42 protein-coding genes (2 of these 42 only partly in view) are annotated in these 57,671 nt (G+C 42.7%); 23 read left to right on the forward strand and 19 right to left on the reverse strand.

The window, feature by feature from the left end:
- The 6 genes from FDP09_RS15270 to FDP09_RS15295 all read left to right on the forward strand — a co-directional run.
- Nucleotides 1–3,121: the 3' portion of a CusA/CzcA family heavy metal efflux RND transporter gene (locus FDP09_RS15270; RefSeq protein ID WP_137403499.1), read on the forward strand. The gene continues 1,232 nt to the left of window position 1, outside the view; 3,121 of the gene's 4,353 nt are visible here — the last part of the coding sequence; the start codon falls outside the window, past its left edge; the stop codon is at nt 3,119–3,121.
- Entirely contained in the window at nt 3,114–4,328 is a 1,215-nt protein-coding gene (locus FDP09_RS15275) for an efflux RND transporter periplasmic adaptor subunit (RefSeq protein WP_229683446.1), read from the forward strand. Before FDP09_RS15270 ends, FDP09_RS15275 begins: the two co-directional genes overlap by 8 nt.
- 96 nt (nt 4,329–4,424) lie before the next feature.
- Nucleotides 4,425–5,993: a DUF4127 family protein gene (locus tag FDP09_RS15280; protein ID WP_137403500.1), complete on the forward strand. Its 1,569-nt coding sequence runs from the start codon at nt 4,425–4,427 to the stop codon at nt 5,991–5,993.
- A 43-nt stretch (nt 5,994–6,036) separates the two neighbouring features.
- A complete protein-coding gene (locus tag FDP09_RS15285; RefSeq protein ID WP_137403501.1) occupies nt 6,037–6,816 on the forward strand; it encodes a 3-keto-disaccharide hydrolase in 780 nt (259 codons plus the stop codon).
- A 95-nt stretch (nt 6,817–6,911) separates the two neighbouring features.
- Complete coding sequence (locus FDP09_RS15290) at nt 6,912–8,144, forward strand: glycoside hydrolase family protein (protein WP_137403502.1); 1,233 nt, start codon at nt 6,912–6,914, stop codon at nt 8,142–8,144.
- 459 nt (nt 8,145–8,603) lie between these two features.
- Nucleotides 8,604–9,770: a THUMP domain-containing class I SAM-dependent RNA methyltransferase gene (locus FDP09_RS15295; RefSeq protein ID WP_137403503.1), complete on the forward strand. Its 1,167-nt coding sequence runs from the start codon at nt 8,604–8,606 to the stop codon at nt 9,768–9,770.
- Between the two features lie 453 nt (nt 9,771–10,223).
- Here the strand turns inward: FDP09_RS15295 and FDP09_RS15300 are convergent, their stop codons facing one another.
- From FDP09_RS15300 to FDP09_RS15315, 4 genes are all read right to left on the reverse strand, one after another.
- Complete coding sequence (locus FDP09_RS15300; RefSeq protein ID WP_187328872.1) at nt 10,224–11,399, reverse strand: C40 family peptidase; 1,176 nt, start codon at nt 11,397–11,399, stop codon at nt 10,224–10,226.
- A gap of 69 nt (nt 11,400–11,468) precedes the next feature.
- Nucleotides 11,469–12,770, reverse strand: a complete 1,302-nt coding sequence (locus FDP09_RS15305) for an amidohydrolase family protein (protein WP_137403505.1) — start codon at nt 12,768–12,770, stop codon at nt 11,469–11,471.
- A gap of 36 nt (nt 12,771–12,806) precedes the next feature.
- The gene (locus FDP09_RS15310) at nt 12,807–14,183 is read right to left on the reverse strand and encodes an amidohydrolase family protein (RefSeq protein WP_137403506.1); all 1,377 of its coding nucleotides are present in this window, start codon (nt 14,181–14,183) and stop codon (nt 12,807–12,809) included.
- Nucleotides 14,184–14,195: 12 nt separating this feature from the next.
- On the reverse strand, nt 14,196–15,872 hold the full coding sequence (locus FDP09_RS15315; protein WP_229683447.1) for an amidohydrolase family protein: 1,677 nt from the start codon (nt 15,870–15,872) through the stop codon (nt 14,196–14,198).
- 459 nt (nt 15,873–16,331) lie between these two features.
- Here FDP09_RS15315 and FDP09_RS15320 point away from each other — a divergent pair, with 459 nt between their 5' ends.
- From FDP09_RS15320 to FDP09_RS15340, 5 genes are read left to right on the forward strand one after another with little or no spacing between them, the layout of a single operon-like run.
- Entirely contained in the window at nt 16,332–16,691 is a 360-nt protein-coding gene (locus FDP09_RS15320; protein WP_137403507.1) for a response regulator transcription factor, read from the forward strand.
- Nucleotides 16,692–16,735: 44 nt separating this feature from the next.
- Complete coding sequence (locus tag FDP09_RS15325; protein WP_137403508.1) at nt 16,736–18,250, forward strand: HEAT repeat domain-containing protein; 1,515 nt, start codon at nt 16,736–16,738, stop codon at nt 18,248–18,250.
- The gene (locus FDP09_RS15330) at nt 18,243–19,670 is read left to right on the forward strand and encodes a glycosyltransferase family 2 protein (protein ID WP_137403509.1); all 1,428 of its coding nucleotides are present in this window, start codon (nt 18,243–18,245) and stop codon (nt 19,668–19,670) included. The genes FDP09_RS15325 and FDP09_RS15330 overlap by 8 nt, the downstream gene beginning before the upstream one ends.
- A gap of 17 nt (nt 19,671–19,687) precedes the next feature.
- Nucleotides 19,688–20,920, forward strand: a complete 1,233-nt coding sequence (locus tag FDP09_RS15335) for a YaiO family outer membrane beta-barrel protein (RefSeq protein ID WP_137403510.1) — start codon at nt 19,688–19,690, stop codon at nt 20,918–20,920.
- A complete protein-coding gene (locus FDP09_RS15340) occupies nt 20,920–22,104 on the forward strand; it encodes a hypothetical protein (protein ID WP_137403511.1) in 1,185 nt (394 codons plus the stop codon). Before FDP09_RS15335 ends, FDP09_RS15340 begins: the two co-directional genes overlap by 1 nt.
- 178 nt (nt 22,105–22,282) lie before the next feature.
- Here the strand turns inward: FDP09_RS15340 and FDP09_RS15345 are convergent, their stop codons facing one another.
- A complete protein-coding gene (locus FDP09_RS15345) occupies nt 22,283–24,181 on the reverse strand; it encodes an LTA synthase family protein (protein ID WP_187328684.1) in 1,899 nt (632 codons plus the stop codon).
- Nucleotides 24,182–24,374: 193 nt separating this feature from the next.
- Here FDP09_RS15345 and FDP09_RS15350 point away from each other — a divergent pair, with 193 nt between their 5' ends.
- The 4 genes from FDP09_RS15350 to msrA all read left to right on the forward strand — a co-directional run bounded on the left by FDP09_RS15350 (nt 24,375) and on the right by msrA (nt 27,034).
- A complete protein-coding gene (locus tag FDP09_RS15350; RefSeq protein ID WP_137403513.1) occupies nt 24,375–24,917 on the forward strand; it encodes a class I SAM-dependent methyltransferase in 543 nt (180 codons plus the stop codon).
- An 87-nt stretch (nt 24,918–25,004) separates the two neighbouring features.
- Nucleotides 25,005–26,060, forward strand: coding sequence for a PA0069 family radical SAM protein (locus tag FDP09_RS15355; protein WP_137403514.1), 1,056 nt, complete (start codon nt 25,005–25,007; stop codon nt 26,058–26,060).
- A gap of 12 nt (nt 26,061–26,072) precedes the next feature.
- Nucleotides 26,073–26,273, forward strand: a complete 201-nt coding sequence (locus tag FDP09_RS15360) for a hypothetical protein (RefSeq protein ID WP_137403515.1) — start codon at nt 26,073–26,075, stop codon at nt 26,271–26,273.
- Nucleotides 26,274–26,455: 182 nt separating this feature from the next.
- Nucleotides 26,456–27,034 carry a peptide-methionine (S)-S-oxide reductase MsrA gene (gene msrA / locus FDP09_RS15365; RefSeq protein ID WP_137403516.1) on the forward strand — a complete coding sequence of 193 codons (579 nt, stop codon included), beginning with the start codon at nt 26,456–26,458 and terminating at the stop codon, nt 27,032–27,034.
- A gap of 402 nt (nt 27,035–27,436) precedes the next feature.
- Here msrA and FDP09_RS15370 read toward each other — a convergent pair whose 3' ends face one another.
- The 9 genes from FDP09_RS15370 to FDP09_RS15410 all read right to left on the reverse strand — a co-directional run bounded on the left by FDP09_RS15370 (nt 27,437) and on the right by FDP09_RS15410 (nt 39,583).
- Complete coding sequence (locus tag FDP09_RS15370; RefSeq protein ID WP_137403517.1) at nt 27,437–27,745, reverse strand: hypothetical protein; 309 nt, start codon at nt 27,743–27,745, stop codon at nt 27,437–27,439.
- A gap of 196 nt (nt 27,746–27,941) precedes the next feature.
- On the reverse strand, nt 27,942–28,715 hold the full coding sequence (locus FDP09_RS15375) for an endonuclease/exonuclease/phosphatase family protein (protein ID WP_137403518.1): 774 nt from the start codon (nt 28,713–28,715) through the stop codon (nt 27,942–27,944).
- A gap of 78 nt (nt 28,716–28,793) precedes the next feature.
- A complete protein-coding gene (locus FDP09_RS15380) occupies nt 28,794–29,618 on the reverse strand; it encodes an endonuclease/exonuclease/phosphatase family protein (RefSeq protein ID WP_137403519.1) in 825 nt (274 codons plus the stop codon).
- 75 nt (nt 29,619–29,693) lie between these two features.
- Nucleotides 29,694–31,421 (reverse strand): RagB/SusD family nutrient uptake outer membrane protein, encoded by a 1,728-nt coding sequence (locus tag FDP09_RS15385; RefSeq protein WP_137403520.1) that lies wholly within the window; start codon nt 31,419–31,421, stop codon nt 29,694–29,696.
- A gap of 36 nt (nt 31,422–31,457) precedes the next feature.
- Nucleotides 31,458–34,832 carry a TonB-dependent receptor gene (locus FDP09_RS15390; RefSeq protein ID WP_244940512.1) on the reverse strand — a complete coding sequence of 1,125 codons (3,375 nt, stop codon included), beginning with the start codon at nt 34,830–34,832 and terminating at the stop codon, nt 31,458–31,460.
- A gap of 241 nt (nt 34,833–35,073) precedes the next feature.
- Complete coding sequence (locus FDP09_RS15395) at nt 35,074–36,228, reverse strand: FecR family protein (protein WP_137403521.1); 1,155 nt, start codon at nt 36,226–36,228, stop codon at nt 35,074–35,076.
- Nucleotides 36,229–36,515: 287 nt separating this feature from the next.
- A complete protein-coding gene (locus FDP09_RS15400; RefSeq protein WP_137403522.1) occupies nt 36,516–37,094 on the reverse strand; it encodes an RNA polymerase sigma-70 factor in 579 nt (192 codons plus the stop codon).
- A gap of 275 nt (nt 37,095–37,369) precedes the next feature.
- The gene (locus FDP09_RS15405) at nt 37,370–38,626 is read right to left on the reverse strand and encodes an erythromycin esterase family protein (RefSeq protein ID WP_137403523.1); all 1,257 of its coding nucleotides are present in this window, start codon (nt 38,624–38,626) and stop codon (nt 37,370–37,372) included.
- Nucleotides 38,627–38,887: 261 nt separating this feature from the next.
- Entirely contained in the window at nt 38,888–39,583 is a 696-nt protein-coding gene (locus FDP09_RS15410; protein WP_137403524.1) for a hypothetical protein, read from the reverse strand.
- A 342-nt stretch (nt 39,584–39,925) separates the two neighbouring features.
- Here FDP09_RS15410 and FDP09_RS15415 point away from each other — a divergent pair, with 342 nt between their 5' ends.
- Together FDP09_RS15415 and FDP09_RS15420 are read left to right on the forward strand one after the other, a co-directional pair.
- Entirely contained in the window at nt 39,926–41,749 is a 1,824-nt protein-coding gene (locus FDP09_RS15415) for a TlpA family protein disulfide reductase (RefSeq protein WP_137403525.1), read from the forward strand.
- A gap of 139 nt (nt 41,750–41,888) precedes the next feature.
- Complete coding sequence (locus FDP09_RS15420) at nt 41,889–42,269, forward strand: PH domain-containing protein (protein ID WP_137403526.1); 381 nt, start codon at nt 41,889–41,891, stop codon at nt 42,267–42,269.
- A 317-nt stretch (nt 42,270–42,586) separates the two neighbouring features.
- Here the strand turns inward: FDP09_RS15420 and hxlA are convergent, their stop codons facing one another.
- On the reverse strand, nt 42,587–43,234 hold the full coding sequence (gene hxlA / locus FDP09_RS15425) for a 3-hexulose-6-phosphate synthase (RefSeq protein WP_137403527.1): 648 nt from the start codon (nt 43,232–43,234) through the stop codon (nt 42,587–42,589).
- 42 nt (nt 43,235–43,276) lie between these two features.
- Entirely contained in the window at nt 43,277–43,864 is a 588-nt protein-coding gene (gene hxlB, locus FDP09_RS15430; protein WP_137403528.1) for a 6-phospho-3-hexuloisomerase, read from the reverse strand.
- A gap of 193 nt (nt 43,865–44,057) precedes the next feature.
- Between hxlB and FDP09_RS15435 the strand changes: the two genes are divergently transcribed.
- Nucleotides 44,058–44,900: a helix-turn-helix domain-containing protein gene (locus FDP09_RS15435; RefSeq protein ID WP_137403529.1), complete on the forward strand. Its 843-nt coding sequence runs from the start codon at nt 44,058–44,060 to the stop codon at nt 44,898–44,900.
- A gap of 124 nt (nt 44,901–45,024) precedes the next feature.
- On the opposite strand, the gene FDP09_RS15440 is transcribed toward FDP09_RS15435, so the two are convergent.
- Nucleotides 45,025–46,353 carry an ammonium transporter gene (locus FDP09_RS15440; RefSeq protein WP_137403530.1) on the reverse strand — a complete coding sequence of 443 codons (1,329 nt, stop codon included), beginning with the start codon at nt 46,351–46,353 and terminating at the stop codon, nt 45,025–45,027.
- A gap of 378 nt (nt 46,354–46,731) precedes the next feature.
- Here FDP09_RS15440 and FDP09_RS15445 point away from each other — a divergent pair, with 378 nt between their 5' ends.
- On the forward strand, nt 46,732–47,811 hold the full coding sequence (locus FDP09_RS15445; protein WP_137403531.1) for an AI-2E family transporter: 1,080 nt from the start codon (nt 46,732–46,734) through the stop codon (nt 47,809–47,811).
- Nucleotides 47,812–47,945: 134 nt separating this feature from the next.
- Here the strand turns inward: FDP09_RS15445 and FDP09_RS15450 are convergent, their stop codons facing one another.
- On the reverse strand, nt 47,946–48,506 hold the full coding sequence (locus FDP09_RS15450) for a type 1 glutamine amidotransferase domain-containing protein (RefSeq protein WP_137403532.1): 561 nt from the start codon (nt 48,504–48,506) through the stop codon (nt 47,946–47,948).
- A 252-nt stretch (nt 48,507–48,758) separates the two neighbouring features.
- Between FDP09_RS15450 and FDP09_RS15455 the strand changes: the two genes are divergently transcribed.
- Nucleotides 48,759–49,199 carry a rhodanese-like domain-containing protein gene (locus FDP09_RS15455; protein ID WP_137403533.1) on the forward strand — a complete coding sequence of 147 codons (441 nt, stop codon included), beginning with the start codon at nt 48,759–48,761 and terminating at the stop codon, nt 49,197–49,199.
- Nucleotides 49,200–49,317: 118 nt separating this feature from the next.
- Here FDP09_RS15455 and FDP09_RS15460 read toward each other — a convergent pair whose 3' ends face one another.
- Nucleotides 49,318–50,202 (reverse strand): AraC family transcriptional regulator, encoded by an 885-nt coding sequence (locus FDP09_RS15460; RefSeq protein ID WP_137403534.1) that lies wholly within the window; start codon nt 50,200–50,202, stop codon nt 49,318–49,320.
- 581 nt (nt 50,203–50,783) lie between these two features.
- Between FDP09_RS15460 and FDP09_RS15465 the strand changes: the two genes are divergently transcribed.
- From FDP09_RS15465 to FDP09_RS15475, 3 genes are all read left to right on the forward strand, one after another.
- Complete coding sequence (locus tag FDP09_RS15465) at nt 50,784–53,801, forward strand: SusC/RagA family TonB-linked outer membrane protein (protein WP_137403535.1); 3,018 nt, start codon at nt 50,784–50,786, stop codon at nt 53,799–53,801.
- 11 nt (nt 53,802–53,812) lie between these two features.
- Entirely contained in the window at nt 53,813–55,414 is a 1,602-nt protein-coding gene (locus FDP09_RS15470; RefSeq protein WP_137403536.1) for a RagB/SusD family nutrient uptake outer membrane protein, read from the forward strand.
- Nucleotides 55,415–55,583: 169 nt separating this feature from the next.
- A protein-coding gene (locus FDP09_RS15475; RefSeq protein ID WP_137403537.1) for a S9 family peptidase crosses the window boundary here: on the forward strand, nt 55,584–57,671 show its 5' portion. It continues 144 nt past the right edge of the window; 2,088 of the gene's 2,232 nt are visible here — the first part of the coding sequence; the start codon lies at nt 55,584–55,586; its stop codon lies off the right edge, out of view.

The following is a 57,671-nucleotide window of genomic DNA, read 5'->3' on the forward strand; positions in this document are numbered from 1 at the left end:
CGTGGAAAGTACGGTATTTTATTTACACCAAAAAGCTCAGAAGACCAAAGCCATCCAACAAAAAGACCGGGATCAACAAGCGGCGGATGCATCAAAGAAAATGATGAACTCTGCTTTTTTCGGTCAGTTGATCATTTTAATAGTCTTTTTGCCCATTTTAGCGCTTGAAGGAGTAGAAGGTAAGATGTTTCAGCCGATGGCATTGACGTTTATTTTTGCCATGCTTGGCGCCATGCTGCTCTGCCTCACTTATGTGCCCATGATGTCTGCTCTTTTCATTCGTGTGCGCAAAGACACCCGTAATAGTTGGGGTGACCGGGCGATCATTTGGTTGGAGAACAGGTATGTTCCGCTGCTTGAACGCGCACTGAAACGTGGCAAATGGATAGCAGGTATGGCCATAGCGTTTTTTGGCGCTGCGCTATTTATTTTCAAGGATATGGGAGGAGAATTTATCCCGCAATTGGATGAAGGGGATATTGCTTTTCACATCATTCTTTCTCCTGGAAGCTCACTATCCGAGTCAGTGGCCACTTCCACCCAGGTAGAGCAGATCATTCTCAACAATTTTCCAGAGGTAGAACAGGTGATGACTCGTTTTGGCGTATCTGATGTGCCCACCGATCCCATGCCCATGGATCTTGGCGATTGTATAGTGATCTTAAAACCCAAAGACCAATGGGTCTCGGCCACATCCAAAGAAGCACTCATTGAAAAAATAAAAGCCAAAATCAGTGTGCTTCCCGGTGTCAATTACGAGTTTACACAGCCTATCGAGATGCGGTTCAACGAGCTGCTGACAGGCGTAAGGGAAGACATTGCTGTAAAATTGTTTGGAGAAGACTTAGACGTATTGGCTGATAAGGCGAATGAAATGGGGCAGTTGATCAGTGGAATAGACGGGGTGGCTGATCTAAGGGTAGAAGCGACCACAGGACTGCCGCAAATGACCGTCCACTATAACCGTGAAAAACTCGCCCAATATGATTTGGACATTTCCACGTTAAACACCGTGGTCCAGACGGCGTTCGCCGGCAAGCGTGCAGGGGTTATTTTTGAAGGAGAAAGACGGTTCGATTTGGTCATAAGGTTGGACTCTGCGAATCGAAAAAGCATTAACGATATCCGAAATCTGTACGTCAATATCTCTGATGACCATCAGATTCCCCTTAAGGAAGTAGCCGAGATCAACTATAAATCCGGCCCCATGCAGATCAGTCGTGACAATACCAACCGAAGAACGTATGTCGGTATCAATGTTCGTGGCCGGGACATCGAATCATTGGTAGCAGAAATCAAGGATAAGTTAACCAATTCCCTTGATCTTCCACCGGGATATTACATTCGCTATGGGGGAGCTTTTGAGAATTTGGAAAGGGCCTCAAAGCGTCTTCAATTAGTGGTTCCTGTGGCTCTGGCAAGTATATTTATGTTGATTTTCTTTGCGCTGAAATCTGTAAAACAAACGCTCATGATCTACATGGCCATACCTCTGGCGACCATAGGAGGTGTTTTTTCGCTTTGGTTAAGGGGAATGCCTTTCAGCATTTCTGCAGGAGTAGGCTTTATTGTCCTTTTTGGCGTAGCGGTTCTGAATGGTCTAGTACTCATTAATGGCCTCAATGAGCTTAAAACTGAAAGCAACCTGTCGCTCACGGAACGGATTAAAACCGGTACCAAAAGGCGAATCAGACCGATTCTTCTGACCGCGCTTACAGATATTTTGGGCTTTTTACCCATGTCAATTTCTGCTTCCTCAGGCGCAGAAGTACAGCGGCCATTGGCTACTGTGGTCATTGGGGGGCTGATCACTTCTACATTGCTTACCCTATTCCTTTTACCCATACTTTATCAATGGATGGAAAATACCAAAACCAATATGAAGACAACTAAAACGGGTATGATGCTAGCACTGCTTACGTTGGGGCTATTGGGTGCCACCAATGTTATGGCGCAAAATGCACAAGTGAGTCAGCCCATCACCTTAGATGAGGCGATTGCCCGTGCCAATGAGCGGTATCCCATGATCCAAAATGCCCAATTGGAGATCGATAAGCAGACAGTGCTCAAAAAGAAAGCCTGGGACATCGGAAATACCCAGGTCTATACCGGTGGAGAAGAGCTGAAAGACAAGCTTGGCGTTTACACCACCATTGGCATCCAACAGCAGCAGATGGATGTTTTTGGGATTCCCTCCAAAACCAAATATCAGCAGGAGAGAATTGGACTTGCTAAAGCTTCCCTGGACCTGTCAGCAGCTGAACTGGCCAAAGAAGTAAGCCTGGCTTATGCACAAGCATATAGCGCCAAGCAACGGTATAAGCTTTTGGAAAAGATGGATTCCTTGTATGCCCATTTTGAACGTGCGGCCCGCATCCGGTATGAGACAGAGGCTACGAGTAAATTGGAGTGGCTTAGTGCCCAGAACAAATCAAAGCAGATGACCATTCAGAAGGAACAAGGCTTTCGAGATTACCAGATTAACCTTAACAAACTTAACCTATGGTTGGTCAGTGATACGCTATTTACCGTTCAGGTAAATGATCGGGAGAAGTTTTTGACTCTTGGTCAGGACACCAGTGCCATAGATGCCCATCCGCAGATATTAATGGCAAATCAACAGCAAGAACTGGCAAATCAAGGAATTAAAACGGCCAAAGCTGGCTATTTACCGAAGGTTTATGCACAATACGGCATCCAAGAAGTCCAAGGTGTATCAGGCTTTTCCACATTTCAGTTGGGCATTAGTATCCCTTTGGCCTTCCATCAAAACCAGGCAGATGTCCGTGAAGCAAGGTTGGCTGCAAGACAAGCAAGCAGTGTCCTGGACCAAACAAAAATGGAATTTGACGTGGCCCACCAAACGGCAAAGCAGCAATACCTAAAATGGAAAAATGCCTTAGAATATTATGAATCAGAGGCCCTTCCATTGGCTAAAGAGCAGGAGCGTGGTGCGTTATTGGCCTACCAAGAGGGTGCCATAGACTATGTGACATTCCTACAGAATATCAATGATGCATTAACCATTGAGCAAAATGCACAGGAAACACTTAAATCCTACCTCATTAGTAAAATAGAACTGGAATATTTTAATCGTTCAATCAGCAATCAATATGAATAATACCCATAGATTACAAACCATATGCACTCCCACAGTGCCCATATTCCACAAGATAATCGGCAGCGTTGCGATGATCGCTTTGCTCTCCATTGCCGGATGTAATGATCAGCAGAACGTAACTGTCCATAGCGATAAAGAGGAGAAACACGAGGAAGGAGTCCACCTGCCCAACCAACAAGTAAAAGCCCTTCAGCTTAACATAGATACGGTAAGCTCGCGGGCAATGGCACACTTGGTGGAAGTAAATGGCATACTGGAAGTACCCCCTCAAAACGAAGCTGCTGTCACGGCTTATATCGGTGCCAATGTCATGGATATTAAGGTCATTGAAGGGGATAAAGTACAAAAGGGGCAAGCCTTGGCCTACCTTTCCCATCCCGAAATGATCCAAATTCAGTCGGACTATAGCCAAAGCTGGCATAAACTTAACTATCTCCAGAAGGAGTTTAAGCGCCAAAATACTCTTTATGAGGAAGAAGTCGGCTCTGGACGGGACAAGGAAAAAATCGCCGCGGAATTAGCGACCCTACGTGCGTCGATTAGTGGACAGGAAAGCCAACTGAGATTGTTGGGCTTAGATCCAGCAGCCATCCGCGATGGGGTCATTACCGAACGAATCCCTATTAAAAGCCCCATATCAGGCTATATCAAGGAAGTTCATATTAAGACGGGACAGTATGTTGGGCCCGAATATGAGATGTTTGAAGTGGTCAATATCCATCATATTCATGCTGATTTAATGGTGTTTGAGAAAGATGTGAGCAAGGTAAAAGAAGGGCAAAAGGTGCGATTTACCGTAGAGACCCTGCCTGGTGAGGAGTTGATTGCTGAGGTATATTCAGTGGGAAAATCTTTTGAATCAAAACCAAAGGCCGTTCATATTCATGCGGAAATAGAGAATAAAAAAGGGCTCCTGATTCCTGGGATGTACGTCAAGGGACAAGTCATTACTGATAAAACCAAGCAGCCCGCAGTACCCGAAGCAGCGATTGTTAACGAAGACGATCGCAATTTCCTCTTTTCCGTAATGCAGCAGGGAGAAGAATGGATATTCGAAAAAACTGAAATTATCGTAGATGGCCAGGATGCGGGATGGGTTTCCATTAAATTCATGCGCTCGGAAGATGCTGGGAAAAAATATGTCATGAACAACGCGTATTACCTGGTGGCAGAATCCAAGAAAAGTGAAGGAGGACATCACCACTAAGTCCCTCGCTTGATTCAACCAAAAGGGAAAAGCCGCAATTTTTTTATTTGTGGCTTTTCCTTATAATTGGTAAAGCTATTTGATTAATCTGCCCATATGAAATCAATTTTAACAGTTCTTATATGGCTACTTTCCATAAGTACGAATGTTTTTGCCAGTCCAATAAAAGAAAAATTACTGCTCATTCCACTGGATGATCGACCACCCTGTTTACAGTTTCCTGTAAAACTCGGAGATATTGTCGGTGTGGAAATTATCACACCTCCCAAGGAACTATTGGGCAACTTGCATGAGGCAGGAAATACGGATGCATTGGCTCGTTGGATCAAGCGACAGCCCATTGAAGATCTGGATGGGCTTATACTTGCAGCAGATATGTTGGCATATGGAGGGTTGGTGGCCAGTAGGAAATATGGGGTAAAGGTGGATACAGCATTGCGTAGATTAGAGTTGATTAAATCTATAAAAGAGAAGCATCCCCACCTGCCGGTATTGGTCCAAAGTGTCATCATGCGCTTGGCGCCCACAGCAGACGGTACGAATGAAGCGTATCGGGTAAAGCTGGCTAAATGGGCATCCACGGTAGATCCAACAGAAAAATTAGCATTGGAGCGTCAATTGCCAAAAGCTGTAATATCCGATTATTTGGATGCAAGAAACCGAAATCACCAAGTGAATCGTCAATTGATCGAATGGGCAAACGAAGGCCTGATCGATTACCTTGTACTTTCGCAGGATGATGCCAAACCTACTGGGCTCCATGTTGCAGAAAAGGAACAGGTTCTTCGACTAGCCCAGCGATCCAAATTAAAGGATAAGGTGGCCATCCAGACCGGTACCGATGAAGTAGCCATGTTGCTCCTTAGCCGTTTAGTCAATCAACAAAACCACCTTAAGCCAAGGGTTAGCGTTTACTATTCTTCCGAAACCATGCGATATGAAATGATGCCTTTTGAAGATGATCCGCTTGATGAAACGGTTCATAAAATGGTGACTAGCGCAGGAGGAGTGGTGGTGGAACAAGGGGAAAACCCCGAACTTCACTGGTACATTTACACCTCACGGTACAGTGAAGAAGAAACAAAACGATTTATAGAGGCCATTGTCCAAGCTGTGGAAAAAGGCGAAAAGGTAATCCTTTCGGATATAGATCCGATAGGAGATGTACAAGGAGGTGCAGCTACATTTTCAGAAGCCATGATAAAAAGCGGCATATTACCCAAACTGTACGGTTATGCCTCCTGGAATACTGCTGGAAATACCTTGGGTACAGCATTGCCTCAGGGTTTTCTCTATCACGCTTACAGATCCACCACTGAGCAGGAAAAAGAGGCTATTGGTAATCCCTCGTCCCAACATTGGTTTACGATCCATCGAATGGTAAATGATTATGTTTATAATAACACCGTGAGAGAGGCATTGAAGGAGGCTTTTGGTATGGAATATACGAATGCCACTGTTTTGTCCAGCGATCGGCTTGAAGTGGCTGAAAATATGGCATTTGATACTATAAATTCATCTTTGGAGGATATTGTTCATTATAATTTTCAGGATCGGTTTGAAGTGAAACATTTGAAATTTGAATTGCCTTGGAACAGGGCTTTTGAGGCATTAATTGATTTTGAATTGATTAAATTACCTGTGAAGAAGGTGGATCATCAATAATTATTAATACCTTAATTATCATTAAACCTATAAACCATTTTCCATGAACTACCGTGTTTTTTTCTCTCTTATTATTTGCTTGTCGCTTCAAGGTTACTATTCGTTGACTTTTGGTCAAAATGTTGGCGTAGGAACCGAAAAGCCTAATACCGCCCAATGGCTCTTTGATGGAAGTAGGGAAATGCTTGAAGATAAATGGGAATATTGGGAGGGACCAAGGTTATCAGCAGTTCCGCCTATCAAATGGAAAATCGTCGATGATCCCGTAGATACCGGGACCACGCTAAACACCAACGACCCCGCAGCGGCCAATGGAAAATATGGAGCGGCGGATATTGTGACCAAGGAAAAGTTCGAGGATTTTAGATTGCATATAGAATTTTTGATTGAACATAAAGGAGGAAACAGCGGCGTTTACCTTCAAAACCGGTATGAAATCCAAGTACTTGATGGGGATTCCACCACCCATGGAATGGCTGCTATTATCAATGAGAAGGCCGCCCCTTATGAAGTTTATGCTGGATTGGGGAAATGGAATGCCTATGATATTGTTTTTCGAGCCGCTAGATTCGATCAGGAGGGAAACCTTCTGGAAAAAGCCCTGATGACGATGTATTTCAATGGAGTGAAAGTGCATACCAACGAATACATCCAACAAGTCTGGGGAGGGCCAAACTCCGGACTTGATGGTGGCAATGAGGGAGGAAAAGGTATTACCGATCGACCTGGTGGACTGAAATTACAAGCTGAGGGACACGATGTACTCTATCGCAATATTTGGATCCAGTCACTTGAGATACAGGCGTCCGATACTGATTTTTAAAACTATATCTATTATGAATTTAACCTAGGTATATTGATTAGGTCTTATGTGCTATTTTTTTATAGTTTTATCGAATAGATACAAAACCACTTCCTATGTTCAAGAAATATCTACTTAGTGTAGTCACATTTTCAGCTGCAATCTTCTTATCAAAAGCCCAGCTTATCATTGAGCCTCAGTCTGTTGATGCTGTATTGGTAGAAAATGGTTCGAGCCCCATTTTGGAGGGTTCGGCTATATTAGGTAATGAGGGCTATTTTGTTTGGGGAGGAAGTGTTATTAGAGGAGAAGATGGCCGATACCATATGTTTTATAGTCGTTGGCCCTCTGGACCGGATAAGGACAATTTTGGTGACGGCTGGTTGACGGGGTCAGAAATAGCCTATGCTGTCTCAGATCATGCTGATCACGGGTTTACATTTGTCAAAGTCGTGCTTCAAGGGCAAGGAAAGGAGGGGAGGTCATCAGCTTGGGACGGCCAATCCGTTCACAACCCCCACATTCAGCGGTTCAATGGCACCTATTACCTTTATCATACTGGCAGTACCTATCCTGGAAAACAGCCTGAGGGAAGCCCAGGTGCCAACCTGAGCAGGCGAAATCTCATCCAGCAAAGCCAGCAAATTGGTTTGGTCACTTTCAATAGCATGGAAGATCTACTTCAAGGAAATATCAATCGATCCAATGCTCCCTTGTTAAGTCCAAGGACACGTGTAAAGGATGGAGACGTCCTTCACCCATCGCCCGAAGGAACCAAAACCAAACCGGATAACTTAATCGTGGTAAATCCTTCGGTCGTAAGGAGAAAATCAGACGGCAAGTATTTACTCTACTTCAAAGGGAACCAATATGTTCCCTCTTGGCGGGGAATACACGGAGTGGCGATCAGTGATTCACCGTCAGGCCCATTCAAGCCTCGGGATGAATTTGTTTTTGATGTGAGAGATGAGGATGGCAAATTGGCATCAGCAGAGGATCCCTATGTTTGGTACCATGAAGAAAGCGATTTGTATTATACTGTTTTTAAAGATTTTACAGGTAAGATCACAGGCGATGAGCCAGGATTAGCACTGATGAAATCCTCAGACGGAATTCATTGGGAAAAGCCAGAAAATGCAATGTTTATGCCCTTATCTCTCGAGTTGAAAACCGGCCAGACGGTAAAAGTAAACAGGCTGGAAAGGCCGCAGTTTCTTATTGGTGAAGATGGCTTGCCCAAAGTACTTTATGCTGCTTGTTCGCTAAATCCACTTAATGAAAAAAAGGATGGAAGCTCTTTTAATGTGCAAATTCCGTTGAAAAGTTATTATAAAAAAGGTTCTATATGATTTACTATGGGTAACTATTACTTTGCATGTCAAATTCTAGCTTGCCTTTCATCTTGTTGCCTTGTTACTTTTTTCCTTCAGGTGAAAAACGTAACCAAAAAAACCCGCTGCGGTGAGCTATATGACTAAAATCAAAGCCAGCACTCACGCAGGCAAACTCCTCTATTTGTGCAGCATACCAATTTTTTGTACTGATTCACGTCAAACAAGCCTGCGCTTTTTCCAGCCCACTTCTTTGATTTCTTAACGTCAAATACCTCAAGGCAGAATAGAAAATTGCCCACTGAAAAGGAACATGAATCAACATTAATTTAACCGGAATAATATCTTTACCCTCTATAATCCATATAGAGCCATAAAAAATGACGGTAGCCCTAGCAAAAGGTAGATAAGGTGTACTATGCAGTGATATCCAAAAATATTGACTAAAAACTCCTGCAAAAAACTTACTTTTGTCCCATGAATAATTTTGACGAAAAAGGGCGGGTAGTCGTGACCTGCAAGGATCGGTTTGCCCCTTATCTGGAAGAAGAGTTGATCGCACATGGCTTTAAGCCGCTAAAGGTAGAACGTACCAGTATAGAGCTTAGTGCGAGCATGAATGAATGCATTTACCTTAATATGCATTTGAGAGTGGCCAGTCATGTACTTTTCGAAATAAAAACTTTTTACCTGCACCATGCCCGCGATATTTACCGTCGCGTCAAAAATATTCCTTGGGAAGAGTATATTGATAATGACACGTATTTTTCAGTAGTGAGCCATGTGGAAAATGAAAGTGTGAACAATCCGCTTATCGTCAATGTAAAAGTTAAAGATGCCATCGTCGATCGTTTTCGCGAAAACACTGGTAAAAGACCAGACACTGGAGCTGATTTTGATGGCGCAGTCTTTCAGTTATACTGGAGAGAAACACAAGCCTCCATGTTTATCAATACCTCTGGAGATACCCTTTCCAAGAGGGGCTACCGTAAGCTTCCTTGGATGGCACCGATGGTCGAAAACCTTGCCGCTGCTACCATTATGGCCAGTGATTGGGACAGGGAAGGCCCTTTCATTAACCCTATGTGTGGTGCTGGGACTTTGGTCATCGAAGCTGCTTTGATGGCCACCAATCGCTATCCGGGGCTATTTAGGGATCATTATTCCTTTATGCACATCAAAGGTTACAAAAAAGAGGTTTATGATCTGCTGAATGAACAGCTCAGGTCCAAGATCAACGATAACATCTCTGGGCAATTCGTGGCTTCTGACATATCCGAAAGGGCGATCTACGCTGCCGAGGAAAATGCCAAAGTAGCTAATGTAATCGATCACATTTCATTCGAAGTGGTGGATTTTGCAGAGACTACTGTTCCAGAACTTGAAAAAGGAGTAGTTTTCTTCAACCCGGAATACGGCGAAAGGCTCGGAGAGGAAGAAGAGCTGATCAATACGTACAAGCGTATAGGTGATTTCATGAAACAGCGTTGCCCTGGCTATTTGGGCTATATCTTTACCGGAAACCTTAAGTTGGGAAAGAGGATTGGTCTTCGCCCCAGTAGAAAAATCGAGTTTTTTAATGGGACAATAGATTGTCGTCTCCTAAAATTTGAATTGTACAGTGGCGGTAAGAAGGACAAGTAATGGATCAAGTAGAAAAATGGGGGATAGTGGTTAGTTTTGATAGAACACCGATCGCCAGATGATTAAGACCTGCGCTGAATTTATTGACTAAGTTGGGAAAGAAGTTTTTAGAAAGTGTGCCCAGCTGTCGGAACAACTGTGGAATTATAAATCTGTATTTATCCCAATTACATCTCTAGTTCAGCATTACTTTTCTAATTTTGCATTACTTCTCTAGTTCCGTATTTGAAATGCGAACTGTTGAGCATGGCATTTGTCATGCCTCCTTCCAGTGAAGCCCCCGGAAATAAAGCTTGATCCCCGAACGGCCATTAGTCATAAACATGAAAAAGCCCTCTTCCAGTTATGAAAGAGGGCAAAATCTATCCAATATTTTAATTGGACAAGATAAGCAACGATTTTTTTACCGACTATTATTATAACGCTGGCAACGAAATCATTATTGTCTTTTTATCAGTTCATTACCTTAGCTACTTCTATAACATGCTCACTAGGGATTTGACGGATTCTCTTTGTTCTCAAGTACCTCCCCAGCTCGTATTCATCGTAATTGGGGCTGTTGGGATCAAAACTGCTGATGCGGACCCTTCCCCTGGAATGGATAAACGAATTATTTCCGATCCACATGCCTACATGTACGATCCTTTCAGGACGATCCTCTGTCGCCTTTCTCCCAAAAAACAGCAAGTCACCAACTTCCAATTTGTCCCAGTTTTTCTCCGTATCCACTAATTCTCCTTCATGCACCTGTTGTGAAGCATCCCTCGGGATCACTTGACCGTTTAGAAAGTAAATGGTTTTGGTAAATCCACTGCAATCAACCCCCTTGATCGATGTACCACCCCAGAGATAGGGAACGCCCATCATGTTTTTGGCTGTACTGATCAGGTTATGGTCACTTAATGAACGGGTAGTAATCCATTCCTCAAATGGCATGGCCATGTCCTTTTGCAAAAAACCTTGACGGCCATCCGGCAAAGCGACTTGATAGTGGCTTTTATTTTCTGCCACCAGTTTCAGTAGGTTTCCAGCAGTGAGATCGGTGACCATCATGGATTCATCTTCACTTTCATAAACATACCCCAAAAGTCCGGTAAATACCAATTTGGGACTGCCTTCCCATTGGTCATATGCAGACTGATCCATTAGTTCTATCCCGGCTGCGTCCACCCATGAAATATAGTTGTCTGGCGTTTGGACAAGGTACCAACTCCCATCTTTCTTGAGGACATTGACCGGTGTGCCCATTGTCGCTTGGGTGGCAAGCTCTGCGGAGTGTTTGGGAGCACTTCGGATATTGGCAACTGAAATGGTCACCACACCGTGGGTTTTGCCTGCCAGTGCCTTATCAGGAAGTAAATCCACTTGATTGGTAAAGGAGACGCCCGCACTGTCTAGCTTTTTCGTCAATTCTTCCAAGGCCTGTGGCAAATTTGTTTGGCCCTTTAGCGAATCGTTTTCGAACGCGATGTCAAAAATTGCCACGCGTTTGTCAGGTGCATAGCTTTCCTTTACTTGATCTATTAGCGGTGCTACGGAAGAGGTTTCTTTACTTTCGGGCTGACAACTCCCGAGTAGGACCAAGGCCAGTAGGAGTGTGATTCCCCAGGTTAGCGTAGTATTTTTCATCATAGGTAAGCGTTGATGTTCTTATTACTAAATAAAGCAAATCCCCGAAAAGTTCATCGGGGATTTTAATTATTCTTCCAATCCTGGGCTTCGCTCCAAGAATTCCTGATAGAGGCGAATGTGCCTGCTGGTCATTGGTATTTTATATCCATCGATAAATACATGTTTGATCTGCGTCTTGGTTTCGAAAGGATCTCCATCCGAAACGAAGACCGTTGCACTTTTTCCTTCTTCAATGCTTCCAAGATGATCATCCACACCAAATATCTCGGCCGGTACGATGGTAATGGCCCTTAGTGCTTCTTCCTTACCCATACCGTAAGCAGCTGCAAAGCCAGCATTGAAGGGAAGATTCCTGACATTCTCGGTATCGGATGTCCTGATGGCTACTTTTACGCCGGCTTGTTGCATTTTACCGGGGTTGCTATAGGCCGCATCATAGCGATCTGAAGATCTTGAAGGTAGTGCCAAAACAGGACCGGTAATGACAGGAATACCTGCTGCTGCTATTTTTTCTGCCACTCTAAAACCTTCAGATACACCTGTCAGGACGGCTTTTTTCACTTCTTTTTCTTTGATCCATTCGAGGGCTTTAAGGATGTCCTCTGCTTTGTTGACCTCTATCAATAAAGGCAAATCCCCTCTTACGGCTTTGGCCAATTGTTCCATTTCTGGATAATAGGTCAAGGATGCTTCGGCATCTTCCAATTTCATATACGTGGAAGCCCTTTCCCAAATATCATTGATGTTTTTCAGGGACTCTTTGGCATCTTTCTCGATTTCTTCATCTGACCTTCGGTCCCATCGGCCCCTTCTGGCAGAAGTAGGGAAATTCATTGGAATACCTTTAAACCCCGTGTACATCTGGTCTGGAGTATAACCGTTTAAGTTGATCAGTGCGGCAGTACCTGGGAATAAACCTCCCGACGGAACCGATAGAGCCGTAGTGACACCACTTACCCTGGTCACGGGAATGGCCACAGAATTGGGGTTGATGGCTGTCAATGCTTGCATATTGGGAGTCACGTTGCCTATTTCAGCGTAGTCTTGTGTTTCAGCCAACGAACCCACTTCCACCAGCCCCAAACGTGTTCCACTGTCGATCATGCCCGGATATATATATTGGCCATTACAGTCAATGACGGTGGCATCTCCAGCTTCCAATCCTGCACCAATGGCCTCGATCTTTCCGTGTTCCAGTAAGACACTGGTGTTTTCCAGTATGCCATTGGTAACGGTGACCACTGTCCCGCCTTGGAGGAGAAACTTGCCATTTCTTGGTTTTAGCACTTCTCCTTCTATTTGCCCATAACCCAAAACGGGCAAAAGTAGAAGTGATAGCAAGTATATCGTTAAATTAAATTTCTTCATATTTCATTTAATTTTTTTAATAATCAATGAATTACATTAATGTGAGTGATGAAAAGTGGTTCCTTCAGTAAAGAGCTCTACACCATGCATACAACTCTCTTCCTCTACTTGAAGATAAACTGGCTCTACCATTTGGGTAGGGCTTATTTTTAACCTTTGGTCATCTTTATCTTCATTGATATCAAAATATTTTATTCCATCCACAAATGTCATCTGTGGGATAGCATAGACGGATAGCGGATGTTGGTCAAAAATCACCAAATCAGCTTGCTTTCCTTCTTCGATAGACCCCACGTATTCATCGATGCCAAGTTGTTTGGCAGGATTGATGGTGATCAGCGCCAAAGCCTGCTCATCCGATAATCCACCATAGCGCTGGGTCTTGGCAGCTTCATGGTACAAGTGACGGATCAATTCATCTGAATCAGAATTAATTGAAGTGATTACATCATTTTCAGTGAGGATTGCTGCATTGTAAGCGGTGGAATAATACACTTCAAACTTATACGCCCACCAATCACTGAAAACAGAAGCTCCCATGGTATATTTGGCAAGCTCAGGAGCTACTTTGAATCCTTCATTCACATGGGTAAATACCAGTTTATCGACCCCAAAATCCCTACAGACATTGATGAGCATGTAAATTTCATCTGCCCGATAGGAGTGACAGTGGATGATGATTTCTCCATCCAGAATGTCCGCCAATGTCTGCAAACGAAGGTTGTATTCAGGAGGAGTTACCTTGCTGTTCTTTTGCCCTTTTGACTGGTTATACGTTTCCCATTTTTTCTTGTATTGGAGGGCTTCATTGAAGCCGTTTCTGATGACTGCTTCTACCCCCATGCGCGTGCGTGGTTGAATATTTTTTCCGAGACCATGAACCCTTGTCGGATTCTCTCCCAAGGCGAATTTGATCGTTCTGGGCGCTTCTTTCATAATGATATCATCAGGATTTCGGCTGCCGTATCGGTACTTCATGGTAATGCTCTGTCCTCCAATGGCATTGGCAGATCCATGTAAGCCGTGGGCGATGGTAGTACCTCCGGCCAATGCCCGATAGATTCCTACGTCAAATGGGTTGATAACATCGGCTATGGCCACTTCTGCCGTAATAGGTGCTGTGGCCTCATTGACCACGTCCAAGGCCAAGTGCGAGTGGGCATCTATAATGCCTGGCATCAGGAATTTGCCTGAAGCATTTATAGTCTTTACATTTTTGGGGGCAGAAAGGTCTTTGCCCACTTTCTTGATGATACCGTCTTGCACCAATACATCCGCATCCTCCAAGGTGCCTTGGGTCACTGTCAGTACGGTGGCATTTTGGATCAAAACGCTGCCTTTGGGCGTTTGAGCATCCAATTGCTGGGTGGCTATGATTAATAGCGAACAAATGATATATGTTAATTTCCTCATTTTCTTCATCAATTAGAATTTAAAATCAGGTGTTTTCTTGGCCGTGAGTGAAAAATCACCCATGTCCCTGATACTGATGGAGCCCGTAAAATCAGCTCCATCGACTTTTCCCTTGGTCTGTACAGTGAGCTTTTGCCCCTGCACTTCAATAGAAAAAGTAAAACTCAGCTTCTTGCCGTCATAACTGATGTTTTCCAAGGGCCTTGTCAGCTTGCCGCCACCATTGGGGTTGTCCACATCGATTTCTCCAGATAGGTTGCCTGATTTCTCGGTAAACCTAATTTCTCCCGAAGAGGTACCCCCTGGGGTTTCAGAAGTGTAGTTCCATTTGCCAACTAAATCTGATGGATTTCCTTCGATTTTTTTGGATTTAGAAATATCGTATTCATATAAGTATCCATCAGACATTACAAAATTGATTTTAGAGCCTTCAGCGAAAAGGCTGTCCGTGGCTAACACCAAATTGGCCAATTTTCCTTTTTCGATCGTACCGGCATAATTACTGATCCCTAGTATTGCAGCGGGATTTGTAGTCAGGGCAGCCAGGGCACCGTCTTCCGTAAGTCCATGGGCAATCATCAGCCGTAGGTTTTTCAGAAAATCGTCCTTTTTGGCCTGATTGGTAGAAAAACCAAATTTAACTCCTGCTTTTTCGAAATTGCCTGCATGGGACAACGCTTGCTCGTATGCTTCTATTACTCGCTTTTGAGCAGTTTTGGCTTCTTCTGTAGCCTCTTCCATATTCGCTTCTTTGGCCTTATCGTCTGGTAACTTGAGCGAAAGTGCCACAGTGGCATTGGCAGCCAATATTTCTTCTGCCAAATTACTTCCTTCCTCAAGGTCCATCAGCAGTAGATCAAATCCCAGTTCTTTTTGTAGTTTCAATACCCTGCGGATCTCAAGCTCCTCATTGGCTTCGAAGACCACTGGGATTTGTTTGTTGATCACCGGGTAGAAAGCCTCTAGGCTTTTGTTCTTTTCTGGCCTACTGATGCCGTTGGAATTGGCTGCAAACATCTGGATATGCTCATTTTTCAGTTCGGCATTTTTATATAACTCCCGATATTTGGCCATTACGCCCAATGTGGTTCCGGGATAAACACCACGTACCGTTTCAAACTGGGCGAATAGCCCGGTTGATTCATGAAGCACATTGGTAGAAGAAGCATCTCCGTACACGACCAAAGCTGTCTGTCCCGGGAGCATTTCACCTCTCGGTAGGAGTTGGGCGATGGTAAAACCTGCTTTTCTCCATTCACCGATACTACCATTGGTGGTATCCCAGTAGTCCAAAGCAGTGCGTTCAGGGGTGATTCCTGCTACATCATTGGGAGGGTTGGATGGATCGAAATTCTCCGGCTTTTTGGCTTCTTCTGGCTTTTCAATGCCAGCATCACTTCCTAAATCAATAAAGCCGGCATAAACAAATAAAGAGTCTCCAGGGATAATTTTTGCATCCACTGGAACAGCTGTATTTTCGCCAATTGCAGTGATCAGTCCATCTTTGATCACAATTGTAGTAGCTGACAGCCATTTTCCGGGTTGGGTGATGACAGTGGCATTGGTGATGGCATAGGTGCCTGTCACCCTTCTTTGTCCTGATCGATCACTCTGGCCTACTACCGTAGAGGTGTCCATCAAACAAATCAGTACCACCAAAAACAATAAAGTGGTTAATCTTTTAATCATACACATTTGGGATATACTTGACGTAATAAAATATTAACAAGCCGTTAAACTAACAAAAGATTCAAAAAACTGAGTGGTTTATTTTTTAAAAGGTTCTATTTTTTGACCTAGTGTCAAGTCAAACCTGCCTACCGCCTAATCCTACGTGTATTCCAGTGCGTCTTTTCTCCTTTATCAGTGTTACAAAAGACTTCCTTCGCTAAGGCTAGGGGCGATTTTTGTGCTTTTTCTAGCCCAAAATCCACTACCGCCTTACCCGTTATTTATGCCTTGACTTGACATTAGTGTAATTTCGTTTGGGTGTTTATTATTCAAAAAACATATTTATTAATATTATATACATTAAAATATGTTTAAAGTAATTCTGTTTTTATTTATCGTAATATCAATAGTATTTTGAGTTAGAATTGTACCAAAAAGTGCATACTTTTAGGAAAATAAAGACGATTAAAAGCCACCATGAAGGATATTTTAGTGATAGAAGACGACCAGTTAATTTTAAAAATGGTTGAATTTCGACTAAATAAAGAAGGATATAAAGTAGTCATAGCTGAAGATGGTAACAAAGGAATAGAAGCATTGGATGAATTGCAACCTGATCTGATCATAACGGACATTATGGTACCGTATAAGAGTGGGATTGAGATCATCGAATATGCCAAAGGAAAATACCCAAGCTGTCCCATCATTGTCCTCAGTGCGCTCGGGGATGAAGAAGGGACCGTGATGGAGGCCTTTAATATGGGGGTAGCCGATTTCGTTCCGAAGCCTTTTAATCCAAATGAACTCGCTATTAGGGTGAAGAGATTATTCAGTTGATCGTCAATAGCTTAACGTGTATCTTGGAGAATAGAAAGGTCCTTATGTTGTTTTTAATAGCCATTGTAGCAATGGCTACCAAAGCTGCTGGACAACAGCAGTTGGATTCTTTATCTACCGTCTCCTTTTTAGAAAGGATAGGAGAGGTGGAGCTGATGAGCTATAGGCTTAGTTATGGAGCCAGTGAAAAGCACTCCAAAGTCGTATCACACCAATTTAATGATTTTAATGTCCTATTATCTTTTCGGGATTCTGTGGAAGCTGAAGGAATGGATGTGGGCAAGATCCATTATTATATTTCTGGAGAGGAAAAGGGCTTCGAAAACGTAAAGAGTTACGTAAGTATTATACAGGAGAATGATCTATATATTGCCGATCAAGGCCGCGATTTATCCACTGACTCCGGCCGATTGTTAATTGCTGCGAATCAGCTTGGTTTTAAGCCATTTTATCGGTTTAGAAGCAGAATCTTGACCGATATTAAATTTGTTATCCTCATAGGAATTCTGCTGTTGTTTGTCTTTACATTTTTGGTGCTGCTCTTCTTTATTTTTGTCGTCAAGGCACGAAATGAAAGGCGAGAGCGCCTTATCAAGAAATATGTGGACATCTGCAGAGAACCTCTTTCTACTTTTTTATTTACCTATAACGTAGAAGAAGTGGAAAAAATGACCTTTGATGAAGTGAGGGGGCTGTTTAATACCAAGGAATTTAAATCAACCGCTTTTAAAGATACACTGATAAGTGAAATCATCAATCTCAACAAGAACCTCAAAGGGGATTTTAAAGATAAACTAAGGATTATCTATACCACGCTGAAGCTGGACAGGTACTCCATAAAAAAGTTAAAAAGCAGGAACTGGGAGGTGCAGGCAACCGGTACCATGGAGCTTTACGAAATGAATATCCAGCAAGCCGCACCCCACCTTGAAAAGCTCTTGCACTCGAAGAATTTTGTGGTAAGGTCCAATGCCGTAAGGGCCTATCTGCACCTTTCGCCCAATAAAGACCTAAGTTTCTTGAGCAATCAAACCTATCCGCTTTCCAGATGGCAGCAAATGTGGCTTTACCGCGTGGTCAGAAACACCTCCTCTATGGGGACCGTGGACTTGGTGAGCCTTCTCCATTCTGAAAATGAAAGCATCCGGATATTCGGCGTAAAATTGGTGAGATTGCTGGGAAGAATGGACATTATTGAGCAGCTATCCGAAATGTTTCCAGCTGCCAGCCTCGATGAGAAGTATGAAATCCTGAATACGTTTAAATCACTCGCTGCGTTTACCACAACCCCATTAGTGCATGGGAGTTTTCAAAGCGATGACTTAAAATTGGCTAAACTTTCCGCAGAACTGATGGGAGTAATCGGCAATGAAATTTCGGTGGCATTGATCATGGAAAAATTAAAAACCGAGCAACCTTTTGCTTTGGAAAAAAGCATGATGACAAGTTTATATAATTTGGATAAGGAAATGATGAATTGGGCGGTCAGCCATTTTAAGCGACCCCAATTGGAAGCGATACAGTCACACATAAAAGATACCTCGCTGGAACATGTATAGTCTATTATTTGATCTCTTGGTAGATCTGTTTGGTATTTTCTTTCTTATGTACGGTTTTGCCGTTATCGTCATCTATATGACCATTACGACACTGTCTGGACTGGAATTACGTGAGCAGTTCAAGAAAAACAAATTTGTTGATTATAAAGATGTCATCACTACCCCCATGGCTCCAGGGGTTTCGATCTTGGCTCCGGCCTATAATGAGGGGAAAAGCTTGGTCCAAAACGTCAGGAGCCTGCTCTCTCTCCATTTCAGTAAATACGAAGTAATCATTATCAATGATGGAAGTAAGGACAATAGCATAGAGGTCTTGATAGAGAACTTTGACCTGAAGAAAGCCGCATTTGCTTATGAACAAACCATTGATACCAAACGGGTAAAAGCAGTTTATAAATCTACGAATCCTTCATTCAGCAAGCTCATCGTGGTGGACAAGGAAAATGGAGGAAAAGCTGACGCCCTAAATGCCGGCATAAATGTTTCCAATCAAGAACTTATCGCCTGTATCGATGTGGACTGCATCCTGGCTCCTGATTCCATCATTCGTATGTTACGCCCATTTCTGGAGGAAACCCATAAAAAAGTCATCGCAGTCGGTGGGGGCATTGGCATTGCAAACAATTGTGACATCAAAGATGGCACGGTGGTAAAATACCGTGTGCCATCCACGCTTTTGGGCAGGTTTCAGGTAATAGAATACTTTAGAAGCTTTCTCTTGGGAAGGATGGCCTGGTCTCGTGTAAATGGCTTGTTGCTCATTTCGGGCGCCTTTGGTTTTTTTGACAAGGAATTGGTCAAGAAAGTAGGGGGCTACTTTCCGGCCACGGTAGGTGAAGACATGGAGTTGGTCGTAAGGATGAGAAGGTACATGGAAGAGCAAAAGATTCCTTATAAGGTGTCTTTCGTATCTGATCCGCTATGCTGGACAGAAGTGCCTGAATCGGAACAGGTGCTCTCCAGACAGCGAAATAGGTGGATGAGAGGCACAATCGAAACCCTCCAACTCCATCGCAAAATGCAGTTTAACCCAAAATATGGTTTCACAGGTATGGTGAGTTTTCCTTTTTGGACCATCTTCGAAAAAAACGCCCCTATCATTGAGTTTTTGGGTGTGGTATATACCTTTATTCTCATTTTTTTGGGTGAGTTTAGTGCTGTCTATTTTATCAGTCTTTTTGTGCTGATTTACTTTTTTTCCGTCATGTTATCGTCTTTCAGTATTCTGTTTGAAGAATTGGTTTTTAAGAAATATGGGAAGAAAGGGGAGTTGAGGAAACTCATTATCACTGTACTTAAAGAACCTTTTTTCGTACATCCTAAATTGATGATTTGGTGCATCAAAGGACATTGGAACTTTATTAAAGGCATAGGTGGCTGGGGGGAAATGGTTCGAACCGGCTTCAAAAACACAAAATGATTAACGCTACAAGGGATATGAAAAACAATATATTATTCTTGGTGGTCCTTACCTTCTTGCTTGTACATCATGTAAGTGGCCAGACTTCCTTTGATCCAGATAAGAAATTCTTGGAAGCCCGGGATTTAGCGCTTGAGGGCAAAAGGGAAGAGGCCATCTCATTAGGGCTAAAAATTGTGGAGCAATACCCTGGATACAGCGACGTCTGGATCCTGCTTGGAAGGGTCAATGCCTGGGAGGGAAGGTATGATTCGGCTTCTGTTTATTTTGAAAAGGCCATCGAACAGAGTCCAGACTATGCAGATGCCTACAACGGCTATTTGGATAACCTGTTTTGGGGTGAGCAGTATGAAAAGGCCCAGGAAGTATTGGCCCGTGCTGAGAAACAATTTGGAAGTAATTTACCACAGGGCTTGACCTATCGTAAGTCAAGGTTGTATTATTATCGCGAGGAATATGAAGAGGCACTTGATATAGCCGAAAACCTGTATGAAAAAAATGCAGACATCGACGGCCTGCTGTCCTACGTCACTAACTTAAAGCGCCACACCAGAAACAGTGCCGTAGGGATGACGGCAGATTATGATAGCTTTCAAGGAGAAATAACACCTTGGAACACCTATTCTCTTTATGCCAGGACCAGATTGGGATTTATGGGGAGTGTCATTGCCAGGGCCACTCATTCCTATCGTTTTGAGGCCACTGGTACACAATATGAAATCGATGCTTATCCTAGTTTGGGTAAAAACAGTTACGCATACGTCAACGTAGGTTTCAGTAATGCCTCTTTCTTTCCGGAATATCGGTTCGGTACCTCCATCTATTGGAGTTTGCCAAAGGCTTTTGAGTTTGATATCGGTTACAGGCATCTGAAATTTTCTGAAATCACCCATATTCTCACCGCTTCTGTGGGCAAATATACTGGCAACTGGTGGCTTAACTTAAGGGCAAATCACGTCCCCTCCAGCTCAGGAGGATCGATAAGTGGAAATTTACAGGCGAGGTACTATTTTAAAGGAGCCGAGGATTATTTGATGGTTCAGTTTAGTACTGGAGTGAGCCCAGATGAAGAGGATAGAGATTTCCAGTCCCAGTTATTGGATTCCTATAGGGGCAGGGTGGGCTATCAGCAACTGTGGACTCCCCGGTGGATGGGCTATGCCTTTCTCGGGTATTCATATGATGAACTCAGCCCGGGAAATTATCGTCCCAATCTTAACATTTCCATTGGTACAGAATTTAGGTTTTAATGGCAAATCTCAAAGGAGCTTACCAGTTTACCAGAAGCAATTTATGGAGCATTCTCAGGTCATTGCTGATTTTCTTAATCCCACTGGGAGTCTTTCCGGGGATTATGTATTTGGTCTGGTATGTCCAGCCTAGTGTCACAAAAAATGTATTGGTAATCGATAAAACAGTTGCGGATGTGGAGCGACAAGAGCATCGTTCTATTTTCTGGATATTAAAGCACCTTAGGTACAAAAACAGTGAAGGAGATTATTACAATTACAAAGAAGATTATTTAGGATATTTTCCAGACGACGAAGAAAACCATAAATCAAAGGGGGTAGAAAATCTATCATCCAAAAATATTGACTCCATCAAAGCTTCAATTGATGTATTGTATATGTCTGACAATTACGGGGTTTATAATATTGATGATACTGGTAAAAATAACAGTATCTCACCAAAAATATATGGAGGACTCACCCAACAGGACCTGGATCTTTTGGCTGCTTCCATTGAATCCGGAAAACTGGTCTTTGCGGAGTTTAACAGCATGGGTGCACCCACCACCAAATACCTGAGAAGTGAATTTGAGGACCTATTTGATATTAAATGGTCAGGATGGATCAGCCGGTATTTTGATGAAATGGATACCGTAATCAATGACGAAATTCCTGAATGGCTGATATCCAATTACAATAACCAACATGATGAAAACTGGGACTTTAAAGGTGCCGGACAGATCTTTGTCAGTGAGTTTGGACAGATCGAGGTATTTGAGGTAGGGGCAGATATCACCGTGAAAGTGCCTAAGGTAGTGTCATCGCTAGAAAGCCAGAGCAAATACGGTCTTCCCAAGGAAGCAAACTATCCCTATTGGTTTGAAATCTTACGCATTGACCGTTCTTATGAGGTTATTAGTTACTTTGACTTTGCCCCAACGGGGGCAGGATTGGAGAAGCTAAAGGCTCTTGGGCTGCCCAGGTATTTTCCTGCATCCATAACCAGAAAAGTGGGCGATGCTCGGGTATATTATTTTGCAGGTGACTTTGCGGACAATCCAGTCAGTATGGAAACAGCCACATTCTTCGGCGTACCCACATTATCCAAGCTAGTCAATGAAAAAGACGATTATTCCAATAGAACATCTTTCTTCTGGAACTATTACCTCCCCTTGATGAAAACAGCCCTATCAAAGCATAAATAAGGGCAAGCGGAAAAATGAGATAACTTGAGAAATCAAAGGTAATTGCCTTAAGGAATGTACGCTCAAAAAAGCGCTGCCTAAATTTCCATAAGCTCCGATTTTTACATGTTGTCATCCGTAACCAACATCCACTACCGCCTTACCCGTGATATAAGTATTGACTTGACACTGCTGAGTGTTAAGGAATAATGGCATTGTTATTCATCACGTAGCCATCTTGGTTCTTGTACTGCTGGAATTCCGTAGAAAGTTTTTCTTGAAGCGTAGGCTCATTAATTGGGTCAATGTTCATATTATCGGAAATTTTAAAAGCCTTATCGTCCGAAATGAGGTACTCCCCATTAAAATAGTCCCTAAACTGGTATTTGTTCCTCATCAAGGCATGTTTGATATTTGACCTGAACTCCTGTGCAGTGTCCAACACATATCCTCTCCAAGCCACTTTTTCTGGAGATTTGATTCCAAAATTATTGTCCAAATATGCCAATAGGCTCGTAGGTACCTCAAAATGAGTCGTTACAGCGGCCATTTGTTTTGGCCGCTTGAGTTTTTCGGAGTAAATTATAAGGGGCACATGAAACCGGTCTATTAGCGATGACATGGGGATTTCGGGCAAACGGTGATCACCGGTAATAATGAAAATCGTATTCTCAAAGTCCTCTCTTTTTTCATATTCAGTAAAAAAGTCCTTGATGGCATCATCGACATACATGATACTTGCCAGTTCCTTTTGGTACTTGTTCAGAGAAATGGTAGGGTGGGAATATTGCTTGGCTTCCAAAAAGGAGGTCACTTTTTGGTTGTAATAAGCCTGCTGTGGAATGACAAAAGGTGAGTGGGAAGACATGGTCTGGAAAATATTGACTTGGGGCTTATCGGTAGAAGGAATCTTGCGTAAACCATTTTTAAAGTTCTCCTTATCGGCATATCCCCATGAAAAGCCGTTGGCCTCAGCAGGTGATTTTTTTAAATCCCCATCAAAATTATGGATGTCCACGATCATGTCCACACCCTGGTACTGCATAAACGTATCCGCGTTATCGAAGTGCTTATCCGAGCCAATGAAATAATTGATCTGATAATTATTTTCTTTTAGCACTGAAAGCAATGTTCGGTGTTTTGGGTAAGGAGTGGCCTCCATAAATCCATGTTCACCAAATGGCAATCCGCCAAACAATCCAGGCAGTACACCAAAAGTCCTTCCAGTACTGGAAAGATTGTTTTTCCAATAAAGACTATGCGCTCCAAGCGAATCCAGAAATGGTGTCCAACTTCCCAAATAAGCGTTTGGCCCCGAGTAAGCCTTGCCAAGTCCTTCCACAATCACAAACACCAAATTAGGAGCACTGTCAAATGGCTCAAAATAATTGCCCAGCAAGTCGGGATAGTTGTTTTTATGTAAAAATGGATATTGTGTATCCATATATTCTTTTTGAAACAACTGGTTTTCATCATTTGTAGATGAAAGGTAAAAGTCAAAATAGATGTTTTCTGCACTTGCGAAGTAATCATACGATTCCTGATAGAGAAAAAAGGACTTATTCTCAGCAAGGAAATCAGAAAGTCCCGTAAGTCCTTTGGACGTATTTATGGGTAAGACCATTAGTACCACCAAAACAAAAAAAGCAGCTCCTGGAATGATCCATGCTCCTTTCCCTTTGATTTTTATATATCTACCCAAACTCAACATCCAATAAATCACCACCAATGCCCCAAGGATTCCAAAGACGGTATAGAGATTGAGCATACCTGCTGCCATTACCGTTTCTTTTATATCACTAAACGAATAGCTATACACGTCTGCTCCAAGCGGCACCAAGGTCTTCGAAAAATACATTACCAAACCTATCCCCGTAAGTAATAAGACACTAAAAATTGCTTTTACCAAGAAATAAGACAACCGTGGAATAACCATTCCCAAAAAGACTTGAATGAGAAAAAATATTCCCAAGGTGTATAAGGTCCATTTAATCGTCTCTAGCACATTGGTGATCAGGATATTGGGCTGTGAAAGAATGTTGATATCGTGGGTTTTTCCTATCCACAAGACTTCCCAAATACTTAAAGTTATTTGCAAAAACAGGAAAATCACGCCTATTTGCCAGAATTTTATAAAATTGCTTGTAATTTTGGATACTAAAGTGGATTGAATACCTGATTTTTGACTCATTCTTTAACGATTGACTGGGTTCATAGAGGTTATATTCAAGGCGACCTCTAAAATTTAGCGCAAAATAACTATATTGATCAATAAATTCGAAAATTATAAAATGAATAAAAGTTCCTTAATAAAAGAACTATTTTCCAATATAAAAACTACAGGAGCAGTAACTTTTAGCTCAAAGTATTTGGTAAATAAAATGTTGTCCTTCGCAAGTTTTAAAGGGGCGAAGGTGATTGTGGAGCTGGGAGGAGGAGATGGAAGCATCACAAGGGGAATTATCGAGCGAATGGATAAGGATTCGACACTTTTAGTATTCGAAATAAGCGAGGCTTTTTGTAACAACCTAAGGAAGCAGTTTCCCCAGAAAAATGTAAAAATCATCTGTGACTCGGCAGGAAACATGGACACCTATCTCAACGGTGAGGGAGCTGATCTCATACTCTCATCCTTACCTTTTAGCCTTATCCCAAAAGAGGCACGAATGGAGATTTATAAAAAGAGCCGATCCAACTTGAAAGAAAGCGGTTATTTCATCCAGATATGCTATAGCTACTTGCTGAAATTCCAGTTTGCAAATTATTTTCAGAGTATCCGCACCGCGTTTACCCTCAGGAACTTCCCGCCTGCATTTATCATGATTTGCAACTAAAAGGGCCTTGCTTGGAACTTCGAGGTTTCTGGGACAATTCATGTCATATATTTCGCACCTTGGGATAGAAACCTTAACTTCATCCTGATGAGCGATGAAGTTTTTAAAGGCAGAGGATCAAAGATAGCCCCGCACAATCCGTATTTAAAACGGAAGGAGGTGATAGAGCACATGAAAGGGCTTGATGAGGAAAAATACACCGAAAAACCCGTAACCAGGTTTTATAAGGAACACGCAAAAAAAGCCTTGAGCACCAATGACAGCCCTGATCTGCCTTTAAGCTATTCCGTAAATCCCTACCAAGGTTGTGAACATGGTTGCATTTATTGTTACGCCCGTAATTCGCATCAGTATTGGGGATTTGATGCAGGTTTGGGTTTTGAGACAAATATCATTGTGAAGCATGATATTGACCAAGTGTTGAAGAACCAGTTTAAAGCAAAAAACTATCGTCCACAGACCATTATGCTTTCTGGAAATACCGATTGCTATCAGCCTGCGGAAAAAAAATACCAATTGACCCGGAAGGTTCTCCAGCTTTGCTTGGAATTCGGCCATCCTGTAAGTGTGATTACCAAAAATAGCCTTATCCAGCGAGATATAGCTATATTGGCTGCACTGGCGCGTAAAAATCTGGTTCATGTATATTTTTCTATTAATCATCTTGACCCAAAGCTGAAGGCGAGCCTGGAGCCAAGAACTGCTACCGCCAAAAAGAAAATAGGACTCATTCGACAATTTACTGAGCGGGGAATTCCCTGTGGCGTGATGGTTGCACCGATTATCCCCGCCTTAAACAACCATAATATCACCGAAATCATTCGTCAAAGTGCGGAAGCAGGTGCCTTAGCTGCAGGCTACACGGTGGTGCGGTTAAATGGCAATGTAAAGGAAGTATTCAAAGCCTGGATCCACGAGGCCTTTCCAGATCGCGCAGAAAAAGTGCTTCATCAGATTGAGCAGCTGCACGGTGGAAACCTTAATGATACGGAATGGGGGAGAAGGATAAAAGGGCAAGGTCCACTGGCTTCTGTAATTGGCCATATTTTTTCCAAAGCAAAAGTAAAGTACCTCGGTGAAAGGGCAATGCCTGAGTTGGATTTTTCCGCTTTTAATGCAAATGGACAGCTGAAGTTATTTTAAATGAATGGATTGATGGATAATATTTTGGAAATAGCTATTTTGGAAATGGGAAGACAGAAAGGAGACCAAGTATTTTCCTGCGAAGAGGTGGTCCAATGGCTATACCCGCAAGATTGGAGGCACTTTACCACAGAAATATTGGATACTGCCAAATCCCTAAATGAAAATGGTAAAATCATACTTTCAGAAACCGGTGAGATCAAAGTGCTGTAGTGAGAAACACAAGAGCGATTGATCTCGTATGAGATGTGAGATGTGATGAATGATAGCATTTACGGTGATGGCATAAAGCGCTGAGTCCATTATAATGCGATACGCTCATATGCTGTTTAGATCATCCAGCTAATAATTGGCACAGGCTTAACGAAATAACAGGCAAAAAAACGATAAAGATTATGACTACGGTTCCCAAAACTCCCATTGACGATATTCCAGCGGGAAAACAAGTGGCCACCTTTGGTTCAGGATGTTTCTGGTGTATAGAAGCGGTATATCAGAATATCCGTGGCGTAGAACAGATCATGCCGGGCTATGCAGGCGGTTTTGTCGCGAACCCCAGCTATAATGAAATATCGACTGGCACTACAGGCCATGCTGAGGTAATCCAGTTTTTTTATGCCCCCCATATCATTTCCTTTCAGGACTTGCTGGAAGTCTTTTGGGCTACCCATGACCCCACGACGCCCAACCAGCAAGGAGCTGATATTGGTCCGCAATATAGGTCGGCTATTTTCTATCATACCGAAGAGCAGCGAAAAACGGCAGAGGAATTCAAAACGTTGATCGATAAGGCAGAAGTCTATGACAAGCCCATTGTGACCGAGATCACGGCATTTACAAACTTTTACCCTGCAGAAAATTACCATGTCAATTACTACGAAAACCACCCCAACCAACCCTATTGCCAAATCATGATCAAACCAAAACTGGAAAAACTCAAAAAAGTATTTGGTCAGCATACCAAGGTGATTTAATCCCAAGGTAAAGGGATTGTTCCCATTAACCTGATCTCGACTTAATATTAGTATTAAAAGCGTCATACGAACCCTTTCAAGTAGGATGTGGGTTTGAAAAGGGTGTGGCAACTCGCCGCGGCGAGCTGCCACGGCTTCCACCCCTCATATCTCCCTCTAAGCCTCGCAGTGACGATTTTATAATCGAACTGAGGTTATTAGAAACGTCATAGCTAACCGGTCTTCCCAAGTCATAGCCGTAAGGGATTACAAATCCCCATTATTCCGATTCGGGATTACAAATCCAGACAGCTAATTTCTTGTATTTGTGATAGCTGGTGTGTTGATGACGGCTTAAACTGACGCCATTTGTGAAGCGCACAAACATCAATAAGGATATAGAATTTCAGCAATTTACATGGATCAAGCGTAAAAGTTGGGGGCTGGGAGTTTTCTTAATGGCAAAACCACCGATACATAAAAATGCCACAATGTCCCAAAGGCACTAAGTGCATGTTGGAACTTCATTGAAAGATTACACTCGAAAGTCAGCCCCAGAAGGGCGACATGTTCATAGCCATGGGTGAAGCCGTGGTAAATTGCCCATCCAACGTTTTCGGTTTTAGCCACATTTCCCTCCCTATTCGGCACAAATTCCCGATAAACTCCATTCGTGCGGATGGAGTAAGCCGGGGAAGCCCGTCGTCTTAATGGTATGAAATTTTCTTTCATAAGACCATGTTAACATTCGTCCCCCCGGAAATATTGCTTGATCCATTTACATGCATTAGCCTGACGGTTGTGGTCTTCCCGGGCAGCCCTTTTAGGAATGTGGGATGGAATAAAGTGTGTCCAAACACTATTGATTTGCCGTAACTTAGGACCGTAAAGTGAATTTTTTTAAGCTACGGTTGCTTGATTTTATTTCTCACCAAGTGATTTTTACTTCGGAAACTACAGGGAGATGATCCGAGAGGAGGGAAGATTGTTTTGGAGAAGAGAGTAATTCCCAATTAGCTTTAGGATAACCGAATATGTAGTCAATTTTGTATTTGGCTGCTTGGGAAGGCGATGTAGGGAATTGATTATCCAAGGGAGCCCACAAGGACATTCCTTGCTTTATTTCTGTAGATTCAGGCCGCGCATTAAAATCCCCGCAGACCAGCACAGGAATATTTTTTTGGAGAAGGATGTTATTGATTTGAGTTACCTGTAGTTGACGTTCCTGCGTATTGGTGAAATCCAAATGGGTGCTCGCAAAGGAAATGGTTTTTCCTTCTCCAAGTTCTATATTTGCCACAAGAAGCGCACGTTGCTCTTTACCATTTTCGGTGAATGGCAATAAGATCCTTTCGGTCATTGTCATGGGATATTTGGAGAGGATGCCAATACCATAGTATCCGCCCGCATAATCGATAGTCTTTCCAAATGCCCCGAACATTCCCGTTAAATGGGCCAGTTCACCGATAAAGTCTTTACCGTTCTGCTTCGGAGCCCTTTCGCGAAAAGTGTTAATGTCCACTTCCTGAAGGGCTACCAAATCGGCATTTTGAGTTTTAATGAATGCAGCAAATTCTTCCATCGAAGCCCGCTCTCCAAAACGGAGGTTATAGCTGATGATTTTTAGGGTATCTGATAGCCGTTGTGCTGGAAGCTGAAAGGATAATATTAGCAGAAATAAAGTGGCATAAAGGCATTTCATAATGTTCATTTTTAGGATAAAAGAGGCTGTCCCATTGGTATTGCACATGTTTTTATTCTGGTAGGACAGCCTCAAAAGTTAAAGTTTTGACTTCAATTCAAATGTGGTAATGATAGGCAAATGATCCGAAGCCTCTGTTTGGAGCACTTCATGGGAACTGATTCGAAAGGCTTCTTTTGGCCTGTATAGGATATAGTCCAACTTTCTGTTTGGGTTTCTGGACGGTATGGTAAAACATTGGTTTTTGACTCCTGGACAGGCACTATTAAAGCCTCTTTCGAAGAAGTCCGTCATCGTCGGTCCGTCAGGGATTGCGTTAAAATCGCCTCCAAAGATTATAGGATCGTTGGATTTACTGAGAATGCTGTCGATGGCCGGTACTTGAAGCTCCCTGTTTTCCAAAGTCAGCTCCATGTGTGTATTGGCTATAGTAAGGTGTTGCTGTGCCACCTTAATGTCAGCTGTCATCAGGATGCGGTAACTTACATATTTACCTTCGAGTTCCACCCTTGGTAGGGAATGGATTTGCTGATGGGAAAGGAGAAATCGAGACAGGATGCCCAGTCCGGTTTCGCCTCCCTGATAGGAAATGGCCTTACCATAGCAATGATGCGCCAGTCCTGTCTTTTGTGACAACCGTTCAAGTTGGTTGACCTTACCGCTGCGGGTAGTGTTTCGGTCGATTTCCTGCAAAAACACAATATCCACATCCGTGTGCCTGATGATCCGTGCTATAGAATCCAGGTCAGGCGTGCTGCTTTTATAAGGGGCACCGTATTTTACATTATAGCTCATCACCCTTAAGGTGCTATTTCCCAGTTGGGCAGTATTTATTGTCGGGGATTCAAGCAAAAGGAATGGCCAGCACAACCAAAGTAAGGTCGTGACAAATAGTGGATTCATAAGGAAATGTTTGCATGTTTATGAATAAGGGCAGGATAGTTATTCCGAGTTTCACATTTCCTGCCCTTTGGTAACTTATTCCCAACCTGGGTTTTGGCCTAAATCAGGGTTTTTAATCCTTTCAGCATAGGGAACGGGCCAGAGGTAATGTTTGGTGGGGTCGAAGTTATCCAAGCCGCCTTCTGCCACGGATTTTTCATAGATAATATCCCCAAATTCATCTGTTCCATTATCCGGATAGGGATTAGCGCCCAGGTCGTTCATACACACTTCCAGACTTGGTCCCACCATTGCCTTGCCCAGATGCACTTCACCTTCTCTCCAGCGTAACACATCAAAATACCGCATGCCATCCATGGACATTTCTACACGTCGTTCCCGATGTAGCTCTGTTTCCAAGTCCAATCCCCAAGCATTCAGCTCATCCAAATTCATTGGATGCATATCGACACGTTCGCGGAGTTGATTTACGGTCATGTCGATTTGGGCTTGGGTAAGGGTGCCCCCTTGTAGGTTGAAGAGTGCTTCCGCATAGATCAGAAGGATTTCTGGATACCGAATAACGTTAATATTGTTATGGTCACGATTATAGAGTCCCGCGAGCGCTGGAGTGTTATATTTTTTTAGATAAAATCCCGTTAAACCATTGGCTCCAAGTCGGTTGTTGTTTTGGAGTACGGCAAACCGTGGCAGTTGAAAGATGTCATTGTCCGTGTCGGTGTCGGCATCACCGTCATCACCACCGGGCCACTCATCCCCTGGGCTGTAAACGGTCATTTTGAGACGTGGATCCCTATTTTCAAAGTAATCGCTATAATGTTCTTCAGGATAATTGTATTGATCAGAGGTGGTCACGCTTTGTCCATAATATTCGAGTCCTGCTTTGGCGGGTTTTCCGTCGGTACATAAAAAGGCATCTACGAGCCTCTTTGAGGCATTTAGGCGAATATAATCCACAGGAGTACAAGTATAATTGGTCAGGTTATTGGTCCTTAGGTCCTCCACAAAAAGGCTATAGATAATGGCTTCCCGGTTAGCAGGATTGGTTTCCGCATTGCCCGCCAGCTTGTACATGTCACCATAATTTGCATAAAGTTCATAGGGACTGTTGTCCATGATCTCTTTGGCCGTATTGGCAGCGACTTCCCACATTTCATTTTGCAGAGCTACCCGCGCTTTGACTGCCAGTGCGCCCCACCGGTTAATGCGGCCCACATTGTCCCCTGAGGGAATATCACTTCCCAGTTTACTGGCTGCCCAGTCCAGGTCCTCCATGATAAATTGGACCACTTCTTCACGTGGTGTTCTGGGCATGTACGCCTCTGAGGCATTGATAACCTTGTCCACCAAGGGCACATCGCCCCAATAGCTGGTCAGCCAAAAGTACTGCAGGGCTCGGATGACTTTGACTTCTGCTGCGTAAGTATCCTTGATCTCCTGATTGATCTCCGCTTTGTTATAATGGTCCAGGAAATTGTTACAGGTGAAAATCGGTGCATAAAGCCAAGACCAAAAGCTGGTAAACGGAAAACCATCCAAAGCGGTATGCCTTCCTCCGGGGATTTTGGCCAGGCCACTGTTCAAGTCTCCCCAGACCACGTCTCCTCCAAAGACATTTGGATAGATGAGGAGTTCATAATCCAGTCCCTCATAACAAGGGTATAGGGCAGCCCTCAGCTGGCTTTCGGTTTCCCAATAGGTTTCATGTGTTACACTGTCCAGTGGGTATTTGTCCAGAAATTCATCGTCACAGGCACCAAAAAGAAGCAGCGCCAAGATCAGGGAGTATTTTATATAGTTCATGTCAGGTCGAATTAAATGTTGAAATTTCATATCGGCTTAAAATCCAAGTTGTACGCCCAAGGCCATGGTCCTTACCTGCGGATAGGCATCCCCTGAAGTTTCCCGAACCTCGGGATCAAAGCCGCCAAAGTAATCGGTGATGGTGAAAAGGTTTTCACCCGTAAAGTAAAACCGACATTTGGTAAGTTTGATGCGTTCGATAAGTTGCTGTGGTAGGGAATAGCCCAATTGAAGGTTTTTTAACCTCAGGTAAGATGCATCTTCCAGCCAATAGTTAGAGAAAAGGATGTTGTGGTCCGGCTGATAGTACATGCGGGGATAGGAAGCGTCGGTGTTCTCGGGTGTCCACCGGTCCAAGTGGACCTTTTTGGGAACAGAATAGTCATTGATAAAGGCATGACGTGCTTCATCCCGCAAGTATCCGTTTACTTTGCCCACTCCTTGGAGGAAGAAGGAAAAATCAAATCCCTTCCATGCAGCAAATCCCCTGATGCCATAACTATAGCGAGGGTATGGATCGCCAAATACCACTTTATCATATTCATCGATCAGGCCATCTGGCTGTCCTTCTTCGCCACTGATATCCCTGTAAATGACATCTCCTGGCTGGATAATGTCCGCATAACTGCTGATCACGGGAAAATTAGGGTTTACATAACGGCCTGTACTTTCATCAAAGGATTCGAAGTCATCGATTTGGGCAAGGCCATTGGTCAGGTAACCGTAGTAGGCATTCACGGGATCGCCAACTCTCCTGATATTGTCCCCTAATGATGCAGCACTGGATCCCATGTCAGTGATTTCGTTTTGGGCATCTGAAATGTTCGCATTGATGCCATAGCGGAATTCACCGACCTGGTCATTCCATCCCAAGGCGATTTCCCAGCCTTTGTTTTCGATGGCACCGATGTTTTCCAAGGGCAGGTTACTGGATGAAGTGATGCCGATCAACGAAGGATAGATGGGTTTCAAGAGGGCATTGATGTTCTTCTTCTTAAACCAGTCCACTGATAAGGTCATCCGGTCCTTTAGCATGCTGAAATCCGCACCGATATTCAGCATTTGGATGGTTTCCCATTGGATGTTTTCGTTGGCAAGGGAATATTGCTGAAAGCCGACATTTTCCTTATTTCCAATCGGATAGGCCCTTACCTGTCGCTCTATCTCAGTAAGGTAAGGATAGTAGTTGCCGCTAATATTTTGGTTTCCGAGTTCTCCCCAAGAAGCGCGGATTTTTCCCACGGTAAGGAAGGGCTTCGCAAAATCCATAAACGCTTCTTCTGTAAATTTCCAGCCGGCAGAGAACGAAGGAAAGACGCCCCAGCGGTTGTCCCGGGAAAACCGTGACGTACCATCCACCCTTAGATTGGCCTCAAAAAGGTACTTTTGGTCAAAATCATAATTTAACCTTCCAAAATAGGAGCGGAGAGCCCATTCCTCAGCGGTGCCACCATTGGCAATATCCTCCGTGCCTGCATCTATTTGGGTGATACCATCCATCAGGATATTCCTTCTAGAAGCATATAAGCGCGGCATACTGGCCCATTCCTGGGAATAGCCTGCCAAGACTTTAAATCCATGCCTTCCGATCACTTTGTCATAATTAAACGTGGAAAGCAAGGTTTGGGTCAACGCGGTATTGTGGGTATTGCCGATGCTGTTGCGGATGTTTTCATTGGCAGGATGGGGAGTACCATCAGCCAAAAATCGTGGCATGGTGGCTGTCCAGTCTTTGATGTCCCGGGTATAGTAATTGTAAGCGTATTGGGCATTGATGTACATGCCATCAATTAGGTCCAGTGTGGCCTTGAAATTTCCATTAAGCGTTCGTGATTTACTTTTGGTATAACCGGATTCGTAGGCCGTCCTCACGGGATTGGTAACCGATCCGTACGACCAGTAGGGAGAGTCTTCCCAGCCACCATCTTCGGAGGGTTGCTGCCACATGACAGGAAGTAAGGGGCTGATCCGTTGGGACAAACGGAATACTCCTGCAGTACCTGCACCACCTGCATCACGCTTATAAAAATCCACATAGCTGATATTGGCATCCAATTTTAATCGGTCCACCACCTTGGTATCCAATCGCAGCCTTACATTGTTTCTGGAGGAAAAATAAGGATCACCTACGACCAGTCCTGTCTGCTCCAAGTAGCCATAAGAGAGGTAATAGCTGGAATTATCTGTTTGCCCTTGGACGTTGAAGTTATGGTTTTGCTGTGATGAATGTGATTTGTAGGTTTCTGAAACCCAATCCGTGTTGGAATAATCATTAGGGAAATTACCAGAATCATACATTTCAAATGCCTCTTCCGAGTAGGGGACTGCCACACCCCGTGCCCTTCTAGCTTCATTTTCCAAGGTCATGTATTCACGTCCGTTGACGAGCTCTGGCGTGGCGATTGGAGTTTGAATACCAAAGTAATTACTGTAGTTAAGGGATATTTTTTCTTCTCCGCTGCCTTTCTTGGTGGTGACCAAGATCACGCCATTGGCCGCCCGTGCGCCGTAAATGGCGGATGATGCGGCATCTTTCAGTACGGTTACGCTTTCGATGTCATCAGGATTCAGCAGGTTGATGTCCCCGCCAGCTACCCCATCTATCAAAACCAAAGGGGAAGTTTGGCTGTTGATGGTATTTACTCCCCTGATCAGCAAATTTGAGGCTCCCGCACCCGGCTGTCCTGAAGGTGAGGTGACCGTAAGCCCGGGAACGAGCCCCTGCAGTCCCCCAGCTACCGAAAAGATTACCCTTCCTTCCAGTACATCGCCTTTTACCTCGGCCACTGCTCCGGTGATATTGGCTTTTTTCTGTTCTCCATACCCGACCACAATCACTTCATCCAGCCCGGTCACATCTTCCTCCAGAACGATTTCGATGGAAGTTCTGCCATTTAGCGGATATTCTTGTGCGATAAAACCTAGGTAGGAAACTTTCAGTACAGCCTCTCCGTCAGATACTTCCAAGGTAAAGTTCCCGTCGATATCCGCCACCGTGCCATTGTTGGTTCCTTTCTCCAAAATCGAAGCACCAGGCAGGGGGGCACCGTCTTTGTCGGTAACAGTTCCCTTGATGGTCAAAGCTTGTCGGGCTTGGACCGGGCTTTGATCGGAATCGACCTTTTTCTTAAGGACAATTTGGGTGTCCATGATGATTTGGTATTCTATTTCCAGTTGGCTAAAAAGTGTATTTAACACCTCATCCAATGGTTTGTCCTGGACGCTTAGCGTAATGGTTTCTGCTGCATTTAGTTCGTTATTGTTATAGATAAATTTAAAGGATGTCTGCGATTCTATTTGGTAGAGAACAGCTTCAAGTGGTTCGTTTTCTACATTTAGTGACACCTTTTCCTCCTGGCCATACGCCGAGAATGCCTGAATGGGGCTTAGCGTGGTCAGGAGGATGAGCATTACCAGGAAAGGTGGGGACAATAAGGCCCGCCTAAACCTAAAAAAGATTTTGCCTTTCGGCTTACATAGATTTTTCATACTTTTGATGTGCATTTGGTGGTTAAATTCATTTTTGATCACAAAATCTTCCATCGGAAAATGTTAGCGCATTTTCCGATTTTTTTGTGCTGTACTTTTGCTGAACCATTTTGGTAAAGTGCATTTGGTGTTTGGTTTTTAATGATCTTCCATAGGCAAGTTTTTAATCGTGAATGGTGATTTTATTTCCTTTGATTTGATACTGTAGGCCATAAGCTCTTTTAAATGTTTCCATGACTTCCTTGATGCTTTCCACGTCAAAGCTGGCCGTGTAACGCTCGCTTTCCAATGCCCCGTTCAAATTGACGATATCCACATCATAATGCCTTTCCAGCTTCTTCATGATATTTGTGAATGGCACATTCTTAAATATGATTTTGCCGTGTAGCCAAGCCGTGTACATGTCCAAGGATGTTTCATTGATTTGAATGTGGTTTTCAGCCTTGTTCCAGTTGGCAACTTGACCGGGGCTAAGCAAGTGGGAGGTCTCGGGGGCGTAGGTTTCAGCGCCATCGTAAATACTGACTTTCCCTTCGACCAACGCCGTCTGTACCAATTCATCTTCGGGATAGGAAGAAACATTGAACTGGGTTCCCAATACCCGGATAGCTGTCTCATCTGCATGGACAATAAAAGGCTGGGATGGGGCTTTCTTTACCTTAAAATACGCTTCCCCAATAAGTGTGACCGCTCTGATGTCGGAGTTTTCAAAACTCGTGGGATAAGTCAGGGAGCTTCCTGCATTCAGGGTCACATGAGTACTGTCGGGAAGGATGATTTCAAATCGCTTGGCATAAGGAACCGTCAAGGTGTTGTAATTTATTTCATCGGGGAGATCATCTTTTCCATTTGTCACATAGGACAATCTGTTGCCGCTTTGATGACCAATGATTTTTCCCTTTTTGGTGAGGATAGGCAGATCGCTTAATTCATCAATAGCTACCACCTCACCATTACCAAGTTTTAGGGTGATTGTATTTTCAGCGATATGAGGATCGGTCGGTGCAGCGGAAAATGGATTGGTGTACAGGACGTACCCGACTCCCAATAATAATATGACTGCTGCCGCATACCGCAAGGCAATGAAAAGTGGGAGAGAAGGAGTGCCGTCATTAAGTTGGCCTCGAAATGTTTCCCACTTTTTGTCCAAGTCCATTTTGTTGGAAGTTTCGGAAAAGGTAGAAGCGACATGTTGAGCCTTTAGCTGGTAAAAATGGTCTTCATTGGCTTCATCGGCTTCGAGCCATTCAATGATTTCCTTGACCTCTTCGACAGTAGCCTTACCTTCAAAATACCGGGTTAGTTTATGGTCATCCATTACGCTGTATTGGTCATCCTAACTAATAAACGACTCAGTCAAGGAAGGTACGTAGTGGGAAATGGAATAAACTGAAGATTTTTTTTAGATTCCTTGCGGTTTAAATAAGGGAACTTCTCCTTTTTGAATATACAAAGAGCCCTTTATATGGATCAAGCAAAAAAGCAGAGGGCATTTACTCAATGATGACATCCTGAGAGAGAAAGCCCAAATTAAGGTGTATTAAGAGTATTTAGTATCTAATAAAAAGTGGGAGATAGTTGACTGGCATTACGGATTACGCAAAGCTACAGCATTACCATCAAAAATTCTTTCAATTGTATCCGCATTGCTTTGAGTGCAAGAGTGATATGGGTGTCGACCGTTCTTTTGGAAATCTGTAATTCTTGGGCAATTTCCAGATTTTTTTTGCCATTGACCCTGCTTTTGATAAAGACTTCGCGTTGCTTGGTGGGGAGTGCGGCAATACTTTCCTGGATTTTCTGATCCAGTTCCTTTTCCAAAATATATGAAGCCGTTTCATTTTGGATAAATCGTAGCGGATCGGCTAATTGACTGTCAAAAAGTTCCTTTGATTTCTTCAATACGACCGCTTGATGTTTTAAATAATCCAGACAAGCATTTTTGGTCATGGTAAAGAGGTAGCTGTTGTTTAGCTCGGTGATCTTTTTTCTTCTCTCCCAAAGTTTTATAAATACATCCTGAACGATTTCCTCTGCATCTTCTGTACTATTGAGGTAGTATTTTGCTAAGTGAAGGAGTTTGTCAAAATATAATTTGAAAAGTAATTCAAAAGCCTTGTTTCCATCTTGATGCAAAAGATGGATAAATTTACTGGAATCAATATGTGGGTTTTGATCAGACAATGAATGCTAGGCGATTTTATCAAAAGCTAAAGCCATATGTTATCCCCAAACCATGTTTTGACAGCAAGAGGATATAACAAAAATAGAAAAAAGTGTAGCTCATCAAAAAATACCAGCTATAAAGAAAAAATTACTTAATTGTTAATTCATGGTTTATGCAACATGACAATCCATGGATTGGCTCGCGTTGGGGCACAACGAGATCCATTTATTTTTAAGCTAAAGCAGTGTTCTTAAAATCCATTACCACCCAGCATCGATACCCGCATCAGGTATTATCTATTCTTTGGCAGGACCTGTGATGGGTGGGTAGTTTTAAAATGAATGATGCCATCATAGTGCTTTAGTAATTTTTGAGTAAATTCATAGTGATATTTCTTGTGATAGGTAGAGCCAATCGAAATGGTGGTTCTTTTCTTTTTTAGTTGCTTGTATAAATCACTTTTTTTATTTAAATGCCTAAAGTCCATGAAGGAGATAGATGCGGGAGATTGGTCAAATACCAATCCAATATCAGTAGGAGACTGGCTTTCGATTTTAAAGGACCTGAGCATATTACGCTCTGCATCTATTGCTGTAAAAGTACCTTTGCTAAAACTAAATCCCAGAGCATAATATTCACTTCCATAAGCCCGACGAAGGTGTTTACCCAATGAGGATCCGAGCAAGTAGCTTCTGCTGGATAAATGGCTATTATGTCCCCAAATGAATATTTTTGTTCCTTGTTTTTCCTGATCTATAATCCATTGAATATTCTCGGCCATTAACTTGTCCCGATGATGCATGTTAAGTTTATTTTTCTTTTGCCATTTAAACGCTTGAAAAATGGAGGTAAATGCATGTGAAAGAAGTCCTCTTGTATAGCTCGGAATTTGGAATTTATCAATACTTTTCTTGGAATAGCTTTTCTTGAATTTCTTGAATTTTGCTTTTAGGGCCTTTCTTTCTTTACTATTCATTTTAAAGAAATCGTCAAAGGCCATTAAGGTGGAGATATCTGCATCTGAAAGATTATAATTGTTTCTTTCAAGGATGTTTCTAAGGTTCTGGGCAACTGGTATAGGGTTTTGGATATCCAATCCATATATATGTATTTGGTCTTCGGGCTTTTTAGTGGTATTGTATTCCCTCATCCATTTTACCAATTCCAAAACCTCAAAGGTGGAAAAAGTCCAAAAACCAATATTATAGACCAATTCGTAAGGATCACCAATGCCTTTGGTAATAAAATCGTTTATTGCTAAGACATTACCGAAATTAGCTTCTATGGCAAATACATTAAATTGTTGTTGGGTGACCAAATATTTAAAGATTCGATGTTTCATCTGGAAAAAATCCTTAGTCCCATGAGTAGCCTCACCAGCTCCAACGATCGTTGTTTCCTGAAAATAATCAGATAAAAAGTCCAAGTCTTCTATCGGGTCATTCGGAGCCAGGTATTCAATAGCATGTAAACGGTTCTCTTGCGCAAAAACCGGAGTTATGCTGGTCAATAGTAAGCAAAACAGAAGAGTTTTGAATGGAATTTTCATATTTGTAATTATTGTCGTTTGAGTAAAGATTCAAGGAATGTAAAAAATCCGTCCAAATCTGCCCCTAAATCCCCTAAAGGGGACTTTCTTATCATCCATTCCAAGAACGGGTAGTTTTACGAAATCAAATAATTCTTATCTGTATTAATTTAAAGCTACGTTTTCAGCGTAATTGAAATTTAATCGGACGACAGTGATTTGTAATATCAAATAAAAAATTAGGCCTCCTTCTACACCGTAAAAGGAGGCCACTATTGCGGGCTATTTTTTCACTAAATGGTAATTAATGCCAAATGAGAATTCTTGCCCATTCTTTCCAAAATCAACTTCGAAATCATAGTCATTATCACTATAATCGTTCTTTTCACCATAGAACTGTCCTGGGGAATAATATGCCTCTAAACCAAGCCGTGGAAAAATCATGTAATTAAGGCCTACTTGGATTTCGGAAGCAATATAATTTGTTTTTCTGGTGACGGATTGGCCTGAAGACCCCATAGTGGTTCCTTTTTCCCGATAGAAATTAGTGCTGAATCCGACAAAAGGGGATACCTTATCCGATAAAGTGAAATACTTCCTAAAAAGGATGCCACCACCTAAGCGGTCAAGTTGGGTTTCCGAATATAAGACAGTTTCTTGGTTTTCGTTCCGTTCTTCACGTTCTAGGTTGGTCTGTCCTATGATGGCATGGGCACCAAGGTAATATCCCTTACCCAAAAACTTGCCCGCACCTGGTGTAAAGTAATAGGTGGAATTTTCATACACGGTTTGGTGAATGTTCACTGGATCTGGGATGGACTGGTACCAAACGGAAAACTCATCGGAATAATTGCTAAAGGTAAAACCTGAACGGACCACAATATCCTTTTGGTTTGTTTGAGCTTTAGTCTGTGAAATGGTAACAAGTTGGAAAATAAGAATGGCAGCCAAAAATGCCATAAGTTGCTTTCTTTTCATGATTAAATAATATTTAGATTAAAATTATTATAAAAAAGGGCAATAATTTTTAATTAACCAACATGCATGATGTTAAAAATTACTAATTGCCAGTGTTCAAGAGAATCACCTTTTAAAATTTTAGTCTGGAGGTCACTTGGGCGGGAATTGATTAGTCAGTGAGGTGATATGTTGAAAATACCCAATATGGGGTATTTTTTTTTTGTGGTTAGATGTTTAATTTTGATCCATCATAACTTTTAGTTCATAGGTGACTAAAATATCCCCCCTGGTTTTCAACTGATTCTGCTATTTTTTTTAATAGCATTTTTAAGCACTTCCAAACAATAACCCAAGTAAATCATGAATGCATGTTATAAGTTGGCGTTATGCGCCAGTATTGTCTCTTTACTTTTGTCAAACGCCCTATGTCGCCCCTTCCAATCGAAAAGCCAGCAAGAAGAGGTGATGATTTCTGGCGACCTTCCAGAAAAGAAAAATCCACTATTTAGGGGTGATACGGCTCGATTGGATGGGTATATTAAAGGCTATGACGGTTCTATGGACTTTACCACCGGGATCATTTACGTAGAGGATGTCATTGAACATACATCTTATCCCGTGGTCGTGACAGTATTTCCGGACGGAAGGTTCGAAGGAAAATGGCCTTTACTTTTTCCCAGCTATACTTCCATGAAAATGGGAAACCATTGGTTACCAATTTATGTGGAACCGGGAAAAACGCTGACAATGATACTGGACAAAGAAGATTTTGAAGAGGGAGCCAAACGAAGGGATAGCCATTACCAATTTAAACATACACAATTCAAAGGATCACTGGCTCAGGTTAACAGGCAGCTATATGGATTTGGATTTGAGCAGTTTAATTATCAGAGGTTGGAGGATCAAGTAAAGACCTATACCCCCATGGAATTTAAGGAGCGCCAAATGGCGGGTCTCCAAAACCAACGGGAAAGGGCAAAAGCGTATATAGCTGAAAACGATGTAGATCCAAAAGTAGCCTCCATCATCAATAATGAAATCTTAACAAAAAATGCGATCGTCCTATATGATTTTTTAGCTAGGCGTCGGTCCCTGACCAACCGCGACACCTCCGAATCCCTTCAAAATAATGAAGTGCTAAATAAGCCCGTTCCGGAAAATTATTATGACTTTCTTCAAGAAATGCCCTTGGACGATAAAGCCCTGATGGTTTCTGATGAATTTAGTAAGTTTGTTTATCGATTCGAGGTCAGCCAGCCATTTAAGAGCAATAATCCTTCGTTCCATATCCCCTTGAGACAACCTGATAAGGAATTGTTATTGGACTTTTTAGATCAAAAGGGAATAGAGCTCTCCGAGATGGACAGAAAATTGATCACTATTAGTTTGGAGAATGAGAAAACCAAGGAGGATTCCTTGTTTCTACAGGCACACGAGGACAGCCTCCAGCTTTTTGCCCAAAAGCACGGTCCGGTATTAAAAGAATTTTTCAAGCGATCCATGAAAGATCAGCAACCGTCCAAATTGGCCTACTATAAAGCATATTGGAACAATAGGGACAGTGTGCTGGTTCATCAGTTGGGCCTAAAGGACAGTTGGACCTATGAAGTGACCAAAATACGGAATTTGGAATTTGCCCTTGGGTTCATTGGGCCAGAGGAGGCAGGAGAATACTGGGAAAGCCTGAAAGCCGGTCTGAACTATGAGGAGCTTCAACGTAAAGGACAGCAAATTTATGATAAAGTAGTCCTAGAACGGGAATCCGAACCCTATGCGATCGAAGGGGAAGGTGCCGAAATTTTCAAGGAAATTATAGCTCCTTTTAAAGGCAAGGTACTTTTTGTGGATTTTTGGGCAACCACATGTGGCCCATGTGTTTATGCCATCAAAAAAATGAAAGGTACCCGTCAACAATATAAGGACAAGGGAGATATCGAATTTATCTTCATTACAGACCAGAAAAGCTCTCCTGAAAAGCAATATCAAGCATTTATCAACGACCAAGAAATGGACTATTCTTATATATTGACAGCGGATAAACACAACCTGCTCCGCCAATTGTTTAAATTTAATGGTATTCCGCGCTATGTGGTAATCGACAGGGAGGGTAAGGTATATGATGATGATTTTGCCATGCACAATTTTGATACGCGACTTCCTGAAATACTTGTTGACAATCCCTAATATCAAGTGAAATGAATAGTAGCGTTTCCAGTAGCTTGTCCGGGATTTTTCGGGGTCGCTGTTACAGCACTGGCTTACGTTGAGTCTCCGGCTCAGTTTACGTATATTTAAGAATCAAAAACCAATAAAATTTTAAATTATGGGAATATTTTCATCACTGCTTGGAAATGCCGGAGCGGTAGAACCCGAAAAACTTCGTGCAGACTTCGGTCAGCTGTTGATTGATGGGGAAGAACTTGAGATCGGCTTTAAGCTGATAAGGGATACGTTTATTTTTACCAACAAGCGATTGATCCTGGTGGACAAGCAAGGATTGACAGGCAAAAAAGTGGAGTACAAATCCATCACTTATAAAAGTATCACCAGGTTTAGTATCGAAACCGCTGGTACTTTTGATTTGGACGCAGAACTTAAAATCTGGATATCCGGCGAACAACACCCATCGCTTGTGAAGAAGTTCAATAAGTCTGTCAATGTCTATGATGTGCAGAAAGTCCTCGCGCGACATGTCCTTGGTTAAAGGTCAGCCTCAAATGGAGAGAATAATTTATTTAACTTATACATAAGTTAAAGTGTTTTACTAGTCTTTATATCAGCTATTTATAAATATATTCATCTATCGTGATGTCCGTCTTCAAGGTTTATAATAATGCAGGAAGTGGAGCTTAATGATCGTGTGGATATTTCGGTAGGTTACTTGAATCACTTTGAAATCGCACCACGGCATTTATGTTTTGGTTTTTCGGTCCTTATCGTTCTTGGGAAAAAGAGATGCAGGTACTGACCTGCATCTCCTGATAGTCTTTACTTTTGTGCCATTGAATAGCACCAATTTATTTAATTATTGGGAATTAAATCAGCCATTAACGCTTCTTTTAACGCTTTGGCAGCAGCAGCAGGATCTTCGGCACCATATATGGCTGCACCAGCTACTGCTACGACAGCACCTGATTTTTTAACTCCTTCAATGCTGTTCTGGTTTACACCACCGGCGATGGAAACAGGAACACCAGCTCTTGAGGCTTCATCGATCAAGACTTGGATAGAATATCCAGGTTCCGCTTGTTCGTCAAGTCCAGCATGGAGTTCTACGAATTCTACGCCCAGTTTGATTACCTCTTGGGCACGTTTTACACGGTCTTTGACACCGATGGTGTCCACGACTACTGCTTTATTGAATTTTTTGGCAGCTTCTACTGCACCGGATATGGTGGCATCACCTGTGGCACCCAAGATGGTAATGTAATCGGCACCGGCCTGGAAGGCCATTTCGGCTTCAAGCGCCCCCGCATCAGCGGTTTTAAAATCAGCAAAGACTTTTTTGTCAGGGAAAGCTTCTTTCATAGCGGTGATGACACTTAGCCCTTCACTCTTGATCAAGGGGGTTCCCAGTTCAATGATATCAATAAAAGGCGCTACTTTAGTGGCCAAGGCAATGGCATCTTCTGTCTTCAGCAAATCGATTGCTACTTGTAATTTGGTCATAATTTTAAATTTTATAGGTTAACTTTTATTTCAAAACTTGCTTTATTCCATATTGGCATGCCTTTTCCACAACTCTTCGGCTGCACTTCCTCCTTGCTTCCACATCAAATGAATGAGGCCATCAAAGAGAATAAGAAAGGATTGCTCAAATAAACTCCCGGCATATTGCGCAGATACCTTGGTATTGAATTCTTGCTTTCCTGCTGCAGGGATGATGGCAGTATGCTTGGCCAGCTGTGCCAATGGTGAGGTGGCGTTCGTAGTGAAAGCCAGGATCATTGCTTGGTTTTGATGGGCGGTTTCGGCCGCTCTTACGATCGAGCTGGTCGTGCCCGAGCCGGAGGCCGCGATCAGTAGGTCCCCGCAGCCAATGGCAGGCGTATTGGTCTCACCAACGACATATACTTGGTATCCCAGGTGCATCAGGCGCATGGCTGCAGCCTTGATCATAAATCCCGTACGTCCTGCACCAATGAGGAATATCCGATTGGCATTCTTTATCTCCTGAACCAATGCCCCAGGGTCTGCTAGGGAAATATTCTTAAAGAGTTGTTGATGTTCCTCCAGAATCCTTTTAATGGAACTGTTTAGCGAAGTATCTTTAGTGACTATTTCTGCTTGATCCGTCATAATCGTCTATTAATTGAAAGTACATTGCAAAATTAGGGTGTGGATTTCGGTGAATGTGTACACGATTTGATAGATGTGTGGTACATTTTGCTCATCCTTATAAAAAGACTGGTGGAATTCGCTATTTTTGTGGTACTATATGGAAATGGCTGTAACAAGCTAGAATTTCTAACCCTGATAAGCAGTTTCAAGTATGCTAAGTAATAAAGTACTCTATATTCGCAATTTGGATAATTGTCCACCGGCCTATCTGGAGGATCCTGAAAGGAGGGAATTTTTTGAAATCGTCTGGCTGGAAAATGAAAATGCCCTTCACGAACCCCAGCATAATTTTCAGACCCTCCGTGGCGATTGGATTTATCTGATCCCCCCGTACAGGGTGCATCAGTTGAACAAGGCAGGGAAAAAAGGTTGGCTGATTTCCTTTAAGCGGGAGTTGTTGGAAGGCGACTTAAAAGAATTTTTGCTGGATGTCTTTCGAATGTTTAATATTCAAGGTGAATTTTCCTGTCTTCAGGTCAGTGAGGAGAGCTCCAAGGGCCTAAACACGGTTTTTGGCTTGTTGAGAGAGGAGTACCAAAAGTCTGCTTTGAACCTAATCATGGTTAAGGCGCTTTTGAAGGTGTTTCTGTTGCAGTTAATCCAGCTAAAAGAGCAGCATTTTACCCTTCAGGACATCAATGAGAAACGGGTTTATGAGTTTATGCTTTTATTGGAGATGAATTATCTAGAGGAGCGTACTGCGGAGTTTTATGCTGGGAAATTAGGAATCAGTGCCAAAAGACTCAATCAGATTTTAAAAGAAAAGTTGGATAAAACAGGTATGCAACTGATCCATGACCGGTTGGTATTGGAGGCAAAACGGCAGATTATCCATAGCGAGAATACGATCAAGGAAATTGCCTTTAACCTTGGATTCAAGGACCGCTCTTATTTCAGCAGGTTTTTTAAGCAGCATGCTGGCCAGACACCACAAGCTTTTCAAGCCAATGTCGCTGCTCATGTCCAACACTTCGACAATACCCTAATCAACTGACAGAAAAGACTAGGGTAGGAACAAAGCCCTAAATCAATTAAAAAGGAAGATCACCCAATGGTCAGGTGATCTTCCTTTTTATCATTCCATATCGCTCAAATCATTTTTGTCGAGAACGCAAGTATTATGCGGATTCTCCATGCTGTGAAATATCCAAGCCTACCTCTTCATATTCATCACGGACTCTTAAGGTCACAAACTTGTTCAGTACAAAAAATATGGCGTAAGAAACCACGAAGGAAAATACCGAAACACCTACCAGCACCACCATATGGGAACCAAAGATCGCCCATCCACCATGCAATAAACTGGAACCTTCTGGACTGGCAAATATGGCCGTCAGGATCATCCCGACAATGCCGCCAACACCATGGCAGGCAAATACATCCAAAGTGTCGTCCATTTGCTTTAGGAATTTAGCCGATAAGGCCAAGTTTGACACAATCGCACCGATAAATCCAAAGAACATACTTTGGGGAACAGTGATGAAGCCGGCCGCAGGGGTGATGACGACCAGTCCTACTACCGCACCAATACAGGCACCCATAGCGGTAATCTTTCGTCCTTGCATCCTGTCAAAGAATACCCAAGTCATCATGGCAGTGGCAGAGCTGATTGTGGTCGTGGCAAAAGCTACAGCGGCAGTACCGTTGGCAGCAAGGGAAGAGCCTGCATTAAACCCAAACCAGCCAAACCAAAGCATACCTGTTCCCAACATGATGTAGGTGATATTCGAAGGAGCATGGTGCTGATTTCGGCGCTTTCCGATGAACATTGCCCCGGCCAATGAGGCCAGACCAGCACTGATGTGCACTACCGTACCTCCGGCAAAATCCAATACGCCAAAATAAGCTCCGATCAGGCCATTGGGATGCCATACCATGTGGCAGAGCGGGGCATAGACCAAGACGCAAAAGATGCCGATAAAAAAAACATAGCCAATAAACCGCACGCGTTCGGCAAATGATCCAGTGATGATAGCTGGTGTAATGACGGCAAATTTCATCTGAAAAAGCGCAAACAATATGAATGGAATACTGCTCGCTATGCTTATATGTGGTAGTTTGTTGACCTGATCAAAAAACATGTACTGAAATGGATTGCCTATCAAACCATAAAGCTCTCCATCTATCTCGATGCCAATGGGGTCTCCAAAGGCTAAACTAAAACCGACAACCGTCCAGACCATGGTCACTACCCCGAGTGAAATGAAGCTTTGGAGCATGGTGGAGATCAGGTTCTTTTTTCCGACCATTCCTCCATAAAACAGGGAGAGCCCCGGTGTCATCAGCAGGACCAGACATGAGGCAGTCAGTAGCCAAGCGATGTCCGAAAAGACCAATTGCTCTTCTGTCCCGAAATTTCCAGCTGCAGGACTTTCAACCTGCCAAAATAAACCAGCTATTGAAGCTGCAATAATTGTCCCGAAGGCAACTTTCCACTTTTTCTTCATTGTAATTTTTAAAATTTGGCTACAAAACTAAGTCAATTTTCTGAATTTTCAGAATTTTAATCAAAACTTAGCTTGGTTCTAAATAATGTTACGTTTTCATGATTTTCACATAAATTTTCTATGATTAGGATGACAATTAATGGAGTTTTTCCCATTATTCTTCAACAGAAGGATTGGAGGCCACTTACACATGTTAAATCCAGATTTTAAGACATCGAAAAAGTAACACAACACAACTAGCTTGGTTGATAACCAATTTCTACTGTGCAATATGTGTCTATGGGGTTAATTATATAATCTATGACTTTTATTACGTAAAGAATAAATAAAATAGGTATAGTTGCTATTATAGTATTTTTAAGTTCCTACATTTATTATATGCAGAAAATACAGATTCCCACATTTATACGTGTCCTTTTCGTATTGCTTCTAATCATAACCATCGTTTTTATCCTGATTTTAGGAAAAAAACTACTGGTTCCATTGATGTTGGCGGGCTTGCTTTCCATGCTTTTGACACCTATGTGTGAGAAGCTTGAAAAATGGAAAGTTCCGGAAACCTTGAGTGCGTTTTTGTCGCTTTTGAGTGGAATTGTTATCGTAGGGGCGATCATAATGCTGGTGATCATCCAGATCAAGGGGGTGAGCCAGGACCTTGGCAATGTAGGAGAGCGCGTGGATGAGTTTTTTTCAAACATAGATCATTTCTTCTCTACCAATTTGGGAATGCATATAGGACTCGAAAATGGCATCAACAAAGAGCAAATCGTAAATGTTCTTCAATCCGGCAACCAATCTATGCCCCAGTTTTTGTTAAGTGCCATTGGTTCACTTACCGGGCTGGTGCTGACCCCTGTTTTTATATTTTTCATGTTAATTTACCGTCGTCACCTAGCGAATTTTCTGGTTCAACTGTTTGCGAGCAGAAATCAACGGGAGGTGAAGCGTGAAGTGCTCCATATCCGAAAAATGGTACAAGGCTATATCATCGGCTTGCTTAAGGTCATGGCCATCTTAGCTGTTTTAAATACAGGTGCTCTTTACGTTTTGGGTATTAAACATGCTTTATTCTTTGGCTTATTTGCAGCGATTTTAAATATCATTCCTTATTTGGGACCTTTTCTAGGGGCGATTTTACCTTTTTCTTATGCCATGCTTACGTCAGAGTCATCTTTTTCACCCTTTATTATTATTATCCTTTTCACGATCATTCAACTGGTCGAAAGCAATTTCCTCACCCCTAAAATTGTGGGGTCCAACGTTAACTTAAACGCTTTCATTACCTTATTGGGATTGTTGTTGGGTGGAGCCATTTGGGGCATTGCAGGGATGATTTTGATTATCCCTAGTTTGGCTATTCTTAGAAGAATTTTTGAATTGAGTGACAGTACCCGGTCGTTTGCTTTTCTTTTAGCAGAGGAAAAGAATAACATCTTCACCAAAAAAAAGCTTAGGTAAAAAAACAGGTTGAAAAAATGTTCATAATTAATTTGAAACCAATCGTTTAACAACGGTTAATTTGATTGAATGTTAGTTAAAAAAGTGCCGCATCCATAAGTTGGATGCGGCACTTTTATTGGTGTACATTACTATTATAAGGTTTGGTTGGCATGCCTGCCTTCATAAACTTCTTCCACTAGCTTACGATTAAAAGCAGGCAAATCATTAGGACTTCTGGAGGTAACCAGTCCCTGATCTACGACCACTTCTTCATCAAACCATTTGGCACCAGCATTTTCCAAATCTTTTTTGATGGAATGAAAGGATGTCAGTTTCCTTCCACCTACCACGTCCGCATCAATCAGGATTTGCGGTCCGTGACAAATGGCAGCAACAGGTTTGTGGTTCCTGAAAAAGGATCTCACGAAAGCAACTGCCTTTTCGTTTCGACGGAGTTTGTCGGGATTGATCACACCGCCTGGCAAAACCAAGCCATCATAATCGTCCTCATAGACAGCATCCAATGTGTGGTCTACTCCAATATCCAAACTCCAGTTACCGTCTTTCCAGCCCCTGATCCTTCCTTCTTCCAAGGAAATGATATGTACGGTCGCGCCACTTTCTTCCAACGCATTTTTCGGACTGGTAAGTTCGGACTCTTCAAAGCCGTCTGTGGATAGTATGGCTACTTTTCTGTTTTTTAAATCTTTCATGGTTACTGTGGTTTTTGATTATAAATTTTATTTTTAAATCTAGACTAAAACCTACAATGACCATTCCATAAATACCTTAATTTATTATGTTTTAAAATTTTTAACATATTTTATAGCTATAAAATATTTGTTACGTTATAATTAATGCGTACAGGTGAAATAAAATGGTTAAAATTCCTTTTTACCAAGTTTGGTTATATTGGAGTTTTCATCATGAAGCGGTATGTTTACAATCAATAATCGATCAGTTAAATGAAAATTACACCAATTGCAGCAGTAGCTATTCTTATATGCTTAATAGGGCTATATGGATTTCAAACCACGGAACCTTGGACAGCCGAGCAAATGGTTTCTCCTTATGATTTGAACAAGAAGATGAAATCTGATAGTGTGAATGTCCCCATTTTACTCAGCGTAGGGCCAGAAGCAGTAATAAAGGGTTCGGTGGATATTGGACCGGGACAGGATGAGACGCATATCGATAAACTCATATCGCAGGTGGAAAAGCTTGACAAAGACGAGGAAATCATCATTTACTGTGGTTGCTGTCCTTTACAAAAATGCCCAAACGTGAGACCAGCATTCAAAGCACTTAACGACCTGGATTTTACAAATCACAAATTGCTCGCCATACTTAATAACATCAAAACTGACTGGATAGACAAGGGGTACCCGGTTAATAATATGGAATAAATGTAATTTAACAACAGTCCTTTATACTGCTGGTAATAAGGTTTTTAACAACATTTAATAAAGTTAAACTTAAGTCAGAAACGTTTCCTAGTGGATCTTTGCAAAGGCGTTATATTAATTAACTGGCCATATTATGGTTATGGGTGTGGGCTTTCAAATATTCAGAAGGAGTATAACCGGTAATCAGCTTAAACTGTCTGTTGAAGTAGGAAATATTGTAATACCCACTATCAAAGGCCACCTCCTTCACACTATATCCTTCCTCGATGAGTTGTTTGCAAGCATTTCCGATTCGAACTTCGTTCAAAAATTGTGAGAAGGTCTTGCGAGTATGTTGCTTAAAATAGCGACAGAAGGCATTGACGCTGAGATTGGCCACATTTGCGACATCGGCAAGGGATATATCCTTGGCAAAATTCTCCATAATGAAGTGAATGATAGCATTTACCTTTTTGGTATCATGTGGACGTGTACTCGCTTCGAAATTTATATGACTGAGAGCAGTGATTTCATTGCTTTTGGAAATTTTGTCCAAGTGTTTCAGCAAATAAACTATCCGCTCCATTCCATCCTTACGGGCGATTTTTTGGGCTGCTTTAAATAGTCTTTTTTTAGCTTTTCCGTAAATCATCAGTCCCTTTTTGCTGTAGTAAAGGAGCTTTTTGATTGCATGGAATTCCGGTAGGTCCAAAATCTTTTCCCCCATGGTTTCCAAGGAAAATAAAATGGAAATGTTTTTTGACCGTAAACAGGACCCCTCACTGTAATAATCCTTGTCACTTCTGAAAAAGTGGGGCAGGTTTGAACCTAAAATGAATATGTCACCCGCATTAAAATTACCTATTGCATCTCCAATAAAGTAGGTGCCTTTCCCTTCCAAAATCACCATAATTTGTGTTTCCACGTGGTAATGGAGATTATCATAAAAATAGGGATAATCTTCCTGGAGAATCCTAACAGCTTCCTCTTCTGTTTTTGCAATTTTGAATAACAAAGGTTTCATATCGTTAGTGTTTTTTTGTGGTCAATGAATGGCGTTTAACCAATGCTTTTGGGTGATCATTGATGGTATTAAGTGCTTTACAATTAAAATGATTTTTTATTAATGTAATTTTTACATTTAATAACTTAACCTATATTAATCAGAATTCTCCAAAAATTCACCCCACTTGTTAATAGAGTATAAGAAATGAATAAATATGTACGAGTGATTTTTGTAATTCAGAATAATATTTTTCAGAAATTCATTTTAACCCTTTTGAATGGTGATCTTTATCCATATGCCAAAATTGGTTTGTCATTTTTTTTATGGATAGTACATTATTAATTAAACGACTAAGGTCAAATCCTACTGACAACGGTATTTGATGGGTGAGATTGGTCGAAAAATTATGCAAAAGCTTCCAGAACCCTGATCATATATGGCAAAACTCCCATTTCTGATAATCCTGTATAAGTATTGGGTATTATGGTGAAATGAAAGGATAAACGGATGCCCTAATTTTAAGCATAACTTAAAAATAGCTGAAAACCAGCTATTTAAGATTTACTTTTTATGCTAATATTTACCTTAACCCAATATATATGAAACACTTTACTAAAAAGGCTGGACTGCTTTTGAGTATGACGCTGGGGGGCTATATGCTTTCCGCTGGGAGTACCTGGGCTGTCCCAACGTATGAGTTGTCCACTGATGTAAGCCCCAAAATAGGATCCTTTATAAAACTAAGGGATATGACTGTGACGGGGACAGTAATTAGCGGAGAAGATGGATTAACCCTACCAGGGGTTTCTATCCTGATAAAAGGTACTTCCAAGGGCGTAACAACGGACATGGATGGCAAATTCACCATAGATATACCGGATGAAGGAGCTACCTTGGTATTCAGTTTTATAGGGTTTGCCCAACAGGAAGTGGACGTTTATACGGCCCAAGACCTATCGATTACCATGGAGCCAGAAATGACCTCCATGACCGAAGTGGTTGTGGTAGGATACGGGACCATGCGCAAAGGGGACGTTACCAGCTCCATCGGAGGGGTGAAGGAAGAGGATTTTGTCAAAGGAGCCGTCAGGGATGCAGCGCAATTGGTACAGGGAAAGGTTGCCGGACTTCGGGTGACGACGCCAAGTGGTGACCCTGGTGCCAGTACACAAATCAACCTTCGCGGTATCAACAGTATCAATGGTACTTCCAATCCATTGGTGCTCATCGATGGAATTCCCGGGGACCTGAACACCGTACCTCCAGAAGATATCGAATCCGTAGATGTCCTTAAGGATGGTTCTGCGGCAGCCATTTACGGTACTCGTGCTACTGGAGGAGTAATCCTGATCACTACCAAGAAAAACAGCGGCGGCAATAGAAATTCCATTAACTATAACAGTTATGTCAGCTTGCAAACCATCGCCCGCAAACCTGAATTGCTCACCGGGGATGATTATAGGAGATTGATAGAAGAAGAGGGGATAGGTTATACCGACTATGGCGGTAATACAGACTGGATAGAGGAAATGACCAGAAATCCCATCAGCCAAAACCATAACCTTAGCTTCTCTGGAGGAGACCGAAAAACCAATTTTACCGCATCGGTAAACTATAGAAATTGGCAAGGCATCTTCTTACGGTCAAATCAAGAGCGGTTTAATATCCGTGCTGATCTAAATCACAGCATGTTTGATGAAAAGCTTCGTGCCAATATACAAGTGATCAATAGGGTGTTTACGCGTGAAGAAGGCGGGGCCGATGGCTACGCTTACCGACAGGCCATTATCCGAAACCCGACAGACCAAGTGAAAACTGAAGATGGCGCTTGGCAGGAAAGGGACGGTTATTTCTATGAAAATCCAATATCAAGGATCTACGAAGCTGACTCAGAGTCAAAGATGAAGGAAATGCGTGTCAACGGTAGCCTTAACTACAACCCTATCGATAACCTGGACATCAAACTGATGGTTTCCAATGTTCAAAACAGCAATTTGACAGGCTATGCCACGACTTTCGAGCATACCAACACTTGGCTAAACAATCAAAATGGTACCGCCTCCCGATCCACAAGTGCCTATAACGAAAATTTGCTGGAATTTACCACCAACTATAACAAGGCTGTAGGTGATCATTATTTTACCTTGCTAGGTGGCTACAGCTGGCAAGATGCCACGTACGAGGACTTCTTTGCGTCCAACTGGAACTTTCCTACGGACCTATACACTTGGAACAACTTGGGAGCTGGGGCCGCACTGCAATCTGGCCAGGCAGATATGGGCAGTTCTAAAAACAAATGGCAATTGGCAGGTTTCTTTGGCAGGGCCACTTACAGCTATCATGATAAGTACCTGTTTATGGCGAGTGTGAGGAGAGAAGGTTCTTCCAGGTTTGGTGAAAACAGCCAATGGGGAACATTCCCTGCAGTTTCTGTAGGGTGGAGAATTAGCAACGAGCCTTTTCTAAGAGATTCGGAAAATATTGGCGAAATCAAGCTAAGGGCAGGATTTGGTGTAACAGGAACCATCGCCAATTCACCCTACCTTTCCCAGATCAGCTATGATTTTACACGCACAGAAGGTGCCTACATTGGCGGCCAGTGGGTGCAGGGCTTCATCCCTGCTCGAAATTTCAACCCAGACTTACGATGGGAACGAAAGGAAGAATATAATTTTGGTGTGGACTACAGCTTTTTTAAGGATCGACTGAGTGGTTCTATCGATGTTTACCGAAGGGATATCAAAGATTTGCTTTACAATTTTCCCGTTCCTGTTCCTCCTTACTTGACCAATTCAATGACCATCAACGCGGGCGTCCTTCAAAATGATGGGATAGAGGTGCTGGTGAATATAGTGCCGATCCAAAACAAAGATTTTAGCTGGAATACTAGCATTACCTATTCTACCAACCGAAACAAGCTGGTGTCACTGTCCAATGACCAGTTTGAAGCCACCAATGATTTCTTTACTGCTGGCTTCACTGGTGAGCCGATCCAAGACTATACCCACAGAGTAGAAGTAGGAGGGGCCATTGGAAGGTTTTATGTATGGAAATCCATCGGAACGAACGATGATGGTGAATGGATCATCGAAAATCAAGAAGGAGAAGGCATTCCGATCAGCCAGGCCTCACAAGAAGATCGCCAATTTTACGGCAATGGAATACCACTGCACATTTTAGGATTCAATAATAGCTTGAAATTCAAGAATTTTGATGTTCAGGCAAATTTTAGGGGAGCATTCGGGCACGAAATATTAAACTTCCAGCGGATGTTTTATGAGAACCCCTACAATACGGCCTACAACATGCTCAATACCGCCTATGATCCCGTATATGGCAAGCGGTTGAACAGTGATTTAGCCTTGGTAAGCCACTATATAGAAAGTGGAGATTACTTTAAATTGGATAATTTCACCATTGGCTATACCATTCCAAAACTCGGATTTTTACGTAATGCCAGGATATATGCTTCTGGTCTAAATCTCTTTACCATCACCAAGTACAAAGGAATCGATCCTGAAGGCGTGAGCATTACAGGGTTTGATCCCGGCAATGATCAACGGGACAAGTATCCGACCACCCGTACCTATACCTTGGGATTAAATGTTACATTCTAAAAGCGACTAATATGAAATTTACCTATAAAACATTCCAGTATATTCTGACCGCTGGAATTTTATCTACAGGCTTATATTCCTGCTTGGATTTGGACGAGGAAGTGTATTCAGAAGTAGTGGCCAGCAATTTTCAGCCCACTGAAAAAGATATTCCTTCGATCATTGCCCCCGTATATGGATCTTTTAGAGGCTTGATGATGGGATGGCAGGGATATCTGGATACCCAAGAAGAATCGGCTGATTGCATCATTACTCCGGCCCGGCCAAATGGTTGGTACGATGGAGGAACCTATCTTCGGATGCACCAGCACAATTGGACCTCTTTGCAGTGGCAGCCCACCAATATCTGGCAAACTGCCTATCGCAGTATCACCACTGCCAATCGGGTGATATCGCAAATTGATGAGGGCGAAATCCCCATTACCGATGGAAGGGAAGCGGTGATCGCCGAATTACGCGCTACGAGAGCATTTGCCTATTATTTACTATTGGACAATCATGGTAATGTGCCCATTGTGACGGACTTTAAGGATGTTTCCTTACCCGAGCAGAAAAGCCGACAGGAAGTGTATGACTTTGTGGTGAGTGAACTTCAGGAAGCCATGCCATTGCTCAGCGAAGATGCGAATTCCACTTACGGGCAGTTGAACAAATGGGGCGTACAGACGCTTTTGGCCAAAATATACCTCAATGCAGAAGTTTATACCGGGAACCCTGAATGGGAAAAATGCATCGCGGCATGTGATGCCGTGATCAATGGGAATGGAGGATACGAATTGGACGACAATTATTCCGATGTCTTCAATTGGGAAAACCATACTTCACCAGAGATCATTTTTGCGGTGCCTTATGATGAAATATACGGAACCGGTAATATCGTCCACATGAAAACATTGGATCCCCTCAGTAGGTTTGTGTATGACATGCAAGCCGGACCGTGGGGAGGAAATTGCGCTGTGCCGCAATTTATCGATACCTATGATCCAGAAGACGGGAGACTTGACGATACTTGGATCATGGGGCCGCAGTACAGTGCATCCACAGGTGAAATGGTCATCGACTACCAAAAAGAAGTCCCCAGCATGGATGGTACCGCCTCCAATGACGGTTTTCGAATAGGAAAGTATGCCATTAAACAGGGAGCCACGGGGGCCTTGGACAATGACTACCCCATGTTTCGATATGCAGATGTGCTGTTGATGAAAGCCGAAGCACTTCTGCGCACGGGAAGTGCGGATGAAGCCGCCAACTTGGTGACCCAAGTGCGGGAAAGGGCCTTCAGGGATACCGATCCTTCCAAGGCCCAAGTGACCGGAACTGAATTGATGCAAGGTAGTAGCTATACCTATGGTATTCAAAATGAGGATGGATCAGTAGAAGGCACGGGTGGCGCTGATATCCCATATGGAAGGCTGCTGGATGAATTGGGCTGGGAATTTGCCGCTGAGGCACACCGCAGACAGGACCTCATTCGCTTTGGTGTATTTCAAACCAAAAGCTGGTTTAACCACAGTCCCCATTCGCAAGCTGAAACCAGGACCATATTTCCGATTCCTAATGATGAGATCAATAAAAACCCCAATTTGACACAAAATCCGGGGTATGCGAATTAATCGATGTAAGCACTGGATAGGATAAACAAACTATCGAGTGTACAACAACTGGAAGAGCGCAACGTTCGTTTCCTTTTTGGATTGGATATTTGCATTACTTCAATACCATTCATGCCATGGCATAGTGCCATGGCATGAATAATTAATATCGAACCTAAAACCATAACAAATGAAAAGAACTTTTATCCTAGCGTGTTTTATGTTTGTCAGTTCATACATCCTTGCGCAAGGCACCTTGGCTGATTATCAACGGGCAGATAGCATCAAAAAAGCCTTTGAGGAAGTTTACCATGCCCCTGCACATTTTGAATGGGTCGATGATAAGGAGATGCTTTGGTATGTGATGAAAACAGAAAAAGGGCAGGTATATAAAAAAGTGAATGTCAAAAACAAACAAAAGGCATCGCTCTTTGACCAAGAAAAAATGGCAGATCAACTGTCCAAAATCCTTGAAGTGTCCATAAAACCATATGCATTGCCCATCAGTAAAGTGGTAGTCAAGGAGGATGCAGAGCTTTTGACGTTCGTAGCAAAAGATTATCATTGGGAATATAACCTGGTAACGGAAACACTTAGTCAGAAGGAGCCCATAAAAAAGCGCGAAAATGGTTATTGGGGAAACCGCTGGGATGACAGAAATGGAGATCCTGTACCCTCTCCAGATAGCAGCAGACATGCATTTATTCAGGAACATAATGTTTGGATCAAGGATTTTTCTACTGACGATGTCACACAACTGACCTATGATGGTGCTCCGGGACTTTACTACGCAGCGCATTTGCAGTGGTCTCCGGATGGTGAAAAGCTGGCCGCCGTCAAGGTAAGGCCCACTGAAGTGCGGCAGTTGACCCTGATCAGCTCCTCTCCTGATGATCAGCTACAACCTAAGGTAGAAACCAGGGATTACCCAAAACCTGGCGATGCATTGCCCCAGAAAACTCCCGTCCTTATAAATTTGACCAATGGTCAAAACCATGAAGTGAACCAACAGCTCATCCCCAATCAGTTTACCCTCACGGGAATTCGTTGGCGGGAAGACAGCCGCGCATTTACTTTTGAATATAATCAGCGTGGCCATCAAGTTTATCGGGTAGTAGAAATAGAGGCTGAAAATGGAATAGTTCGCACTATTATTGAAGAAAGTAGTGATACATTTATCGACTATTCAGGAAAGAAATTCCGAAAAGACCTGAACGACGGTCAGCAAATCCTTTGGGCTTCTGAACGGGATGGATGGAGGCATTTATATTTATATGATGGAAATACCGGAAACGTAAACCGGCAAATCACCAGCGGAGAGTGGGTGGTCAGGGATGTACTGAAAGTGGATGAAAAGGAGCGCTTGGTATATTTTTTGGCCAGTGGTCGATCAGAAAATGAGGATCCTTACCACCTTCACCTGTGCAAAGTAAGTTTGGATGGAGGCAAGGTAATGCAGCTAACCACAGAAAATGCCCACCATCAGGTCACCCTTTCTTCGGACAATAATTATTTTGTGGATAACTTTTCCCGGCAGGATTTACCACCGGTCAGCCATATAAAGTCACTATCTACAGGAAAAACTGTCATGGAATTAGAAACAGCGGATATTGACAGGTTAGAACGTGCGGGGTGGAAAGCACCTGAAGTGTTCGCTGCCAAGGGTAGGGATGGATCGACGGATATTTGGGGACTTATCATCAAGCCAACGAACTTTGATCCCAATAAAAGCTACCCCATCGTGGAATACATTTATGCTGGTCCACACAGTTCCTTCGTCCCAAAATCCTTTGCGCCCAATTATCGAGGACTCCAAGAACTAGCGGAACTGGGTTTTATCGTAGTTCAAATTGACGGCATGGGGACCTCCAATCGCAGCAAGGCCTTTCATGATGTCTGCTGGAAAAACTTAAAAGATGCTGGATTTCCGGACCGGATCCGGTGGATACAGGCAGCCGCCCAAACCAGGCCATACATGGATGTGGATAAAGTAGGCATTTTTGGTACGTCGGCAGGTGGACAGAGTTCGACAGGAGCCTTGTTGTTTCATCCCGATTTTTATAAAGTGGGTGTATCTTCCTGCGGTTGCCATGACAATAGGATGGACAAGATATGGTGGAACGAACAGTGGATGGGGTATCCCATAGGAAAGCACTACGAAGAATGCTCCAATGTGGTCAATGCACATCGTCTTGAAGGAAAACTCATGCTCATCGTAGGCGAAGTGGACGACAATGTAGATCCATCTTCAACGTATCAGTTAGTTGACCAGCTGATC

The sequence above is a fragment of the Echinicola rosea genome (assembly GCF_005281475.1).
GTDB classification, from domain to species: Bacteria; Bacteroidota; Bacteroidia; order Cytophagales; family Cyclobacteriaceae; genus Echinicola; species Echinicola rosea.

Bases quoted from the DNA above. Each gene is read 5' to 3' on its own strand.
- FDP09_RS15385 (WP_137403520.1), bottom strand. From the start codon at position 31,421: ATGAACTATATAAAATACTCCCTGATCTTGGCGCTGCTTCTTTTTGGT.
- msrA (WP_137403516.1), top strand. From the start codon at position 26,456: ATGACTACGGTTCCCAAAACTCCCATTGACGATATTCCAGCGGGAAAA.
- FDP09_RS15335 (WP_137403510.1), top strand. From the start codon at position 19,688: ATGAAAAACAATATATTATTCTTGGTGGTCCTTACCTTCTTGCTTGTA.
- FDP09_RS15445 (WP_137403531.1), top strand. From the start codon at position 46,732: ATGCAGAAAATACAGATTCCCACATTTATACGTGTCCTTTTCGTATTG.
- FDP09_RS15295 (WP_137403503.1), top strand. From the start codon at position 8,604: ATGAATAATTTTGACGAAAAAGGGCGGGTAGTCGTGACCTGCAAGGAT.
- FDP09_RS15290 (WP_137403502.1), top strand. From the start codon at position 6,912: ATGTTCAAGAAATATCTACTTAGTGTAGTCACATTTTCAGCTGCAATC.
- FDP09_RS15320 (WP_137403507.1), top strand. From the start codon at position 16,332: ATGAAGGATATTTTAGTGATAGAAGACGACCAGTTAATTTTAAAAATG.
- FDP09_RS15315 (WP_229683447.1), bottom strand. From the start codon at position 15,872: ATGATTAAAAGATTAACCACTTTATTGTTTTTGGTGGTACTGATTTGT.
- hxlA (WP_137403527.1), bottom strand. From the start codon at position 43,234: ATGACCAAATTACAAGTAGCAATCGATTTGCTGAAGACAGAAGATGCC.
- FDP09_RS15420 (WP_137403526.1), top strand. From the start codon at position 41,889: ATGGGAATATTTTCATCACTGCTTGGAAATGCCGGAGCGGTAGAACCC.
- FDP09_RS15350 (WP_137403513.1), top strand. From the start codon at position 24,375: ATGAATAAAAGTTCCTTAATAAAAGAACTATTTTCCAATATAAAAACT.
- FDP09_RS15330 (WP_137403509.1), top strand. From the start codon at position 18,243: ATGTATAGTCTATTATTTGATCTCTTGGTAGATCTGTTTGGTATTTTC.
- FDP09_RS15390 (WP_244940512.1), bottom strand. From the start codon at position 34,832: ATGCTCATCCTCCTGACCACGCTAAGCCCCATTCAGGCATTCTCGGCG.
- FDP09_RS15395 (WP_137403521.1), bottom strand. From the start codon at position 36,228: ATGGATGACCATAAACTAACCCGGTATTTTGAAGGTAAGGCTACTGTC.
- FDP09_RS15375 (WP_137403518.1), bottom strand. From the start codon at position 28,715: ATGAAATGCCTTTATGCCACTTTATTTCTGCTAATATTATCCTTTCAG.
- hxlB (WP_137403528.1), bottom strand. From the start codon at position 43,864: ATGACGGATCAAGCAGAAATAGTCACTAAAGATACTTCGCTAAACAGT.
- FDP09_RS15405 (WP_137403523.1), bottom strand. From the start codon at position 38,626: ATGAAAATTCCATTCAAAACTCTTCTGTTTTGCTTACTATTGACCAGC.
- FDP09_RS15435 (WP_137403529.1), top strand. From the start codon at position 44,058: ATGCTAAGTAATAAAGTACTCTATATTCGCAATTTGGATAATTGTCCA.
- FDP09_RS15285 (WP_137403501.1), top strand. From the start codon at position 6,037: ATGAACTACCGTGTTTTTTTCTCTCTTATTATTTGCTTGTCGCTTCAA.
- FDP09_RS15300 (WP_187328872.1), bottom strand. From the start codon at position 11,399: ATGAAAAATACTACGCTAACCTGGGGAATCACACTCCTACTGGCCTTG.
- FDP09_RS15380 (WP_137403519.1), bottom strand. From the start codon at position 29,618: ATGAATCCACTATTTGTCACGACCTTACTTTGGTTGTGCTGGCCATTC.
- FDP09_RS15305 (WP_137403505.1), bottom strand. From the start codon at position 12,770: ATGAAGAAATTTAATTTAACGATATACTTGCTATCACTTCTACTTTTG.
- FDP09_RS15460 (WP_137403534.1), bottom strand. From the start codon at position 50,202: ATGAAACCTTTGTTATTCAAAATTGCAAAAACAGAAGAGGAAGCTGTT.
- FDP09_RS15370 (WP_137403517.1), bottom strand. From the start codon at position 27,745: ATGAAAGAAAATTTCATACCATTAAGACGACGGGCTTCCCCGGCTTAC.
- FDP09_RS15360 (WP_137403515.1), top strand. From the start codon at position 26,073: ATGGATAATATTTTGGAAATAGCTATTTTGGAAATGGGAAGACAGAAA.
- FDP09_RS15355 (WP_137403514.1), top strand. From the start codon at position 25,005: ATGAGCGATGAAGTTTTTAAAGGCAGAGGATCAAAGATAGCCCCGCAC.
- FDP09_RS15340 (WP_137403511.1), top strand. From the start codon at position 20,920: ATGGCAAATCTCAAAGGAGCTTACCAGTTTACCAGAAGCAATTTATGG.
- FDP09_RS15455 (WP_137403533.1), top strand. From the start codon at position 48,759: ATGAAAATTACACCAATTGCAGCAGTAGCTATTCTTATATGCTTAATA.
- FDP09_RS15310 (WP_137403506.1), bottom strand. From the start codon at position 14,183: ATGAGGAAATTAACATATATCATTTGTTCGCTATTAATCATAGCCACC.
- FDP09_RS15450 (WP_137403532.1), bottom strand. From the start codon at position 48,506: ATGAAAGATTTAAAAAACAGAAAAGTAGCCATACTATCCACAGACGGC.
- FDP09_RS15415 (WP_137403525.1), top strand. From the start codon at position 39,926: ATGAATGCATGTTATAAGTTGGCGTTATGCGCCAGTATTGTCTCTTTA.
- FDP09_RS15440 (WP_137403530.1), bottom strand. From the start codon at position 46,353: ATGAAGAAAAAGTGGAAAGTTGCCTTCGGGACAATTATTGCAGCTTCA.
- FDP09_RS15275 (WP_229683446.1), top strand. From the start codon at position 3,114: ATGAATAATACCCATAGATTACAAACCATATGCACTCCCACAGTGCCC.
- FDP09_RS15280 (WP_137403500.1), top strand. From the start codon at position 4,425: ATGAAATCAATTTTAACAGTTCTTATATGGCTACTTTCCATAAGTACG.
- FDP09_RS15325 (WP_137403508.1), top strand. From the start codon at position 16,736: ATGTTGTTTTTAATAGCCATTGTAGCAATGGCTACCAAAGCTGCTGGA.
- FDP09_RS15465 (WP_137403535.1), top strand. From the start codon at position 50,784: ATGAAACACTTTACTAAAAAGGCTGGACTGCTTTTGAGTATGACGCTG.
- FDP09_RS15410 (WP_137403524.1), bottom strand. From the start codon at position 39,583: ATGAAAAGAAAGCAACTTATGGCATTTTTGGCTGCCATTCTTATTTTC.
- FDP09_RS15470 (WP_137403536.1), top strand. From the start codon at position 53,813: ATGAAATTTACCTATAAAACATTCCAGTATATTCTGACCGCTGGAATT.